Consider the following 56,746-nt stretch of genomic DNA (forward strand, 5'->3'; position numbering starts at 1 on the left):
GGTTACGGCCTCGAAGATGTGGTGCGCACCGGTGTGTGGCTGGAAGACCCGCGGGATTTCTGGAGTTTCAACAAGGTGTTCTCCGAGTACTTCAAAAGCGAACACGCACCGGCCCGGGCCTGTGTGCAGGCGAACATGATGGTCGATTGCAAGGTCGAGATCGATTGCATCGCGTATAAGAAAAAGGCCTGACCCTAATGATCGTTCCCCACGCTCCGCGTGGGAATGCAGCCCGGGACGCTCCGCGTCCCAATGCGATTGCTGCGCGTCCATTGAGGCATTCCCACGCAGAGCGTGGGAACGATCATTAGCGGTAAACTCCCGGCGACTTTGAATGGGAACCACTGACATGACCGAAGACACCATCAAGCGCCGGGCTCGCGGTCTGGACCGGGCGTTCGATATCCTCGATTTTCTCAAGGAAGTCGGCAAGCCGCTGCGCCCGAACGAAATCGCCAGCGGCATCGGCAGCCCGAAATCCACGGTCTACGAATTGGTTGCCTCCCTGCTGGAGCGGCGGATTCTGGAGGCCGTGGGCAAGGACGGTCACGTCTACCTCGGCCGTCAGCTGTACTTCCTCGGGCAGGCGCATCTGCGCCATTTCGACCTGACCCGCGAGGCCGATCACGCCTTGCAGGAGATCGTCAGCCAGACCCGCGAAACCGCGCAGATGTGCCTGCTCAACGGGCGCAAATACACCGTGGCCTTGATGAAAGAGGGCGAGCGGCATTTCCGCATTTCCTCGGACATCGGCGAGAACGCGCCGATCCCCTGGACCGCTTCCGGGCGCTTGCTGCTGGCGCACTTGAACGACCAGGAAATCGTCGACCTGATTGATCACGACGACTTCATCCTGCCCAACGGCGAGCGTCTGCCGCTGGAGCAGTTTCTCGGTGAAATCCGTCAAGCCGCTATCGATGGCTTCTTCTCTTTCGATAGCGTTGCCGACACCTTTACCCATTGCTTCGCCGCCCCGGTCAAAGACCCGAACGGCGTGGCCATTGCGACCCTGTGCATCGTCGCCCCACGGGCCGATGCCAAGAACAACTACAACGACTACCGCCGGGTGCTGATCGACAGCGCCAACAGCCTGGCCCGTCGCATCAACGAATAACAGCGGCTGCCTGCGGCCGCGAATGTGAGGAGTTCGAGCATGTTTTCTGTGAAAAATACTGCCACCGTGGAAAAGGGCTTTGCCCACACAGGCGCCAATCTGGTGCGCGATGTCAGCCTGCCTGCGCTGGTGCTGCACCGCGACGCGCTGGAACACAACATTCGCTGGATGCAGGACTTTGTCAGCAACAGCGGCGCCGAACTCGCCCCCCACGGTAAAACCAGCATGACCCCGGCGCTGTTTCGCCGCCAACTGGATGCCGGTGCCTGGGGCATCACCCTGGCCAGTGCCACCCAGACTCGTGCGGCTTACGCCCACGGCGTGCATCGGGTGCTGATGGCCAACCAACTGGTCGGTACGCCGAACATGGCGCTGATCGCTGATCTGCTGACAGACCCTGCCTTCGATTTCTATTGCATGGTCGATCACCCGGACAACGTCGCTGACCTAGGCGCGTATTTCGCCTCCCGCGGTGTGCGCTTGAACGTGATGATCGAGTACGGCGTGGTCGGCGGTCGTTGTGGTTGCCGCACGGAAGACGAAGTGGTCGCGCTGGCCAAAGCCATTGCTGCACAACCTGCCCTGGCGCTGACCGGGATCGAAGGTTACGAAGGGGTGATTCACGGCGATCACGCGGTGAGCGGTATTCGTGCATTCGCTGATTCTTTGGTGCGTCTGGCTGTGCAGTTGCAGGACAGCGGCGCGTTCGCCATTCCCAAGCCGATCATCACGGCATCGGGTTCGGCCTGGTATGACCTGATCGCTGAATCCTTCGAAGCGCAGAACGCTGGCGGGCGTTTCCTCAGTGTGCTGCGTCCCGGCAGCTACGTAGCTCACGACCATGGCATCTACAAAGAAGCGCAATGCTGCGTGCTCGACCGCCGCAGCGACCTGCATGAAGGCCTGCGCCCGGCGATGGAAGTCTGGGCGCATGTGCAGTCGTTGCCGGAACCGGGCTTTGCGGTGATCGCCCTGGGTAAACGCGACGTGGCCTACGACGCCGGGTTACCGGTGCCGCTGTTGCGTTACAAGGCGGGCGTGGTGCCGGCGACGGGCGACGACGTCAGCGCCTGCAAGGTGACAGCGGTGATGGACCAGCATGCGTTCATGACCGTGGCGCCGGGGGTTGAGCTGCGGGTGGGGGACATTATTTCCTTTGGTACTTCCCACCCGTGCCTGACGTTCGACAAGTGGCGTATCGGGTGTCTGGTGGATGAGCAGCTGAATGTCATCGAAACCATGGAAACCTGTTTCTAAGGTTTAGACCGGGTCGCGGCCTTCGCGAGCAAGCCCGCTCCCACATTGGATCTCCGGTGTTCACATAACCCATGTGGGAGCGGGCTTGCTCGCGAAGGCGGCCGACCAGATGCCACAAAAACACCGGACAGACTGAGAACGAACAATGAACACCATCAGCACCCTCGACCCCAACACCCCGCGTATCGCCCTGATCGGCGAGTGCATGATCGAGTTGCAGCAACGCGCCGACGGCAGTCTGCAACAGAGTTTCGGTGGCGATACCTTGAACACGGCGGTTTACCTGTCCCGGGAGTTGGGCGAGGGCGGCATGGTGGATTACGTCACCGCCCTGGGCGACGACAGTTTCAGCGATGCCATGTGCCAGAGCTGGGCCGACGAAAACATCGGGCTTGATATGGTCCAGCGCTTGCCCGGCCGCTTGCCCGGTTTGTATTGCATCCAGACTGACGCTGCCGGCGAGCGGCGTTTTCTTTACTGGCGCAACGAGGCGGCCGTCCGCGACTGTTTCACCACCCCGGCTGCCGCGCCGATCCTGGCGGCACTGCCGGATTACGATGTGCTGTATTTCAGCGGCATCACCCTGGCGGTGCTCGGTGCGCAAGGTCGGGAGAAGCTGCTCGAAACCCTGGTCGAAGCCCGGCAGCGGGATGCGCGGATCGTGTTCGACAACAACTACCGACCACGTTTGTGGGCATCGATCGAGGAGGCACGGGCGGCCTATCGCAGCGTTCTGCCGTATGTTGACCTGGCGTTGCTGACCGTTGATGACGAGCAGGCGCTGTTTGATTTTTCCGATTGCGAGGCGGTGTTTGCCGCATACGAGCAGATTGGCACGCCTGAAGTGGTACTCAAGCGTGGTGCCGAAGCGTGTTTGATTCGTTGTGATGGCGAGTCGTTTGAAGTGCCGGCGCAGGTGGTCGAACAGGTTGTGGACACCACGGCGGCGGGGGATTCGTTCAGCGCGGCGTATTTGGCCAGTCGCCTGAAAGGAGGCAGCCCGGTTGAGGCGGCTGAAGCGGGGCATCGATTGGCGAGTCGGGTGATTCAGGTGCCGGGAGCACTTATTCCGAAAAACTGAAATGCAATCCCTGTGGCGAGGGGATTCTGTGGCGAGGGGGCAAGCCCCCTCGCCACAGGGCCCTCAGCCAACCGATCAATCCCGGTAAAACACCTGCACCAGGTGATAGCCGAACTTGCTCTTGATCGGGCCATGCACAACCCGCAATGGTTTTTTGAAAATCACCGCATCGATAACCCCGACCATCTGTCCGGGCCGCACTTCACCCAGGTCGCCGCCGCGCTTGCCGGACGGGCAGGTGGAATACTTCTTGGCCAGCACATCGAAGGCTTCGCCCTTGGCGATGCGTTGTTTGAGCTGTTCGGCTTCTTCCGAGGTTTTCACCAGAATATGGCGGGCTTGAGCTTTCATTGGCAGTACCTTGCAACGGTGGTGGCTATGTTGGTGCCAGCGTGAGGCGCGCGATTATGCCTGATCTCAGTCCGGTTGGCCGATCATCGCGCGAATCTTGTTGGCCATCAGGTCAATGGAAAACGGCTTGGCCACCATGTCCATGCCTTCCTCCAGGAAGCCCTGGCGCTCGGCGGCTTTTTCCGCATAACCGGTCATAAACAGCACTTTGAGCGCGGGCCGATGCTGGCGGGCAATCTCCGCCAGTTGCCGACCGTTCATCCCCGGCAGCCCGACATCGGTGACCAGCAAATCGATCCGCAGGTCGGATTCGAGCAGGGGCAGGGCGGTCTTCGCGTCTTCGGCTTCATGGGCGTGATAACCCAACTCCTTGAGCAGATCGAGCACCAGCATGCGCACCGCCGGGTCGTCCTCCACCAACACCACGGTTTCCCCGGCAATCGCGGCCGGCGCTTCGCTGGTGACCGGCATCAAGACGTTTTCGGGCTCTGCGTTATGCAGCCGCGGCAGGTACAGACGGACGCTGGTGCCCTGGCCCGGCAAGCTGAACAGGCTGACATGCCCACCCGACTGCTGGGCAAAACCATAGATCATCGACAACCCAAGACCGGTGCCTTGGCCGATGGGTTTGGTGGTGAAGAATGGGTCGAAGGCCTTGGCCAGCACCGACGGGGTCATCCCGGTGCCGTTGTCGCTGACGGCAATCATCAGATAATCCCCGGCCTTGACCGGTTCCAGGGTGTTGATGTCACTGCTGTCGAGGTACACGTTGGCGGTTTCGATCCGCAACTCGCCGCCGTCGGGCATGGCGTCCCGGGCGTTGATCACCAGATTGAGCAGGCCGTTTTCCAGCTGGCTGACGTCGGTGCTGACCGGCCAGACGTCATCGGCCAGTTGCAGTTTGAGCTCGATGTGATCGCCCGTGGTCCGACTGAGCAGGTCTTCCAGGGAATGGATCAGATCATTGGCGTTCAGCGGCCTGCGGTCCAGTGACTGACGCCGGGAAAACGCCAGCAGGCGATGGGTCAGGGCGGCGGCGCGGTTGGCCGAGGACACTGCCGCCTCGCTGAAACGCCCTACCTCGGCGGCGCGCCCGTCGGCGATGTAGCGCTGCATCAAGTCGAGGCTGCCGATAATTCCGGTGAGCATATTGTTGAAGTCATGGGCGATGCCGCCGGTAAGCTGGCCGAGGGCTTCCATCTTCTGGGCATGGCGCAACGCCTCTTCGGCCCGTTCGCGTTCGAACATCTCGTTCTGCAGTCGCTGGTTGGCTTGCGCCAATTGTTGAGTGCGGGCGGCGACTCGTTCCTCAAGGGTTTCGTTGAGATTGCGCAGGGCTTCTTCGGTCTGTTTGCGCTCGGTTTCGTCAATCACAAAGATATAGAAGCCATTGACCGCACCATCCGCGCCGTGGCGCGGCAAGTAGTTCATCAGGGCATGGCGGATGCTGCCGTCACGGTGCGAGGTGCTGAGGCTGAAACAACAAGGTTTGCCGGACAGCGCCTGTGCGATGTGTTCGGCGCGCAAGGCATAGGCTTCTTCACCCAGTACTTCGCGGATGGTCTTGCCAAAGAGCTCCTGAGGCGTCAGCCCGTACCAGTCGAGGTAGGCCGCATTGTTCAGGCGAAAGCGTTCCTCGCTGTCCACGTAGCTGATCAGGATCGGCATGGCGTTGATGATCAGTTGCAGCTCGGTCTGACTTTGCCGCAAGGCTTGTTCTGTATGTTTACGTTCGGTCAGGTCCAGGGCTGCGCCGAGGAAGCGGATTGGCCGGCCATGGTGGTCCTTGTAGCAACGACCCCGGGCAAACACCCAGCGCAACTGACCGTCGGCTTGCAGCAGGCGATATTCCTCGGCGTACTCGGTGCCGTGGGTGATGGAGTGCTTGATGCTGCGGGCGACCATGGCGCGGTCTTGCGGGTGCACGCCTTGAAGGTAGGCGCTGATGGGCAACTGATTGGCGAGTAGCGGGTCGATACCGTGTAACTGGGCGAAGTGGGCGTCGGTGATGAAACGGTCTTCGTTGATGTCCCAGTCCCAGGTGCCCACGGCGTCGGTGGCCGCGAGGGCCAGTTGCAGGCGTTCCTCGGTTTCGTGCTGGGCCTTGAGGCTGGCAGCCGAACGCTGCTCGAGTTCGAGGGCGATGCGTCGGCGTTCGTTGGTTTCGATGGCGGTAACCAGAATCCCGGCGACCTGGGCGCTTTCATCGCGGATGGGGCTGTAGGTCAGGTCCAGCCAGAAGTCGGAATCCTGGCCATTACGCTGCAAGGTGAAGCGCTGTTCGCTGTAGGTCCGTACCTGTCCTTGTAGGACGGCGCTGTAAATGGGGTCGGTGAAGTCTTTTAACTCTGGCCAGACCAGGTGTGTCGGTTGTCCGAAAGCATGTGGATGTTTGCTGCCGGACAGCAGGGCGAAGCCGTCGTTGTAGATCTGGGTGAGCTGCGGCCCCCACAGCAACAGCATGGGCATCGGCGAATGAATCACGATATCCACGGCGGTGCGCAGGCTTTGCGGCCAGGTACTGGCAGCGCCCAGTGGGCTGAGTCTCCAGTCCAGTCGGGCAATCAAGGCCTGGGCATCGCTGCCGGTCGGTGTTGCGTTCATCAAGATGTCCTGCACTTAAGTCGGTGTGGCGGTGTCGACTATCCTTGTACCGCAGTAGATGCTGGCTGACCCGTTTGGGTCATTTTTATTCATTGAATGCTTCGCGGGTGCTTTTTGCCATGGAAATCGATGCACTGTTAGGGCTCCTGGCCAGCCAGAATGGCTCCGATCTTTATCTGTCCACCGGTGCGCCACCCAGCGCACGCTTCGAGGGTGTGCTTAAACCCTTGGCTGATCAGCCGTTCAAGCCGGGAGAAGTCGCGGCCATTGCCGCGTCCATCATGGACGCCGAACAGCGTCTTGAGTTCGATCGTGAACTGGAGATGAACCTGGCGATTTCCTTGGCCGGTATCGGGCGCTTTCGGGTCAATATCTTCAAACAACGCAACGATGTGTCAATCGTGGCGCGCAACATCAAGCTCGACATTCCGCGTTTCGAAAACTTAAAACTGCCGCCGGTACTGCTCGAGACGGTGATGCTCAAACAAGGACTGATGCTGTTCGTCGGCGCTACCGGCTCGGGCAAGTCTACCTCGCTGGCGGCATTGATCGACTACCGCAATCGCCACAGCAGTGGCCACATCATCACCATCGAAGACCCGGTCGAATACATCCATCGGCACAAGAAATCAATCATCAACCAGCGCGAGGTCGGCGTCGATACCCGCAGTTTTCACGCCGCATTGAAGAACACCCTGCGCCAGGCACCGGACGTGGTGCTGATCGGCGAAATCCGTGACCGCGAAACGATGGAGCATGCACTGGCGTTTGCCGATACCGGTCATCTGGTGATTTCCACCCTGCATGCCCACAACGCCCATCAGGCGCTGGACCGCATCATCAACTTCTTCCCCGAGGAACGGCGGACACAGCTGCTTCACGACCTGGGCAACAACCTCAAGGCGTTCGTGTCCCAACGGTTGGTGCACACCCGGGATGGTCAGCGACGGGCGGCGGTGGAAGTGATGATTGGGACGCCGACCATTGGCGATTTGATCCGGCGCAATGAGTTATCCGAACTCAAGGGGATCATGGAGAAGTCTGTGGAGCTGGGGATGCAGACGTTCGACGGAGCGCTTTACGCATTGGTCGTCGAGGGGGCGATCAATGAGGAGGAAGCGTTGAAGTATGCGGATTCAGTGAACAATTTGCGTCTGCGGCTAAAGCTGCACGCCGAAGCGTCACCGCAATCCCACGCACCACCGGGTGAATGGGGACTCATGGACTGATGTATCACTCCTGTGGGAGCGGGCTTGCTCGCGAAAGCGGTGTGTCAGTCGACATCTACGTTGATTGTTAAACCGTTTTCGCGAGCAAGCCCGCTCCCACACTTGGGTCAATCAAGGAGTTCGGGGCGGTTGCGGAACTGCTCAAGCGCCTCGGGATTGGCCAAGGCATCAGTGTTTTTGACCTTCTGCCCATGCACCACATTCCTCACCGCCAGTTCAACGACCTTGCCGCTGATAGTGCGCGGTATATCGGTCACCGCAACAATCTTCGCCGGCACATGCCGCGGTGTGGTGTTGGCGCGGATGACCTGGCGAATCTGTTGTTGCAGCGCTTCGTCCAGTTCGACGCCCTCGCGCAATCGCACGAACAGCACCACCCGCACGTCATCCTGCCATTGCTGACCAATGGCCACGCTGTCCAGGACCTGTGGCACTTTCTCCACCTGACGGTAGATTTCCGCGGTTCCGATGCGCACGCCGCCGGGGTTGAGCACAGCGTCGGAGCGTCCGTGGATCATCATCCCGCCGTGGGGCAATTGTTCTGCGTAATCGCCTTGGGCCCAGACACCGGGGAACTGACTGAAATACGAAGCGCGGAGCTTTTCCTGTCGAGGGTCATTCCAGAACCCGATGGGGATGGCCGGGAAGTGCCGGGTGCACACCAGCTCACCTTTTTCGCCGACTACCGGCTGGCCATTGTCGTTCCATACTTCCACCGCCATGCCCAGGCTTTTGCCTTGTATCTCGCCACGGCGTACCGGTTGCAGCGGATTCCCGTTCACAAAACACGACACGATGTCGGTGCCGCCGGACATCGAGGCCAGGCACAGGTCAGGCTTGAGGTCGCGGTAGACGTAGTCGTAACTTTGCGGCGACAACGCGGAACCGGTGCACAGCAGGGTTTTCAGGCTGCTCAGGTCATGGCTTTCGCGAGGTTTGATGCCGCTGCTTTCCAGGGTCGCCAGGTATTTGGGGCTGGTGCCGAAGACACTGATGCGTTCGTCGTCGATCAGGTCGATCAGGCGCTCGGGACCTGGATGAAATGGTGAGCCGTCGTACAGCACCACCGTGCTGTCCACGGCCAGCGCCGAGACCAGCCAGTTCCACATCATCCAGCCGCAGGTGGTGTAGTAGAACAACCGGTCGCCGGGGCCGAGGTCGCAATGCAATCCGTGTTCCTTGACGTGTTGCAGCAACACGCCACCGGTGCTGTGAATGATGCATTTCGGCACGCCGGTGGTGCCGCTGGAATAGAGGATGTACAGCGGATGCGCGAATGGCACGGGGACGAATTCCGGCTCGCCGCCCACGTCGTAGAAGTCATCCCAGAGTGTCACGTTGGCCGTGGTGTGGAAGTGTTCGATGCGCGCTTGCGGCCGGGCGTAAGGCACGACAATCAACTGCTGCAAGGACGGCAAGCGCTCGAGGATTTCATTGACCTTGGCGGTCTGGTCGATGTCCTTGCCGGCATAGCGGTACCCGGCGCAGGTGAGCAGCACTTTCGGTTCGATCTGGCCGAAGCGATCGATCACCCCTTGGGTGCCGAAATCCGGCGAAGAGCAAGACCAGATTGCCCCCAGGCTGGTGGTGGCGAGCATGGCCACCAGAGTTTGCCAGGTGTTCGGCATGCACGCGGCCACTCGATCGCCAATGACGACGCCAGCGGCGATCAAGCTGTTTTGGAAACCGGCGACATGCTCGGCCAATTCTGCCCAGGTCAGGTGTTCGCGTTGGCCGTTTTCGCCGATGGCAATGACCGCCACGCCATCGTCGCGACGGCGCATCAGGTGTTCGGCGAAGTTCAGGGTGGCGCCAGGAAACCATTGGGCGCTGGGCATTTGCGTGCCCTCGACCAGTACTGCGTCCGGTTGATCGTGGAAACGGATGTCGAAGAAATCGACGATGGCCTGCCAGAACGCTTCACGCTGATCGATGGACCATTGATGCAGGGCAGGGTAGTCGTCGATGTGGAGGTTGTGTCGCTGATTGATGAAGCGCCGAAAGGCCTCCATGCGGGTCTTGCCGATGCGCTTGGCGCTGGGTTGCCAGAGGATGTCGGACATGGTTTGCCTCTTCTTGTTGCTCTCTCGTTCAGATCGTTCCCACGCTCTGCGTGGGAATGCCTCAGCGGACGCTCCGCGTTCGGCTCTTGGGACGCAGAGCGTCCCGGGCTGCATTCCCACGCAGAGCGTGGGAACGATCAGGGTCCGGTTGGTTATTGCGCCAACCACCCACCATCAATATTCCACGCCGCGCCACGCACCTGGCTACCGGCCTCGCTGCACAAGAACAGCACCAGTTCGCCCAATTGTGGCGGCGTTACAAACTCCAGGGAAGGCTGCTTCTCGGCCAGCAAATCATGCTGCGCCTGTTGCGGGTCGATGCCTTTGGCGATGCGGTCATCAATCTGTTTTTGCACCAGTGGCGTCAGCACCCAACCCGGGCAGATGGCGTTGCAGGTGACATTGGTGGTGGCCGTTTCCAGCCCGACCACTTTGGTCAAACCGATCACCCCATGCTTGGCTGCCACGTAGGCTGCCTTGCCCACCGACCCGACCTGGCCGTGCACCGAAGCGATATTGATGATCCGTCCCCAGCCCTTGGCGCGCATGCCTGGCAGGCTCAAACGGGAGCTGTGGAATACCGACGACAGGTTGATCGCAATGATCGAATCCCAGCGCTCCACCGGGAAGTCTTCCACCGGCGCCACATGCTGGATGCCGGCATTGTTGACCAGGATGTCCACGCCGCCGAACTCACGCTCGGCGTAGGCGATCATGTCGGCGATCTGCTCAGGGTTGCTCACGTCGGCCGGGTGATGACCGACCTTGCCGCCGAATTGTTCAACCTCGGCAATCACCTTGGATGCATCACCGAAACCGTTGAGGATCAGATTGGCGCCAGCCTTGGCCAGGCTGAGGGCTATCCCTAAGCCGATGCCGCTGGTGGACCCGGTAACCAGTGCAGTCTTGCCCGAAAGAGTTGTCATGAATACCTCACACAATGCCAGTGGCGTAGAAAACACCGATCACCACAAAAACCGCCAGGGTCTTGATCAGCGTAATACAGAAAATGTCTTTGTAGGCTTCGCGATGGGTCAGGCCGGTGACCGCCAGCAAGGTAATCACCGCGCCGTTATGCGGCAGGGTGTCCATGCCGCCACTGGCCATCGCAGCCACCCGGTGCAGCACTTCCAGGGGGATGTTGGCGGCGTGGGCCGCTGCGATGAAGTCATTGGCCATGGCTGCGAGCGCAATGCTCATACCGCCCGACGCAGAACCGGTGATGCCGGCCAGCAGGGTCACGGTGATCGCTTCGTTGACCAGCGGATTGGGAATACTCTTGAGCCAGTCGGCCAGTACCAGGAAGCCTGGCAACGAGGCGATCACTGCGCCGAATCCATATTCCGACGCGGTGTTCATCGCCGCCAGCAACGAACCGCTGACCGCACTTCGACTGCCTTCGGCCAACTTGCCGCGAATCGCCTGGAAGCCGAACACCAGCACCATAAGGATGCCGACCAGCAAGGCTGCCTGAACGGCCCAGATCGCCGTCAGTTTGGCGATTTCAGTGGTCACCGGCGCGGCCATGCCCGGCAGCGCGAGGCTGTGGGTCTTGCCGTACCACTGTGGAATCCACTGGGTAAACAGCAGGTTCATGATGCCCACCGCCAGCAGCGGCGACACTGCAATCCATGGGTTTGGCAGTTTGATGTCGGCAGCGGTTTCCGGCTCGTTGCGCAGTTCGGTGCCATAACCTTCACCGGTGCGCTGGGCCTTGTTGCGCTGGCGTTGCAGAAACAGCATGCCGGCGCAGACCACAAAAATCGAGCCGATCAGGCCCAGCCAGGGCGCGGCCCAGGCGGTGGTGTTGAAGAAAGTGCTGGGGATGATGTTCTGGATCTGCGGGGTGCCGGGCAGGGCGTCCATGGTGAAAGAGAACGCGCCGAGGGCGATGGTCGCCGGGATCAGGCGCTTGGGAATATTGCTCTGGCGGAACATTTCGGCAGCAAACGGGTAGACCGCGAACACCACCACGAACAGCGACACGCCGCCGTAAGTCAGCAGGGCGCAGACCAGCACGATCACCAGCATCGCCTGACGGGTGCCGAGCAGGCGAATCGCCGCAGCGACGATGGAGCGGGAGAAGCCCGACAACTCGATCAGCTTGCCGAACACTGCACCGAGCAGGAACACCGGGAAATACAGTTTGATGAAACCGACCATTTTCTCCATGAACACCCCGGTGAAGGCGGGGGCGACGGCGGAAGGGTCGGTGAGCAGCACGGCGCCGAGGGCGGCAATCGGGGCAAAGAGGATAACGCTGTAGCCACGGTAGGCCGCGAGCATTAGCAGCGTGAGGGCTGCCAAGGCAATGATCACACTCATGGTGTGTCTCCTGGATTGTTATTTTTGTAGGGTGGAACTGTTGTGGGAGAGGGCTTTAGCGAGTTTCGTGCCATGCATGCAACACATTGAAATATAAAGATATTTTTTGAGCGGGGTATCGATTCTGGATTGCCTGTCTCTATTTTGAGACTTTTTCTGACTGGGCAGGCCCTTTCGCGAGCAAGCCCGCTCCCACATTTCTATCGAGTCGTTCAAAAGAATGCAGTCAAATGTGGGAGCGGGCTTGCTCGCGAAGAGCGCGCAGCGCTCCCGAGGCCATATCTACCAATAGAGATCTATGTCTCTTTATAGAGATTCCGCAATCCCCAACGCCACCATCTTCTTGTACAACGTCGACCGCCCCAACCCCAACCGCGCCGCCGCTTCAACCACCTTCCCGCCGCATTGCGCGAGGGCCGTTTCAATCAACTGCCGATCAAACCGCTCCCGAGCCGCACTGAACGTCTCCTGCGCAACCGGCTCAATCGTGACAGGCGCCACGCGCGCGACCGGTGTGAACGTACCAATCGCCGCGCGGATATCCGCGGCATTCAGCATCAAGTCATCACTGAGCAATGCAGCGCGTTCGAGTACGTTACGCAGCTCGCGAATGTTCCCCGGCCAGGCGTGCTGACCCAATAGTTCCAGAGCTTCGCGGTTCAATTCGTGCTGACTGCGCAGCTCCTCCAGAATCGCTTCACTGAGGGCCGGCAGGTCATCGAGTCGATCACGCAGCGGCGGGACCTGGATTGGCAGCACGTTGAGGCGGTAATACAGATCGGCGCGAAACTCGCCGCGTTTGATCGCCGCTTCCAGATCCGTGGAAGTCGCGGCAATCACTCGCACATCACTCTGGATCACTTCGTTGGAACCCACCGGCTCGAATTCTTTCTCCTGCAACACCCGCAGCAGTTTGCTTTGCAGGGGCAGCGGCATGTCGCCGATTTCATCGAGAAACAAGGTGCCGCCCTGGGCGATCTGTAACTTGCCGGCACGGCCTTTGCGATCGGCACCGGTAAACGCGCCGGGCGCGGTGCCGAAGAATTCCGCTTCCAGCAACGATTCGGGAATCGCCGCGCTGTTGATGCTGACAAAGGCTTTGTGCGCACGCGGCGAAGCCCCATGGATCGCCTGAGCCAGCAGCTCTTTACCGGTGCCGGTTTCACCCAGCAGCAACACTGGGGATTCCGCGCTGGCGCTGCGTCGGGCACGGCGCTTGACTTCGAGGCTGGCGGCGCTGGTGCCGATAAAGTGCGCGAAGTTGTACTTGGTTTGCCGCGCCCGCAGCAGCGAGCGGGTGGAGGCCAGTTCTTCCTGCATGCTCATGTAGCGCTTGAGCATCGGCGAGAGGCTGCGCAATTCATCGAACAGCGCAAACCCGATGGCGCCGATCACCACACCGGCGTCGTCATGAATCGGCAGGCGCATCACCACCAGCGGTTCTTTGGGGGTGTCCTGCATATCGAGCAGGATCGGCCGACCGGTGCGCACCACCTCGCGCAACAGACTGCCGGGGATCACGCTTTCGCAGGCCTTGCCGATCGCCACTTCCGCCGATTCCAGGCCGAAGCGCCGGGCATAGCGCTCGTTCATCCAGACAATGTTCGCATCGCGGTCGACAATCACCGTGCCTTCACTGGACTGCTCGATGATCTCGAACAACGAACGGATGGCCAGAAGGCGAACGCGCTGGTAGTCCTTGAGGCTTTCGGTGGTGTTCATGGGCGTCATGTCCAAAATGTGTAGTGTTTGTGCGGGCCTAATCGCGAGCAGGTCGGATCGCGATGGCCGCGCCGCGGTTTCAAGTCTTAACCCGGATGCGCCGCCGCCAACAGCTCCTTGGTATACGGATGCTGCGGCGATTCAAACACGTCGTGGCTGGCACCGCTTTCCACCACTTTGCCGTCCCTGATCACGATCATGTCGTGAGCCAGGGCACGCACCACCGCCAGGTCGTGACTGATAAACAGATACGTCAGTCCATGTTTTTCCTGAAGCTGGCGGAGCAGGGCGACCACTTGTTTTTGCACCGTACGATCCAGCGCCGAGGTCGGCTCGTCCAGCAGGATCAGCGCCGGTTTCAGCACCAGCGCCCGGGCGATGGCTATGCGTTGGCGTTGGCCGCCGGAAAACTCATGCGGGTAGCGATGACGGCTTTGCGGGTCGAGGCCGACTTCCTCCAATGCCCGAATCACTTCGGCCTTGCATTCGTCAGCCGTCAACTGGCTGTGCACCTCAAGGCCTTCACTGATGATCTGCGCCACGGACATCCGCGGGCTGAGGCTGCCGAACGGGTCCTGGAACACCACCTGCATTTTCTTGCGCCACGGCCGCAGCTGTTTTTGCGTCAGGCCATCCAGCGCTTCACCTTGAAAGCGGATGCTGCCTTCGGAGTCGAGCAAGCGCAGGATCGCCTGACCCAACGTCGACTTGCCGGAACCGGATTCGCCGACAATGCCCAGCGTCTTGCCGCGCTGAATGTTCAGGCTGATGCCGTCCACGGCTTTCAGGTAGGTCTTGCGCTGAAACAGCCCGCCCCCGAGGGCGAACCGCACCCGCAAGTCGTCGACCTCAAGCACGTTCTCGCGCTCGTCCCGGGGCAACGCTTCACCTTCCGGTTCGGCGTTCAGCAGGACGCAGCTGTAAGGATGTTTGGGTTCGGTAAACAGCGTTTCGCAAGGTGCCTGCTCGACGATTTCCCCGGCCTTCATCACGCAGACCCGTTGGGCAATGCTGCGCACCAGATTGAGGTCGTGGCTGATCAGCAGCAGCGACATGCCGAGACGCTGTTGCAGGGATTTGAGCAGCAGCAGGATCTTGCGCTGCACTGTCACGTCCAACGCTGTGGTCGGCTCGTCGGCGATCAGCAGCTCCGGTTCGCAGGCCAGGGCCATGGCGATCATCACCCGTTGCCGTTGGCCGCCGGACAGTTGATGGGGATAGGCCTTGAGCCGCTCTTGGGGCTTCTGAATGCCGACCAGATGCAGCAATTCGAGAATCCGCGCTTGCGCCGCTTTACCGGCCAGGCCCTTGTGCAGCAGCAGGGTTTCGCCGATCTGCTTTTCGATGCTGTGCAGCGGATTGAGCGAAGTCATGGGCTCCTGGAAGATCATCGCGATGCGGTCACCCCGCAGTTCTCGCAACACCTTGGCCGAAGCGCCGACCAGCTCCTGGCCACGGTAGCGAATACTGCCAGTGGTTTCGGTGCCGGTCTCGGGCAGCAGTTGCAGGATCGAGTGAGCGGTCACCGACTTGCCGCAGCCCGACTCGCCCACCAGTGCCAGGCATTCGCCGGGGCGGATGTCCAGGCACAGATTGCGCACCACGGTCTGGCCGCTAAAGGCCACGTTGAGGTCACGGATTTCGATCAGGTTGTTACTCATATCAGCCGTCCGCTTCATGATCGTGGATCGAAAGCGTCACGTAACGCCTCCCCGATAAACACCAGTAAAGAAAGAATCAGCGCCAGGGTAAAAAACGCCGTCAATCCCAGCCACGGCGCTTGCAGGTTCTGTTTGCCCTGACCGATCAACTCGCCCAGCGATGCACTGCCGGCAGGCATGCCGAAACCGAGGAAGTCCAGCGCTGTGAGGGTCGAGATCGCCCCGGTCAGAATGAACGGCAGGTAACTCAGGGTCGCGTTCATTGCGTTGGGCAGGATGTGCCGGATGATGACTTTGCGGTCGGTCAGGCCCAACGCCCGGGCGGCTTTGACGTATTCCAGATTGCGTCCGCGGAGAAACTCGGCGCGCACCACATCCACCAGGGCCAGCCAGGAAAACAGCGCCATGATCCCCAGCAGCCACCAGAAATTGGGCTCGACAAAACCCGACAGGATGATCAGCAGGTACAGCACCGGCAGTCCCGACCACACCTCCAGCAACCGTTGACCGATCAGGTCGACCCAGCCGCCGTAATAGCCTTGCAGGGCGCCGGCAGCGATGCCGATGAGTGCGCTGACAAAGGTCAACATCAAGGCAAACAGGATTGACACCCGCGCACCGAAAATCACTCGGGCCAACACGTCCCGCGCCTGGTCGTCGGTGCCCAGCCAGTTGACCTTCGTCGGAGGGCTGGGCGCGGGTTGATTGAGGTCATAGTTCGGCGTGTCGTCGCTGAAAGGGATTGGCGGGAACAGCATCCAGCCACCGCCCTGGTGAATCAGCTTCTGTACATAGTCACTGCGGTAGTCGGCCTGGAAGGGCAGCTGTCCGCCAAACTCCTGCTCGGTATGACGCTTCAGAACCGGGAAGTAGAGTGAGCCCTGGTAGCTGACGATCAGCGGTTTGTCGTTGGCGATCAGCTCGCCACCGAGGGTCAACAGGAACAGGCCGATAAACAGCCACAGCGACCACCAGCCGCGCCGGTTTTTCTTGAAGCGTTCGAAACGACGACGTCCTAACGGCGAGAGCTTGAACATCAGGCGTTCCTCGCGGCGAAGTCGATACGCGGGTCGACGAGGGTGTAGCACAGGTCGCCGACCAGTTTTATCAAGAGACCGAACAGCGTGAAGATGAACAGCGAACCGAATACCACCGGATAGTCCCGGGAAACCGCGGCTTCGTAACTCATGCGGCCCAGGCCGTCGAGGGAGAAAATCACTTCGATCAGCAGGGAACCGGCGAAAAACACGCTGATGAACGCCTGGGGAATACCCGAGACCACCAGCAGCATGGCGTTGCGAAACACGTGACCGTAAAGCACTTGGCGTTCACTCAGACCTTTGGCCCGGGCGGTGACCACGTACTGGCGCGTGATTTCATTGAGAAAGGAGTTCTTGGTCAAAATGGTCAGCGTGGCGAACCCGCCGACCACCAGCGCTGTCACCGGCAATACCAGGTGCCAGAAGTAATCGGCGATTTTGCCCACGGTCGACAGCGATTCGAAGTTGTCCGAGACCAGCCCGCGCACCGGGAACCAGTTCAGCGAAGTGCCGCCGGCGAAGACCACGATCAGGAACATGGCGAACAGGAACGCCGGCATGGCGTAGCCGATGACGATCGCGGTGCTGCTCCAGATATCGAAGTGGCTGCCGTGGTGCACGGCCTTGCGGATACCCAGAGGGATCGACACCAGGTAGGTGATCAGCGTTGCCCAGAGCCCGAGGGAAATGGTCACCGGCATTTTTTCCAGGATCAGGTCGGTGACGGTCACCCCACGGAAAAAGCTCTTGCCGAAGTCCAGGCGCGCGTAACTGGTGAGCATCAGCCACAGGCGCTCGTGCGCGGGCTTGTCGAAGCCGTATTGCTTTTCGATGTCCTTGATCAGTTGCGGGTCGAGGCCGCGACTGGATCGGGAGGTGCCGGACATGCGTTCGCCGGAACCGCCGCCGACACCCGCGCCGCCGATGCCTTGCAACTGCGCGATGGCCTGTTCCACCGGGCCGCCCGGCGCGGCCTGGACGATGATGAAGTTGACCAGAAGAATGATCACCAGCGTCGGAATGATCAGCAGCAGACGCCGCAGTATGTAAGCCCACATCAGTGCGGCCCTCCGGGTCTGCCGCGGCTGATTTGCTCAGCGGTCATCTGTTGATTGGTCAGCGGCGTGGTGCTGATTTCCCACCAGCTCTCGATGGCTTCGTCATTGCTGGCTTGCTCGTTGGGCCTACCGAAACGATTCCACCACACGGTAGAACTGCCCGGCGGGTAATAGTTGGGAATCCAGTAGTAGTTCCATTGCAGCACCCGGTCCAGCGCGTGGGCGTAGCGCAGCATTTCGGGTTGGGTGGTGGCGCGAATCAGTCCGGCGATCAATGTGTCGACCGCCGGGTTTTTCAACACCATGTAGTTATTGGCGCCAGGGTCGTTGGCCGAGACCGAGCCGAAGTAATTGAGCAGTTCACCCCCGGGCGACGTCGTGACCGGGTAGCCGGTGACAATCATGTCGTAGTCGCGGCTCATCAGGCGATTCACGTACTGGGAGGAGTCGATGCGGCGAATGTTCATGTCGATGCCGATCTGTTTCAGGGTGCGTTTATACGGCAACAGCAATCGGTCCATGCCGTTCTGGCTGACCAGGAAAGTGAAACTCAAAGACTGGCCTTCGGCGTTGACCAGTCGATCGCCATCGGGTTTCCAGCCGGCCTGTCCGAGCAAATCGAGTGCCTGCAATTGTTTGTCGCGTATCACGCCACTGCCATCGGTTTTCGGAGCCTGGAAAACCTGGCTGAACACCTCGTCGGGGACCTGCCCGCGCAGCGGTTCGAGAATCGCCAGTTCGCCGGCGTCCGGCAGGTGTCGGGCGGCGAGGTCGGTGTTGGAAAAGTAACTCTGCTGGCGGATGTACAGGTCGCGCATCATCTGCCGGTTGCTCCACTCGAAATCCCAGAGCATGGCCAGCGCCTGACGCACTCGACGGTCCTGGAACAGCGGGTTTTGCAAGTTGAACACAAAGCCCTGAGCCGGTTGCGGGGCTTGGGTTGCCAGGTGCGCCTTTTGCAGACGCCCGTCACTGAGGGCCGGGCCTTCGTAGCCGATGGAGTAAGCGGTGGCGGAGAATTCCCGGTTGTAGTCGTAGGCACCGCCGCGCAGCACCTGGCGGGCGACGTCGGTATCGCCGAAGTACTCGATACTGAAATGATCGAAATTGTAGAGGCCGCGGCTGACCGGTAGATCCTTGCCCCACCAATCGGCATTGCGCTTGAAGGTGATGCTGCGACCGGAGTCGACCTTGCCTACCCTGTAGGGGCCGCTGCCCAACGGTGGCTCGTAACCGCCGCCATTGGCGAAGTCACGAGTCTTCCACCAATGCTCGGGAAACACCGGCAAGGTCGCGATATCAAGGGGGAGGGTACGGTTTTCATTGCTTTTAAAGTCGAACCGAACCGTTAGCGGTGATTCCACTTCGACGCCTTTGACGTCGGCAAATTGGGTGCGATAACGCAGGCTGCCCTGGGTCATCAACAGGTCAAAGGTGTAGCGCACATCTTCGGCCGTGATCGGTTTGCCGTCGGCGAAACGGGCCTTGGGATTGAGGTAGAAGCGCAGGGACAAACCGTCATCCGAGCGCTCCATCTTCTGAGCCACCAGGCCGTACACGGTGTAAGGCTCGTCCAGCGAACGCTGGGCAAGGGGCGAGTAAAGCAGGCCGTCGACCTGTGTGACGCCAATGCCTTTATCGATGTAGGGCAACATATGATCGAAGTGACCGATTTCGACGGCCGAGCGGCGCATTGTGCCGCCCTTGGGGGCTTGCGGGTTTGTGTAGGCAAAATGACTAAAGCCGGCAGGATACTTTGCCGGTTCACCGTACACGGTCAACGCATGTTGCGGTGCTGCGGTCACGCCGGTGACGCTCAACAACAGAGCCACGGCCGTGAACAATAAAGTAGGGAACGCCAGTCGCATTGTCAGCCTTAGAGCCGGGTGGTCAGTAACCGCAATTTGTACGCTAGCGGCGCGTCCCTCGCCACCCGTATCACGTATCCCAAACACAACGGCCCACCAGAAGGCGGGCCGTTGTGCAGAAAACTTAAAGGCTGATCAGTCCTGACGGCTGGTCACTTCCAGCAAGTGATAACCGAACTGGGTCTTGACCGGGCCTTGCACCACGTTGATCGGTGCGCTGAATACCACGGCGTCGAATTCCTTGACCATCTGGCCTGGACCGAACGAACCCAGATCACCGCCCTGGCGGCTGGATGGGCAAGTGGAGTTGGCTTTGGCGACTTCGGCGAAATCAGCGCCGCCTTCGATTTGAGCTTTCAATTCGTTGCACTTGGCTTCGCTGGCAACGAGGATGTGACGGGCAGTGGCTTTAGCCATGGTGAAATACTCCTTTCAATGTTCAGTAAAGTGCGGAGCCTACCGGATTCAGTGGTCTATTTCTTCTCAAAGTTCCGTCCAGATTATGCAGACCGACACGGTGTTCCTTTATAAGCCGGCATTTCTCAGGCGCTCTGCATGCTGCACATACAGCGCTAGCGGGTCGACGCCTTTGCGTAGCGGACCGGCGGTCTGGCTGAGGCTGTCCAGATGATCCAGCGGGTAGTCGGACCGGATGACTTTGCCCAAATGGGAGCTGTAGCGGCCAACCAGGCCATCGTTCTGCTCGGCTTCGGTGGTGAAGTAGTGGGAAAAGGCGCGGAGGAACCCGTGCAGCGGACTCAGTGCATCAAGTCCTTTGTCGAGGAGGTCGCCTTGCAAGGTGCCGCTCCAGGAGTAATAACGCACACCGTTGACCAGTTCGCGACCCTTGCCACCCCAGGTTTTCGGCAACCCCTGGGGATATTTGTCGTTGAACGCGCCCACGCCTTCGGTGGTCAGGGCATTCAGCGCGGCGATGGCGTTCTGCGGCAGGTGACTGTGGCCGCTGAGCAACGATAGAAAGTCTGCAAACAACGTTGCGACTGTCGAGGCGACGTGTTCCGGAAGGCGCCCGGGCGTCAGCGCCTTGCGCAAGAAGTCGGCCAGTTCCGAGCCGTGATTCGGTCCGCTGACGGAGGTTACCGAAGCAATTATTTGCGGCGCTGCCGCCGCCGCATAACGTGCAGCGAGTGCGCCCTGGCTGTGGCCGATCAGGTTGACTTTGTTCGCACCGGTTCCCTCCAGTACGCGTTCGATCTGCGCCAGAAGTTGGTCGCCGCGGACTTCGTTGCTATGGGTAGCCGACAAGTGCGGGATAAACACTCTTGCGCCTGCACTCCGAAGTGCCTGCTTGACGTCATGAAAGAGTTCGATTTTGCCGATGCGGTCGAAGCCGAACAGCCCGTGGACCAACAGAATCGGATACTGAGTAGTTGCATTCCGTAGCATGTTCTTTCCTTTTTCCCAGTCGTTCAGAGGTGTGTTGATGGGCTCACTCTAAAGCACACCCGCTGTTCGACGTTGTATGAAAAAGCCGCTGTAACCTGATGAAAACGGAATAGAAAATGTACGAAAGTTCGAAAGTGGATGAGGTCTCGTTCGGAATATTTGGACATCTTTTGATCTGTAACAGAGGATTTTTCAGCAATGGCCTACTTCGGCAACACCCTTTGCCTGTGAGTCGTGTCTCGATTCCGACGTCCGGCCCTCAATGTGAGGACTGGACGTTGGGTGTGTGGCTCACGCCGATTGTTGATCCCTGTTCCGAGCCCTGAGCCGATCGGCTGCCTGGCGCAACAACAGTTCTGTTGCGCTCCAGCCAAGGCAGCCGTCCGTGACTGACACTCCGTAATGCATGGACGGGCTCAGCGGTTGGCAGCCTTCGAACAGGTGACTCTCGATCATCATGCCGATCAGTGATCGATCGCCTTGCAGGCGCTGTTCAAGCACATCGTTAAATACCGCTGGCTGACGCAACGGGTCTTTGCCGCTGTTGGCATGGCTGCAGTCGACCATGATCCGGGCCGGGATCTTCAGTTTGATCAAGTCGCTGTTCACCCGGGCGACGCTGTCGCGGTCGTAGTTCGGCCCGCGGTGTCCGCCACGCAGTACCAGGTGGGTGTCGGGGTTGCCCGGCGTTTGAATGATTGCCGGGTGACCCTGGCTGTCGACGCCGAAATGGCGATGCGGATGGGCGGCAGAACGCATGGCGTCGCTGGCCACACCGACACCACCATCGGTGCCGTTCTTGAAGCCGACCGGCATGCTCAGGCCACTGGCCATTTCACGGTGGATCTGCGATTCGGTGGTGCGAGCGCCAATGGCGACCCAGCTCAGCAGATCGTCGAAGTAGCCGGCAGCCATCGGTTGCAGCAGTTCGGTGGCAATCGGCAATCCCAGGCGGAGCATTTCGCGCATCAACTCGCGGGACAGCGTCAAACCTCCCGCCATGTCATCGCTGCCATCCAGATGAGGATCGTAGGCCAGGCCTTTCCAGCCAACGGTGGTGCGGGGTTTTTCGACGTAGGCGCGCATCACCAGCAGCATTTCATCGCTGACGTCGGCGGCGAGGCGGGCGAGGTTGCCGGCGTATTCGAGGGCGGACTGAGGATCGTGAATCGAGCAGGGACCGACGATGACCAGCAGACGGGAATCTTCACCGTTGAGGATCGCGCGAACCGCTTGGCGGTGGGCGGCGACTTGCTGGGTCAGGGCATTGCTGAGAGGCAGTTGCTGTTTGAGTTGCAATGAACTGGGTAGACGCAGGGTCAGCGCTTCATTGGCAGGGCTCAAGGTGGACAGCGGCAGAGCAGAGACGGACGAGTTCATGTTCGGGCTTCCTGGGCTGGCGGCGGGTTCGTTCCCGCGCGCTCGGCCCTACTGGGGTGTTCGACAATTGGCCGGATTGGCTGCGTGTGTGTGCTTGCCACCTGTGGGTGACCGATCGGAGGCGGCAGGCTGTCCCGAGCGGAGGCTGCTAAATCGCCAGGCGGAAAAACTGTCGTAACGGTAATAAGTGGCGTAGTTCATTGTTGAATCCTCTGGTTGTCTGGTGTGTCGCTAAAAATGTGCGGGGCTGAAAAAACAAAACCCCCGGTCGGGAAGCCGACCGGGGGTTGAGAAATCTCTGGTGGCGACCCGTTTAAAGTGGGCGCCGTGTGGGTATCAGGCGCGCCAGTGGCTAAACCAATACCCAAAATAAAAGCTGACCGGAGCACAAACGTCAGTCACCCGGGCAGCCGCCACCGAGCGCAGGGCGCTGACGGTACGAAGCTGTGAGAGGGTGTTGAACATGGTTTGTCTCCGATGAGTGCGCCGAGCTTACTAGAGGCCGGTACGTGGATTCAATCAGAAAATGCTATCGATTACCGGCGGCATTTTCTATCGCTTGAGTGCGTCGCCGGTTGTGACACACTTTGTGCTTCGCTTATGTACAACCTCGCAAGGACGAATCATGACGCCACTGATCATCGCCGCTGCTCAATCGGTCTCCATCGCCGGTGACCTTGACGCAAACATTGTGTGGCATCAGCGCTTCATGCAAGTTGCTGCTGAGCAGGGCGTGCAATTGCTGGTGTTCCCGGAGTTGTCACTGACCGGGTACGAGCGTGGACTTGCGGCTGAATTGGCCATTGCGCCAGACGCCAGGGTTCTGCAACCGCTACGGGATCTCGCTCGGGAAATCGGTGTGACGACTGTCGTCGGGATGCCGATTCGCCTGTCGGAGGATTCGCCCGTATTGATTGGGGCGCTGGTGTTGGGCGCTGATGGATCGCTCGGGATCTACAGCAAGCAACATCTGCATCCAGGCGAGGAGGTGGCATTTGCACCGGGAACCGGCGGTCCGACCCTGACCGTAGGTGCCGATACGGTCGCGTTGGCGGTGTGCGCGGATTTCTCCCATCCCAGTCATGCCGCCGCGGCGGCGCAGCAAGGCTCCGGTCTGTATGCGGCGGGCGTGCTGATCACGGAAAACGGCTACGCCCCGGATACCGCGTTGTTACAAGGCTACGCCAGCGTTCATTCGATGGCGGTCCTGATGGCCAACCATGGCGGTGCAACGGGGGGCTGGGAATCGGCAGGACGCAGCGCGATCTGGGCTTCGGGCGGTTCGCTGATTGCGGCCGCGCCGGGTACAGGCAACCTGATGGTGGTGGCTCGCCGCGATGCTGATGGTTGGCAGGGGCAAATAGTGACTGTCGAGGAGGCTTGATGGCATTCGAATTACGCCCGGCGACGCACCGGGACCTCGCCTTCGCTCGTGAACTGACCCGAAAAAACATGCTGCGCTATTACATTCAGCACGATCTGCTGTGGCAGGACGAAGGTTTTGATGTTGGCTGGGCAGGGCGCGAAAATTGGTTGATTGTGCGCAATGAGACCTTGCTAGGCTTCGTCAGCCTGAGTCGTGACGCCAAAGCCCTGTACATCCGCGAGTTGCATGTCATTGAAGCGTTTCGAGGGCAGGGCGCCGGTTCCTGGACGATTGATCAGGTATTCGCCATGGCGTGCAAGGAGCGGCGTCCGGCATTGCGCTTGACGGTTTTTGAAAATAATCCTGCGCAAGCGTTGTATGCGAGAAAGGGCCTCAAGGTGGTCGGCACGGACGAGTGTTTCCTGAGAATGCAGCGTGATATCAACGCCTCGCCTGGCTGAAGCACGCATACGGCAAGCCTTTCAAGATGTATTGAAACTTTTTATATGACGCTTGCCGCTAGGTCTGCCAGTTGCTTTTTGCTAAGGTGTTGGCAACCCAATAAGACCATATCGCGAGGTGTCTGCTTGATTAGGGTGCTAGTAGTCGATGACCATGATCTCGTTCGTACAGGCATTACACGAATGCTGGCTGACATCGATGGCCTGCAAGTAGTCGGCCAGGCTGAGTCAGGCGAAGAATCCCTGCTCAAGGCGCGTGAGTTGAAACCCGATGTGGTCCTGATGGACGTCAAGATGCCCGGTATCGGCGGTCTTGAAGCCACGCGCAAATTATTGCGCAGTCACCCGGATATCAAAGTCGTCGCGGTCACCGTGTGCGAAGAAGATCCGTTTCCGACCCGGTTGTTGCAGGCCGGTGCCGCGGGCTATCTGACCAAGGGCGCCGGGTTGCCGGAAATGGTCCAGGCCATCCGCCTGGTGTTTGCCGGGCAGCGCTACATCAGCCCGCAGATCGCGCAACAACTGGCGATCAAATCCTTCCAGCCGACCAATGATTCACCTTTCGACGCCTTGTCGGAGCGGGAAATCCAGATCGCGCTGATGATTGTCGGCTGTCAGAAGGTCCAGATCATTTCCGACAAGCTGTGTCTGTCGCCAAAAACCGTCAACACTTACCGTTACCGCATTTTCGAGAAGCTTTCGATCAGCAGCGATGTCGAGTTGACGCTGTTGGCGGTTCGTCACGGCATGGTCGATGCCAGCCTCTGAAAATGACTGAAGTCTTCGATCCAAGCGCCTTTCTGTCGACGGTCAGTGGGCGTCCCGGTGTGTATCGCATGTTCGACAGCGAGGCACGCCTGCTCTATGTCGGCAAGGCCAAGAACCTCAAGAATCGCCTGTCGAGTTACTTCCGCAAATCCGGTCTTGCGCCCAAGACTGCGGCGCTGGTCGCGCGTATCGCTCAGGTCGAAACGACGATTACGGCCAATGAAACCGAAGCCTTGTTGCTTGAGCAGACGCTGATCAAGGAATGGCGTCCGCCCTACAACATCCTGCTGCGCGACGATAAATCCTACCCCTATGTCTTTCTCTCGGATGGCCAGTTCCCACGCTTGAGCATCCATCGCGGTGCAAAAAAGGCCAAGGGCAAGTATTTCGGCCCTTATCCCAGTGCTGGTGCGATTCGTGAAAGCCTGAGCCTCCTGCAGAAGACGTTTTTCGTTCGCCAGTGCGAAGACAGCTATTACAAGAACCGTACGCGCCCTTGTCTGCAATACCAGATCAAACGTTGCAAGGCGCCCTGTGTCGGGTTGGTGGAGCCCGAGGTGTATGCCGAAGACGTCCGGCACTCGGTGATGTTCCTTGAGGGGCGCAGCAATGCGCTGACGGACGAGTTGTCCGCAGCCATGGAAGAGGCGGCGATCAACCTCGAGTTCGAGCGTGCTGCTGAGCTGCGGGATCAGATTTCATTGCTGCGCCGGGTCCAGGACCAGCAAAGCATGGAAGGCGGGACGGGCGATGTCGACGTGATCGCAGCGTTCGTCAATCCAGGTGGTGCCTGCGTTCATTTGATCAGTGTGCGGGGCGGGCGGGTGTTGGGGAGCAAGAACTTCTTTCCGCAGGTGGGTATTGAAGAGGACGTTTCTGAAGTCATGGCGGCGTTTCTCGGCCAGTACTTCATCAGCAGTCCCGAGCGCGACCTGCCGAGCGAACTGATCGTCAACGTGGTTCACGAAGACTTCCCGACCCTGATCGCAGCCATCGATGAGCTGCGTGGTCGCGAATTGACCATCAGTCACAGGGTTCGTGGTACACGAGCACGCTGGCAACAGCTGGCGGTCACCAATGCCGAGCAGGCACTGGGAGCGCGACTAGCCAATCGTCAACACGTTGCTGCACGTTTCGATGCCCTGGCGGAAGTGCTGAACCTGGACGAACCGCCACAGCGCCTGGAGTGTTACGACATCAGTCACTCCAGTGGTGAAGCGACCGTGGCATCCTGCGTGGTGTTCGGCCCCGAAGGTCCGATCAAGTCCGACTACCGTCGCTACAACATTGAAGGCGTCACCCCGGGCGATGATTACGCCGCTATGCATCAGGCCCTGACCCGGCGCTTCAGCAAACTGAAGGACGGGGAGGGCAAGCTTCCGGACATTTTGCTGGTGGACGGTGGCAAGGGGCAGCTGTCCATGGCCCGCGACGTGCTCAATGAATTGGCCGTGCCTGATCTGATTTTGCTGGGTGTAGCCAAGGGCGCCACGCGCAAGGCCGGTTTCGAAACCCTGTACCTGAACGATGCTGCCCACGAATTCACCTTGCGCGGTGACTCCCCCGCGCTGCATTTGATCCAGCAGATACGCGACGAAGCTCACCGTTTCGCGATTACCGGGCACCGCGCCCGTCGTGGCAAAACCCGCCGCACGTCTACGCTTGAGGGCGTTGCCGGTGTCGGGCCGACACGCCGCCGCGATTTGTTGAAACATTTTGGTGGATTGCAGGAGCTGTCTCGTGCCAGCATCGAAGAGATCGCCAAAGCACCCGGGATCAGTAAAAAGCTCGCAGAGTTGATTTATGCCAATCTGCACAGCGAGTAGAATGCCCCCTCACCTCGTAGCCAGTTGTGCCGATGAATATCCCTAATCTGATTACCGTACTACGCGTCCTGCTCATTCCGATCTTCATTTTGCTGTTCTACCTGCCGTATCAATGGAGCTACCTGGCGTCCGCCTCGGTGTTCGCATTTGCCGCTGCCACAGACTGGCTGGACGGGTATCTGGCCCGCCGACTGGAACAAAGCACGCCGTTCGGGGCTTTCCTCGATCCCGTGGCCGACAAGCTGATGGTCGCTGTTGCGCTGGTATTGCTGGTGCAAGAACACGGCAACCTGTGGCTCACACTGCCGGCCGCCGTGATCATCGGTCGCGAGATTGTCGTCTCGGCACTTCGCGAATGGATGGCCGAACTCGGCGCCCGCGCTCACGTCGCGGTGTCGAACCTGGGCAAATGGAAAACCGCCGCGCAAATGCTGGCGCTGGTGATCCTGCTGGCCAATCCGTCGGATTTCACGTTCTGGGTACTGCTGGGTTACGCCTTGCTGCTGATATCCGCGGGCCTGACGTTGTGGTCCATGGTCCAGTATTTGCGGGCTGCCTGGCCGCATCTGAAGACCGACGTGGAAAAGAAATAAACTTTTTTGAATCAAGGGGTTGACGGGGCTTCTGGAATCTATAGAATGCGCCACACCAAGACGCGGGAATAGCTCAGTTGGTAGAGCACGACCTTGCCAAGGTCGGGGTCGCGAGTTCGAGTCTCGTTTCCCGCTCCAAGCATTAAAAAATGGATCTCTGAAAAGAGGTCCATTTTTTTTCGTCCAAAGAAAAGTCTTTCTTTGCCGAGTTCCTCCTGAAAGCACGCTCGTGGCTGCCAATACGATAGCGTGGGGCTGCTGTTTGTCCCCTCTCTGGTCGGGCATCTACTGCTTGGCATCGAACTGACCGGTGTCATCGTCCGCATGGCCGGCATCGCTCTCATCGCCTTGGCGGTCGCCTGCTGGCCCGGCCCACCCATGCTCGGCATGTTGATCTATAACGCAGCCGTTGCGCTGTATCTCACCTACGTTGGCTTCTGCGGCGACGCGAGAGGGGTTCTCTTGTGGCCAGTGGTCATCTTGCACGCAGTGATGACGGTACTTTTGATACGTGCAATGACGAGGAAGGTCACGCATTGAGCTCCGTCATTATCGGCGCCATCGTTTTTGCCTGCCTGTTCGCTACCGCGGTGATAAGAATGCTGCTGCACATGCGATTACCGATTCATCACCTGGATGTCGAGTCCAAAGAGGGCGCGCCAGGTCGGGCGTTTTTTCGCACAACAGTACGGTTTCGTATTGGGTCAAGTACTCGGCCACCCTGTCTCGGAAATCGGGCAAGACGGCTATGAGACCGATGCGCCCTTTGTTCGTGACCGCCATGGTGTTTGCCGCTTTGCTGCTCGCCGGTTGTGCCTCCACGCCGAACGATCCGACCCTGACCTTGCAGACCAGCAAGACCCCGGCCCAATACGCCGACTGTGTCGTGCCGAAATTGCAGGGCAGTGCGTTGAACCCGACTGTCTCGCAGACCCAGCGCAGCTACCGGATCGTCGTGCCGAGCAAAGTCTCGGCGGATAACGTGCTGGAAGCCTACAAGACCGGGAGCGGCGGCAAGGTGTTCATCTACGAACGGCATTTGCTGGCCTCGAACTTCCTGCCTTCAAGTTTTGAACGCGCTGCGCAGGATTGCATCTGATCCTGGCCCGTAAACGCTTCTCACCGTGCTCCTTTGGTTGGCCGCAACCAACCAGTTTTTTGCCCCGCACCGGATTCGGTGGCGGGGCTTTTTTTCGTCTGCTGTGTCGTATTGATGATGGTTTACATCTGCTGGCTTCTAGCAGGAGGCTGCAATGTCCCACGTCAACATTATCTGAGTGATGGCCGCATCAATGACCTCATGCGGCGTGTTATCACGAGCGAGGATGGAAATGCCCTGCAAGAAACTGTCGAACACCGCAGCCATCGCGGGCGCGTGAGTATTGCCCGGCAACTGACCGGCACTGACTCCCCGTTCGACACACGCCAAAATCCCCGCGCGCGTCCGGGCGCGAGATTGGGTCAGGGCATCGACCACCCGAGCATTCTCCGGGCTGGGTGCGCTCATCACACCGAGGGTCACCATGCAGCCCTTGGGATGACTGTCCTCACACTGCATGCGCGCCGACTGGCGTAGCGCAGTCTCGATGGCCTGGCGTGGCGGCAGGCTCTCGTCCCACAGACATTCGGTGACCTGAGCGAAGGTCGCCAGGTAACGCTGCACACACTCATCAAACAACGCTTCCTTGGAACCGAACGCTGCGTAAAAACTTGGTGCGGAAATCCCTCTGCCCAGTCCGGCTTTCAACTTTGCGAGCGAGGTCGTGTCGTAGCCGTGTTGCCAAAACAAATGCATGGCCTGTTCCACAGCGTGGTCGCGGTCGAAGGTGCGGGGGCGGCCCATTTGCGCCATTTCAAGGCTCCTCTGGATGACGAGATAAATACTAGTCGATACATAAGTCATTGACAACGAACACGGGCATCCTTCAACATTTGTATCGATCAGTATTTAAGTCTGAATCCTCACTCAAGGAATCTCCCGTGACACCCTCAATTACCTTATCGACAGCGCCCGACCGCCTGCCCATCGGCGCGTTGCTCGCGCTGGCCATGACCGGCTTCATCTGCATTGTCACCGAAACATTGCCCGCCGGCCTGTTGCCGCTGATCAGCGAAGGCCTGGCAATTTCCCCTTCCATGGCTGGCCAGATGGTCACCGCTTATGCGCTGGGCTCGGTGCTGGCGGTCATCCCCATGACCATCGCCACCCGCGGCTGGCGCCGCCGTAATGTGCTGTTGCTGACTATCGTCGGTTTCTTGCTGTTCAACTCCATCACCGCGTTGTCATCGCACTACGGCGTGATCCTGGTGGCGCGCTTTTTTGCCGGCGTCGCGGCTGGCCTGGCCTGGAGCCTGCTGGCCGGCTACGCCAGGCGTATGGTCGCGCCCCATCAACAAGGCAAGGCGCTAGCGCTGGCCATGGTCGGCACACCGATTGCCCTTTCACTGGGTGTACCACTCGGCACCTGGCTGGGCGCTCTCGTAGGTTGGCGCACCACTTTCGGCATCATGTCCGTCCTCACACTGGTGCTGATCGCCTGGGTACTGGTGAAAGTCCCGGACTACCCACCTCAAGCCGCCAGCCAGCGCATGTCATTGCGTACCGTGATGACCACGCCAGGCGTGCGACCCGTGCTGGCAGTGGTCATCAGCTGGATGCTGGCGCACAACATTCTCTATACCTACATCGCACCCTTCGTGGCACCAGCGGGATTGGCGGATCGGGTGGATGTGGTGTTGTTGGTGTTTGGCATTGCGGCGTTGGTGGGGATTTGGCTGACTGCCAAAAGGGTTGAGGTATCTTTGCGCAAAACGGTGTTGGTGAGCCTGGCAGCGTTTGCGGCGGTGTGTGTAATGTTTGGCCTTTTGGGCCGCGTGCCGGAGATGATCTATGTCGGCGCAGCGGTTTGGGGGGTGAGCTTCGGCGGAGCGGCGACGTTGCTGCAAACGGCGCTGGCGGATGCCGCGGGGGATGGGGCAGATGTGGCGTTGTCGCTGAATGTGGTGGCCTGGAATAGTGCGATTGCCGCGAGTGGTGTCGTGGGCGGAGTGTTGTTGGACAGGTGGGGCGCCGCCTCTTTTCCATGGGCCATGGTGGTGTTGGTCGGGGTGGGGTTGGTGATTGTCTGGGGGGCTCGGGTTCATGGCTTCAAATCGGGCGCGCGTGCGACTGGAAGGCCCGTTGTTGCGGGGCACTGAACCATAAAAAAGGGTTGAAAAGAAGGCTTTGGAAATCGCCAGAAGAAAGTACAAAAAACGTTAGTTAATCGTTCTTTCTGCTGGCTTTCAGGCTCATTCAACCTGGCTTCTACCCGGCATCTCTATGCCGTGCTGATGCACCCGCCGATACAGCGTTGCCCGAGAGATGCCCAAAGCCTTGGCGGCGGCGGTGGGTTTCCAGCGATGACGCACCAGGGCATCGAGCAGTGCTTGGCGTTCGGGGCTCGCGCCGCAATCGTTGGTGTCGCTGAAACTTGGGCCGTTAAGCCTGTGGCCTTGCAGTTGCTCGGGCAAATGGCTGACCTGAATCAGGTTTGTATCGCACACCGCGCAGGCATAACGCAGCACGTGGCGTAACTGGCGAACGTTACCTGGCCAGCGGTAGCCAAGCAGGCATTCCAGCGCCGCGCTTCCCAGTTGCATGGGTTCTGCGCAAATCGTCGATTCTTCATCGAGAATCCTGTTGATCAGCGCCAGGCGGTCACTGCGTTCGCGCAGCGGCGGTAACTGGAAGCGGGCTCCACTCAAACGAAAGTACAGGTCTTCGCGAAATTCGCCCGCGGCGACCAGTGCTTCCAGATCGCGGTGACTGGCGCAGATGACCTGAAGGTCGATCGCTTTGCGCCGTGAAGCTCCCAGTGGTGCCACTTCACCTTCGGCCAGAACCCGCAGCAGACGGGTTTGCAAGAGCAGGGGCATGTCGCCGATTTCATCGAGAAACAGCGTGCCGCCGTCGGCTTGCTCCAGCAGACCTTGCATGCCCTTGCTCGAGGCGCCCGTGAAAGCACCGGCGACATAGCCAAATAATTCGCTTTCGATCAGGTTCTCCGGGATCGCCGCGCAGTTCACTGCAACGAACGGACGCTCACGGCGCTGGCTGGCCTGGTGCAACTGACGGGCGAAGACTTCCTTGCCGGAGCCGGTCTCACCCTGGATCAGCACCGGCAGGTTGCGGTCTTTGACCCGCACTGCAAGGCGCAGGCTTTCTTCCAGTCGCGGATCGAGCTCGGCGGGTGTCAATACAGGACGCGATGGGGTGCGTTTCACCCGACGTGGACCGCGGAGTCGTCCATGCAGCGCAGGGTGGCCACCTTGGCCGTGAAGCACGCAGAGCGATTCGTCGCTGGCCCGATGCAACAACTGCTGATCGAACACCTGGCCGATGTGTTCCGGCAGTTGGCCAAAGCTTTGCAGCAGCAACTGCCGAGCCGCCGGGTTCAGTGCCTGCAAACGGCCGTCATCATCCCAGGCGAGCAAGTAATCGGGTTGGCTGTCGACGTAGCCGGGGCTGTTGTGGGCTCGCAGCACCCAGTAACCCTGGGCACTGTTCATGAAAAACGCCTGTTCGATTTCCCGTGCGCTTTGCACCACCATCTGCCGGATCAAATGTTGGGAGCGGCGGTCGTCCGGGGAACTCACTGCGGACACGTCGAGCACTCCGAGCAATTCGCCTCGCGGGTCGAAGACCGGCGCGGCCGAGCAGGTAAGGCCGATGAACGCGGCGCGAAAGTGATCGCGTTTGTGCACCGTGATCGGTGTTCTCGCTGTCAGCACCGCAGCCACGCCACAGGTGCCTTCTTCGCCTTCTGACCAGCAAGTGCCCAAGTACAGGCCGGCTTTACGGCAGTCATTGCGGATGGAGGTTTCCACGCGATAGTCGATGGTCTGACCCTGGGCATCGGTCAGCAGCACGCAGTAGTTAGCGTCACGCACGCGACCGTGGAGGCGGGCGACTTCTTCGCTGGCAATGCGCAAGAACAACTCGGAACGCTCGCGGCATTCCTGCAGCACGTTCTGCGAAAGGATCCGTGGCCCTTGCAATGAGCCAGGGTCCAGATGGTGTTGCTCCATGGAGCGGCGCCAGGAGTCGAGTATCAAGCCCGGCACAGGCAACTGCGGCAGGTGTTCGGCATTTTTCAAAACACGGCTGACGCAATCCACATGCGCCTTCGAGTGTGCGGAAAGCATTAAGGCCTCCGGTTCCATCTTCTTTTAGTTGTGCGGCTATTAAGCGCCGTTCATTGGTCGCAGACAAGGGCCGGGTCTCCCAGGGTTGGCGGTGAGACGCAACGTCTCACGGTCTCGCCGCCACCTCGTGCAGCCTGACATGACGCGTCTCATTCGGGCTTGATTCGACCACCCTCGGGTTCTCGCGGGACCGCTCTACGACGGGCTTGTGCAGGTATTTTGGCGGATCTGGCATCGGCTTTGCTCTAGCTCTGGCAACCAGCCCGACTGGCAACCCAAAAATAAAAAGAGGTGCCCGATGTCCTGCCCAGCCCTTTTCCCTGTTCTGCCCGCGGTGGCGTCATGAGTCGTGAGCCGCTGACCGTAGGCATCATCGCCAACCCGGCATCCGGTCGGGACGTGCGGCGCCTGACCGCCAACGCCGGGCTGTTTTCCAGCACCGACAAGGTCTCGGTGATCCAGCGCTTGCTGGCTGCGTTTGGCGCCACGGGCATCGAGCGGGTGCTGATGCCCACCGACATGACCGGCATCGCCGCCGCTGTGCTGAAAAACAGCCACGGTCGCCAGGCTCGCAGCAGTCACTGGCCGGCCCTTGAGTTCCTCGACCTGACCCTGCGCCAAAGTGTCGAGGACACCCGTCACGCGGCGCGCTGGATGGCCGAACGCGGCGTTGCCCTGATCGCCGTGCTGGGCGGCGACGGCACTCACAAGGCGGTAGCCGCCGAAGTCGGCGATGTTCCGCTGCTGACCCTGTCCACTGGCACCAACAACGCCTTTCCGGAACTGCGTGAAGCCACCAGCGCCGGGTTGGCCGGCGGGCTGTTTGCCAGTGGGCGGATCCCGCCCGAGATCGCTTTGCGCCGCAATAAACGCTTGCTGGTGCGCGAGCTGAGTCGTGGCCTGTGCGAGATGGCCCTGGTGGACGTGGCGGTGTCCTCGTTGCCCTTCGTCGGCGCCCGGGCCATCAGTCGCGGAGCCGATCTGGCCGAGGTGTTTGTGACTTTCGCTGAACCGCAGTCCATTGGCATCTCGGCCCTTTGCGGCTTGTGGTTTCCCGTGTCACGTCAGGCTCCGGGCGGGGCCTGGATGCGCCTCGATGCGCAATCTCCAGAAGCACTGCTGGTGCCTTTGGCTCCCGGCCTGCTGCAAGGCTGCGGTGTACTCGCTGCCGCAAGCCTTGAACCCGGCGTCGCTCATGGTCTGTGCCTGGCCAGCGGCACCCTGGCTCTGGATGGCGAGCGCGAGATCGAATTCAACGCCCATGACCGGCCCACGGTCACCCTCGATGCCGGTGGTCCGCTGAGCATCGACGTCAACGCGGCCCTGGCCTATGCCGCGCAACAGCGACTTCTGGCCATCGGCCGTGAACACCCGCAACACCCTTTGAACCTTGCACCTTGAAACTTGAGCCTCAAGACACCCTGGAGAATAAAAATGTCGACACAGCTGACCGCTGATCAATTGCTGCATGCCTACCAGGTGATGCGCACCATCCGCGTTTTCGAAGAACGCTTGCACGTGGAATTCGCTACCGGCGAGATTCCCGGTTTCGTCCATCTGTATGCCGGCGAAGAAGCTTCAGCCGCCGGGGTCATGGCCCACTTGGGTGATGACGATTGCATTGCCTCCAACCACCGTGGTCACGGCCACTGCATTGCCAAAGGCGTCGATGTGTACGGGATGATGGCCGAGATTTACGGCAAGAAAACCGGGGTCTGCCAAGGCAAGGGTGGCTCCATGCACATCGCCGATTTCGAGAAGGGCATGCTCGGTGCCAACGGCATAGTGGGGGCCGGTGCGCCGCTGATCGTAGGCGCGGCCCTGGCCGCCAAACTCAAGGGGACTGACAGCGTTGCGGTGGTGTTTTTCGGTGACGGCGGCTCCAACGAAGGGGCGGTCTTCGAAGCGATGAACATGGCCTCGGTGTGGAATCTGCCGTGCCTGTTCATTGCCGAGAACAACGGTTATGCCGAAGCCACGGCCTCCAACTGGTCGGTGGCCTGCGATCACATCGCCGACCGCGCTGCCGGTTTCGGCATGCCCGGGGTCACGGTGGACGGCTTCGACTTTTTCGCCGTTCACGAAGCCGCCGGTGCCGCCGTGGAGCGAGCCCGGGCCGGGGAGGGGCCGTCACTGATCGAGGTCAAGCTGACTCGCTATTACGGTCACTTTGAGGGCGACGCCCAGACCTATCGGGCGCCGGACGAGGTCAAGCATTTCCGCGAGCACAACGACTGCCTGATGCAGTTTCGCGAGCGCACTCTCCGTGCCGGGCGGGTGCAGGCCAGTCAGTTGGACCAGATCGACAGCGATGTCGACCTGCTGATCGAGAACGCCGTGCGCAAGGCCAAGTCCGATCCCAAACCGAGCGCGGCCGATCTGCTCTCCGACGTCTACGTTTCCTATCCCTGAACACGCCCCCTATAACAAGAATCGAGACCTTCATCATGGCGAGAAAAATCAGTTATCAGCAGGCAATCAACGAAGCGCTGGCCCAGGAAATGCGCCGCGACCCCAGCGTGTTCATCATGGGTGAGGACGTCGCCGGCGGTGCCGGTGCCCCCGGTGAAAACGACGCCTGGGGCGGGGTGCTGGGCGTGACCAAGGGCCTTTATCACCAATTCCCTGGGCGAGTGCTGGACACGCCATTGTCGGAGTTGGGTTATGTCGGTGCTGCAGTGGGCGCCGCGACCTGTGGTGTGCGCCCGGTGTGCGAATTGATGTTTGTCGACTTCGCCGGTTGCTGCCTGGACCAGATCCTCAATCAGGCGGCCAAGTTTCGCTACATGTTCGGTGGCAAGGCCTCCACGCCCCTGGTGATCCGCACGATGGTCGGTGCCGGGTTGCGGGCCGCCGCCCAGCACTCGCAGATGCTGACCTCGTTGTGGACCCACATTCCAGGGCTGAAAGTGGTTTGCCCGTCGTCGCCTTATGACGCCAAAGGCTTGTTGATCCAGGCCATCCGCGACAATGACCCGGTGATCTTTTGTGAACACAAAATGCTCTACAGCATGCAGGGTGAAGTACCGGAAGAGCTCTATACCATTCCCTTCGGCGAAGCCAACTTCCTGCGTGATGGCAAGGACGTGACGCTGGTCTCCTATGGCCGCACCGTCAACACGGCGATGGACGCCGCGCGCAATCTGGCCGCACGCGGCATCGACTGCGAGGTGATCGACCTGCGCACCACCAGCCCATTGGACGAAGACAGCATTCTCGAAAGCGTGGAAAAGACCGGGCGCCTGGTGGTGATCGACGAAGCCAACCCGCGCTGTTCCATGGCCACGGACATCTCGGCCCTGGTGGCGCAAAAAGCTTTCGCCTCGCTCAAGGCGCCGATCGAGATGGTGACTGCGCCGCACACGCCGGTGCCGTTCTCTGATGCTTTGGAGGACCTCTATATTCCCGACGCGGCGAAGATCGAAAGCGCCGTGCTCAAGCTGATTGAGTGGAGCAAGCGTTCATGAGCCAGATCCATACCCTGACCATGCCCAAGTGGGGCCTGTCCATGACCGAGGGACGGGTCGATGTCTGGCTCAAGGAGGAGGGCCAGGCTATCGCCAAGGGCGACGAAGTGCTGGATGTCGAAACCGACAAAATTTCCAGCAGTGTCGAGGCGCCGTTTTCCGGGGTGCTTCGTCGGCAGATCGCCCGCCAGGATGAAACCCTGGCGGTGGGTGCGTTGCTCGGCATCGTGGTCGACGGCGAAGCCAGCGAGGCGGAGATCGAAGCGGTGGTCGAGCAGTTTCAAGCCGCGTTCGTGCCCGGTGACGGTGCCGAAGAAGACAGCGGGCCGAAACCGCAAAAGGTCGAGCTGGACGGGCGGTTGATCCGTTACTTCGAGCGCGGCGATGGAGGTGTGCCGTTGGTGCTGGTCCATGGCTTTGGCGGTGACCTGAACAACTGGATGTTCAATCACGAAGCATTAGCCGCCGGCCGCCGGGTGATTGCGCTGGATCTGCCGGGCCATGGCGAGTCGACCAAACAGCTGGAGCGTGGAGACCTGGATGAGCTGAGCGGCGTAGTGCTGGCATTGCTCGATCACCTAGACATTCCCGCAGCGCATCTGGTGGGGCACTCCATGGGCGGCGCGGTGTCGCTGAACACTGCGCGTCTGGCTCCGCAGCGGGTACGGTCCCTGACTTTGATCGGCAGCGCCGGTCTGGGCGAGGACATCAACGGCGATTACCTGCAAGGCTTTGTCGAGGCTACCAACCGCAATGCCCTCAAGCCACAGTTGGTGCAACTGTTCTCCAACCCCGAGCTGGTCAACCGGCAGATGCTCGAAGACATGCTCAAGTACAAGCGCCTGGAAGGGGTGGACGCGGCATTGAGAATGCTGGTTTCGGGCCTGTTTACCGAGGGCCGGCAACAACTGGATCTGCGCCACGTGGTGCAGGAAGGTCAGCTGCCAGTGTTGCTGGTCTGGGGCAGTGACGATGCAATTATTCCGGTGAACCACAGCGCCGGGCTGAAGGCCCAGGTCGAGGTCTTGCCAGGTCAAGCGCACATGGTGCAGATGGAAGCGGCCGAGCAGGTCAACCGATTGATCCTGGACTTTGTGCAACAGCACTGACGACTTCTCCTGGCAGCCTCACGCGGGGCGCCAGGACCAACGATTTCAAGGAGATTTTGCTATGAGCCTTTCAATCAATCCGGTACGCAGCATGCGCGCAGCGGTCTGGCATGGCCGCAACGATATCCGTGTCGAAGACGTTCCGCTGCCAATAGCACCGCCCGCCGGCTGGGTGCAAATCCGTGTGCAATGGTGCGGAATTTGTGGCTCCGATTTGCATGAGTACGTGGCCGGGCCGGTGTTCATACCGGTCGACGCGCCGCACCCGCTGACCGGGATCAAGGGCCAGTGCATTCTCGGTCATGAGTTTTGCGGTGAGATCGTCGAACTCGGTGCCGGTGTCCAGGGGTTTAGCGTCGGCGAACCGGTGGCGGCCGACGCCTGCCAACATTGCGGCACCTGCTACTACTGCACCCATGGGCTGTACAACATCTGCGAGAACCTGGCCTTCACCGGGTTGATGAACAATGGTGCCTTCGCCGAACTGGTCAACGTGCCGGCCAACCTGCTGTACAAATTGCCGGCGAACTTCCCTGCTGAAGCCGGGGCACTAATCGAGCCGCTGGCGGTGGGCATGCACGCGGTGAAAAAAGCCGGGAGCCTGCTCGGGCAGAATGTGGTGGTGGTCGGTGCAGGCACCATTGGCTTATGCACCATCATGTGCGCCAAGGCTGCCGGTGCGGCTCAGGTGATCGCTCTGGAAATGTCTGGAGCGCGCAAGGCCAAGGCTCTGGAAGTGGGGGCGACCCATGTGCTCGATCCCAATGAGTGCGATGCCTTGGCCGAGGTACGGCGCCTGACGGGTGGGCTCGGGGCGGATGTCAGCTTCGAATGCATCGGCAACAAACACACGGCCAAGCTCGCGATCGATCTGATCCGCAAGGCCGGCAAGTGCGTATTGGTGGGGATCTTTGAGGAGCCCAGCGAGTTCAACTTCTTCGAGTTGGTGGCTACCGAAAAACAGGTACTCGGTGCGCTGGCCTATAACGGTGAATTCGCTGACGTGATCGCTTTTATTGCTGATGGCCGGCTGAACATCACACCACTGGTGACCGGGCGCATTCAGTTGGAACAGATCGTGGGTCAGGGCTTCGAGGAGCTGGTCAACAACAAGGAGCACAACGTCAAAATCATCGTGTCACCCGCTCGAGTCTGAAGCGGCTGAATCGCGCGATGACCCAGGCTATGTGAAAACGAAGTGAGCATACCCGGGATGGAAGTAGTTTCATGCCTGCTCTCAGGCCCGTTTGTGTGTCCCGGGCCGAGCGGCCAATTGCGAGCGGGGCGTCAAGATGGCCAAGGCAACCGTCACGATGAAGAGCGCCGGCACGTCACCTGCCAAGTGCCCCATTTGCCCCGGTTGGGTGACCGTCTGGACGGCCATGATTGCTCCGTGTACGGCGCTAGACCACACGGTGAACCAGATCAGGCTCAGATTGGCTAATGGATCACGTGCGGCCAGGATCAAGAACACGCCAAGTGTGGCGTAGATGCCAACGATCATCATCGGGTAGTCCGAGTGACCGACGTGCCAGGCCCAGCCGGACGGCCAGAACAACATAAGTGGGTAGAGAGCAAGGCAGGCGAGGCCAGCCAAAATTAGAACGACACGTAAATACCTGAGGCGATCGACTAAGGTCATGGCGGACTCCTCTTTGGGCCTGACTCTAATTTGACCCCAAGTGGGGGAATAACGCCTTCACGGGCTTGGTGGATAACAATCGGCTCAATCAGTTTCGGCAGTAGACCAAGCATAGCTACTCATTTGCTATCGCTCCGTCCACCGTCCGCTTCTGGCCGATTTCTGTCGGTGCTCACCGGCAGCTATGGGTCGATTTTTTCCTTTCGCCACCCTCAGATATGTGGTTTGGGGTTGGCGACAAGTTAAACATTGATAGTGGGATGGGGTGATGGTTTTAAATCCAATCCGGGATACGACTAACGCCCCTAATATTTGAGGCTTCAATCGACACAAATCTGTTGGGTGACCCGCGGTAAAGTGAATGCGGCTTGATGCCCAGCGGGCGAAAAGTGAGAGTACCCACTTACATCGATTTGACCGAGACTACTTCCACAAACCTGAATTTTTTTCTGGCCGTCTTTGTAGCTTCTTGTTCTGCAACTAGGGAGCTCAGCGTATCGGCCTCATGCACCATCTCGTGCATCTCGCCTTCAAATTCGTTTCCCACACGGAGCGTAACTCTCAACCTAGGAGTGAAGCCTTTTGAGACTGCCTTTTTCTTCGCGGCCTTCACCGGTTGTACGATCACAACATCCGGGACTGTGTCCTGCACGTCTGAGTTAATTGCCGGCGCAGAGGACTCAGAATCACCGAATAGCGCCCGGCGCATCTCATCTTCCATCAATTCCGTATTCATACCATTTCTCAGAAGGGTGTTATTTATAACCTGATCGATTCTATCAGGATGGCCGGACTCTGTAGTAAAGCGTCGTAGGGTCTGAGCTGAGGTGACAAAGGCCAACAGAACAGATACCGGCGAGCGTCAGCATCTGTCCATCTGCCGCCTATCATGGCGGGCAGCTGTCGGCCAGTCTCAGCCAAAGACGAGAAGAGCTAGGCTTCCGGCATCATTCCTCAAGGACGACCGCCATGCCTTCTCGAAATTCCCGGTCAATGCCACTCCACTGGACGAGCGTTTTGAGTTCCTAGATGCGTACTGGCAGCGCTGGACAAAACGTCCAAGCTTCCAAGCTGCGTACGCTGATCACAACAGCGGCATTCCTGAGCTGGATTCGCCAGTCCAGTAACAGTTTCTCAATGGAAACTCCGGCGCGCCGAGATTGCCACACCCTTGGCTTTCTCGGTGACCGTAGGGATCTCGTCACGTCGCTGGTATCGACTGGCGATGCTGCTTGCTGAACCATGATGGCTCGGCTTTTGACTGAGCACCCAACACTGCTCTCACTGACAATCTACCTGTCAAAAGGTAGGTCTTTGCTGTAAATTAGCTTTCTATATTTAAGAGATCGTCCCAAGACGAAAGGCACCGAGATGAGCGTCAACTCCAAGGAAGCCATTTTGTTGGCGGCCAAGAAAATTGCCCAATCGCAGGGCTACAATGGTTTGAATTTCCGCGACCTTGCGCAAGATGTTGGTATCAAAGCGGCGAGTATTTATTACCATTTTCCAAGCAAAGCCGATCTGGGTATTGCCGTTGCCAAACGATATTGGGAGGACGGTGCGCTCGCGCTCGAGACGATCGAATCAGAAAGCCCGTCTCCGATTGACGCTCTGCGTCGCTTTCCTGAAATATTCCGAAGATCGCTTGAGGCCGACAATCGTCTCTGCCTGGGCAGTTTCATGGGCGCTGAAACCGATACTTTGCCCATTGAGATGACAAAAGAAATTCAGACCTTTGCTGATGTCAACATTGCATGGCTAAGCAAGCTTCTATTGGCTGCGAAGGTGTGCGAATCAAGTGAGAGTGAATCTAGAGCACGTGCAATTTTCGCAGCTATTGTCGGTGCCCAGCTCTTTGCTAGAAGTCGCTCGGATATCTCGCTTTTCGATGCCCTGGTCGATTCATACCGCGCGTCCGGGCCGATGCCGGCGTAGCAACTGACAGCGACTCGGTTCAGCGAAACGGCGGCTTTGCCGCATGCGCGTCCAATGCGAAGCGGCGCGCATGTGCATTTCGCTATGCGACGGCGCAGGCGGGAAGGGGGCTGCGTAAACAGTGTGATATATGTCGACGTATCCCAGAATGCATTTCTTTTTCCAAAATCTCATAACGGTGAGTCCAATATCTAGGCCATCTATGCTGGGACTCAGTGTGGGCCTTTAAAGGCAACGCTTGTGTATCACTTGGCCTCGAGCTTTTTAAGCCAAATTGGAAAATGATCCACCTGGCACCTTGGTTCAGGCATGTGTACCGTTTGAGGTCACCTGGACGCCGATGCGTTGTGAATGTCCGTCATATCCATTCCCCTTTCCTCCCATAATCACTTCTAACGCCTGTTGTTAACGTCTCAGACGTTGAGGACGTGCCACAGACAGTTGCACCCTTGATCAGCCCCGCTTTTCGAAGCTTTCGCTGCCCCTTGCTCACAGGCTTTAGCGCTCGACGCGTGCGAAGTAGCACAGACATAGGTGTTCAGCATCATTCAGGGGAGTTTCCAGCCCGCATTAGCTGGGATAAAGCGAGTGAGCCTCGCGACTGATGTTAGGTTGCGCGCCCTTTTCCGACTGGAGTGAGCGACTCACCTCAATCGAACCAAAACAGCCAGAAAAACCCAGTAAGAAACTTTCACCTAACAAGTGTTAGATAGGTGTTGACGTGCATCGAGCCTTCCGCCAAGGTTTGTCTACCTAACGATAGTTAGGTGGCCCGACCACCAACCTGTAGGATCGACCATGACTACTAAACTTCAGCTTTTCACTTCGCCTTCGGCCTTTCCGAACCCACAGCGTCTGCGTCTGTTCATGCACGAAAAGGGCATCGCTGACCAATTTGCCGAGACCATCTATGACATGTCCCCTGTAGGCGAACAGCGTGGCTGGCGTCATTTGAATATGAACCCGTGGGGCGAAACTCCCACCCTCCAACTGGCTGACGGTAGCTACATTTCCGAAACGGCTGCCATCGTTCGTTATCTCGACCAAGAATATCCCGGTCGCAAGATCATGGGAGAGACCGCACTGGAACAGGGTCTGGATAACATGTGGGATAACCGGGTGTGGGTGCACATCCTGTACCGCATCGTTACAGCGTTTCACGTGTTGCACACCGGACTCGGCTTCAAGCTAGAACTGACCAAGAATGAGGCTTGGGGCGAACACTGCCGCAAGGAAGCTTTGGCTCACGCCGCACTGGTCAATCGTCATTTGTCAGACGGCCGCGAATGGCTGCTCGGCGGCGATGCCCCGACCTTCTCGGACATTACCCTGGCAACCGCTATCGCCTTCTCGAAATTCCCGGTCAATGCCACTCCACTGGACGAGCGTTTTGAGTTCCTAGATGCGTACTGGCAGCGCTGGACAAAACGTCCAAGCTTCCAAGCTGCCTACGCTGATCACAACAGCGGTATTCCTGAGCTGGATTCGCCAGCCCAGTAACAGCTTCTCAATGGAAACTCCGGCGCGCCGAGATCGCCACACCCCTGGCTTTCTCGGTGACCGTAGGGAGCTTTGACATCTCTGAGCATGAGCTCCACTGCGTTGTAAATGGTGCACTGCATTAACCACCGACCGATGTGTACAACGGTTTTCGCAGCCGTCGCAGGCGCGCAATTCCTTGCAAGAAGCCCGTCTGATCTTTCGCTGTTCGACTCATTAATCGAAAGCTATCGCGCGCTCGAATGGTTCCCAATGTCGGCAGTTAACGACAAGTATCCCGCATCGTCGCGCGACAACCATTCGCCGCACGACTGAGTGGGTCGGCAAGATCAGATTGAGAAGTAAGCACCTCAGCTTCTTGAGCCAAGCCTAGGAAGAGTTTTGCTTCTTGCTAAGGAAAACTTAGTGCTTAGAAAGTTAACCGCATTTTAGTTATTCAGGTCGCTTAGACCGGAGGGGCTAGGAGCTTCTAGCTCTCACCATCGAGTAGTAGAACGTAAACGGAGGCTGTTAAAAATGTTAACAAAGAACCTACTCACGTCTGGGGCCTACCTGGATAACTTCAAAGAGTTGCCTGAAAACGTTCTGTGGCCGCTCGACCGCATCGAAAAATCGATGCGCGAAACAATGAAGGAGCGCCCCGACCGAGGTGATTTCTGGGTTTTTGGTTATGGATCGCTGATCTGGAATCCCTTGCTGAACTTCGCAGAACAGCAGGCAGCCAAGCTACTTGGTTGGCATCGCAGCTTTTGTTTACGATTGCTCGCGAACCGCGCAACTCTGGATAAACCTGGTCGAATGCTAGCTTTGAAATCCGGCGGCCGAACTGAAGGAATCGCCTTCCGGCTGACCGAACAGGTAGCAGAAGAGGAACTAATTCAATTGTGGGTTCGCGAGATGGCCACTGGAGTCTATCGGCCGATCTGGACCACGATCTCCCTAAAGGATGGTTCTGAAGCCACGGCTCTGGTCTTTATAGCGGAGCCCACCCACCCGTTTTTTGAGGCAGACGCGACAGTAGCAGCCATCGCCGGCTGCATTGCCAGTGCAGAGGGACCATTGGGAAGCAATGCCGATTATGTCCAAAGGCTCCATCACGCGCTGAGTGAGTACGGAATTGTGGATGAATACGTCGATGTATTATTTACTGAACTTGGGAGGCAACCATATGAACTGGTAATGTAAGTGACAGTGGCAGATACCTGCCAGCGAAATAATCTTACGTCACGACTAAGAGGTTCTTGCTCGTTGGTCCAGGCGATAGCTAGTCGCAAAACTGTGACGCCTTTTCCACCCGCTGAACGATTTGCCTGCTCTTCATACCGGTGACGCATGCCGGCTTGCTCATCGCCGTTCTAGGGGCTCTATTTTTTCTCGCCACCGGCGTCACCATGGTTCAAGTGGTCGCTACCCCATTGATATCGCCTTTGGGCGCCGCAAAAACGGCTCACAGCCGGGTAACATTTGCTCATGCCTTCAACCCCTTGGTACAACTGTGGTTCCATATCGGGGGGGCAATAACTATCCAAGGGGCGTTAAACGCCGTTGACGCCATCACTCTTTCGCCATCAGCGCTCAAGGCATTCCTTGCTCAGAAGTCACAAGTCAGACGTCCGCTTTCGGTCGTTTTCTGCCCGTGGTGAGAGGCAGAAAACGGCCAGAAGCGGACGCTCCCGAGTGTCTACTTAAGCAGGGGCGATTCAGTAATTGGAAGCTTGACTAGAAAAGTGGTGCCTCCACTTGAGTCAGAACTGACATCGATTGAACCGTTATGTGATGCCACGATCTCTGACGCGATGAACAGGCCCAAGCCCAGCCCCTCTGTCGGCCCGTGATCAATTGCAGATCGCTGAGAGAAACGACCCATAGGGTTAAATATAAACGGGAGAACGTCCTCTGGTATGGGCTCTCCACTGTTATGGACGGTAAAAATAGCGCAGTCTTCTGAGGTCTCTAACTCCACCTTGATAGGGAGTTGATTATCTCCATGCTGTACAGCGTTGCTGATTACATTCGAGAAGACTTGTTCCATTCTGGCGCCATCGAATTGCCCTTGAACTGGAGTCTTCGCGTCGAACAAGACAATCGCCTCTGGATGAGACGCTCGGATTTCTTCGACAACACGTTCGCAAACGTGCGAGAGATCTAGATCCGTCGTTTTGACAGGAATGCCTGGGCCCATTTGGCAGCGTGTTAAATCAAGTAGGTCTCCAACAATTTGGCTCGCTCGCCGCACGCTTGTATATATCTGATTGGCAACCTTGGTAGCCCGGGCTCCGGCCCCTTCTGAGCGCCTCAACATATCGGCACCCAGCAAGATTGCTCCAAGCGGGGTGCGCAGGTCGTGGCCGAGAATGCCTAAAAATACGTTGCGTGACGCCTCCACCGCGCGTGAGTAACTGGCAATGGATTCGGCGAGAGCCTGATCGATGGCCTCATGGAATCGGGTCATGTCCTCGACATTAATCGGCGTGCCATCCTTCACTTGCCTCATCCACTGACTGACGACACTCGTTCTTAGTGCTCGATATTCCGACACCATTTGATCGATCGTGAAACCTGCCATTAGCCGCGTCATTGCATGCGTTTCAGCTGCGGTTTCTTCATCATCTGAAGGGGCTTGGCCTTGAGACTTGGCCGCTTGCTCTCGCTTCGTCTGCTTTGTTCGCAGGTCACTTACAATTGCCCGCAACATCTGTTCGGCATGATCTCGCAGAGCTTCACTATCGAGGTCCGCACCCGGCGTCTCAATGGTTCTGGCGAAATCTTCCCAGGCCTGCAGAATCGGCTCAAGGTTCTCAAGAATGAAATCGGACAGGCGCATGTCGGTGATCCTAATGGGAGGGCGATGCAGAGGCCGGCAGGAAAGCGAGGCTGCGCAGATACGGTGTGAGCGGGTGTTCAGCAGTGTAGGAGGTTGTTTATAGCTTTTAAAGCTCAGTGCGTATGAGGCCCGCTTTGTCGATACGCATGATCAAGGCGTCGCCAGCTTTGACACTGACCCTGACTCTTGCGTCCATTGCCTAGAGCACCCCTCCGAAGTTCGCGCCGAGAGGGTGTGTGATCCGAACGTGAGCCCGAAATGGGCGTTTCCGCTCTGAGCGATTCGGTGGCTCACCGGGAAACCTGGATCTGGTGCCGAAAGCGCCGTATGGCCGCGTCCCCTCAATTGCTGTCGGCCAGGCGCAACAGAGCATTGAATGGTTGGCTCAGCACCTTGATGGCTATCTTGCCGGCGTTCAAAGCCCAGAACGGTTGGCATCGTTGGGCGAGAGTTGGCACGCCACCGTGCATGAGGCAGAGAAGCGCAACGCCTTCAAACCGTTGGACCTGGGTGGTTATTTCGATCTCAGCGACAACCCGGATCAGCCATTCCAGCGCATCCAAGGTGGCTTCCGGGCGGGGCGCAACGGCCTGCGCAACTACCTGGAGCTAGCGCAATCTGCCGGTGTTTCGCATATCGCGCTCAACCCCAAGGTCAGCCGTCAACCCTATGGCGAAATCCTCGACGAACTCGGCGAGTACGTTCTGCCGTACTTCCCGTCACATTCCTGAAGTCACGCGGAGGAATCACTAAATGTCATCACTTTTTGAGTCTCGAAATTCATGCCGGTAACGGGTATCTATTTGAACAGTTCATCAACGGCGGCTTCAACACACGTGAAGACCGTTACGGTGGTGCACCGATTGCGAGTCGCTGCTTGAGACGGTCGATGGGGTGAGTGCGCAGATCGGTAGTTCGAAGGTGGGTGTCCGCGTGTCGCCTTTTGCCCACCTGGCTGATCTGCAGCCGTTCGATGGCGAAGAGGCCACTTGGCTCGCCCTGGCCGGAGCGCTGTCCCAACGCCAGATTGCCTACCTGCATGCCAGTCATCTTGGCACGCCAGTCTTTCAAAAAGCCTTCCGTACAGCTTACGCCGGCACCTTGATGGTGTCGGGCGGGTTCACCCGTGAAACAGCGCAGCAGGCCATTGATGGAGGACTAAGCTACTTGGTGGTTTTTGGCCGGCCGTTTATAGCCAATCCCGATCTGGTCAATCGCTTGCGCCATGGCTGGCCACTGGCCGAAGCGGGAAGGGAGGCTTACTACGGCGGGGGAGCACATGGCTACATCGATTATCCCGCGTACTCGTCGCAAGTCGCAGAGAGCGCATAGTGGACCCACCGTGCAGGTTCCTTATTTTGACGAATTACGAGGGTCGTCATGACTATCAATATACTCAAGACCTAACGGACCTGTTCCATACACTTGAGAGATGTACTCTCCTGACTTGGCCCAATGAAAATGCGGTGTATTGGCCGGGAGTACTACAACACTGCCAGGGCCGTAAGCCACTAACTTGTCTGGATCAAATACAGACCCGAAACCAATATAAAACACACCGGACATTACGGTGTAGATACGGTCTTCAGGGTGTGTATGGGGCATTAATTTAATGCCGTTAGGCACTTTGACTCGCACAACGTATGGGCCAGGCTTACTAGGGGCACCGACAAGAACTGCCAGCTTCACTTCTTTCGGGAACGCTGGAAAGTTGCGCCACTCCACGTCTTCATTATGCAAAGCCCCGGGTTCGCCGAGCGGCAAGGGTTGCGCTTGAACGAGCGACACTGTTGCACATGCGACAAGAAGGGTGGTCAGGCTAGCAGTTTTCATAATGCTCTGAATCATGAGAGACACCTTGGTTACGTCATAAATAAATCGGCGTCGTCACCTGGTTCTCCGATAAACAAGTCAAGTCGAGTCGCCGCTGAAGACACAAAATTCCTGCCAAAATCTAAAGGTAGAGCACGCTTGTGATAATGCCGCTGACGCGCATTTCAGTTGATACGTAATGTAATCAATGGGTTGCGAACCCGATGTCGGACATACCGATTGCCACCCCGAGACCTCGAATTCGCCACATCTCCCTGTGGGAGCGGGCTTGCCCCCGATGGCGTCAGACACGACGCCATCGATTTCAGCCAAGATATATTCGCCCGACGTTTGATGTCTTAAACACGTTTCAAGGCCCCCGTTTAAAGACACTCGGTGTTACGTCCTAACGGCTCCAACGCCTTGCGTCGTTACCTACGCGTGCGCCACGCCCAACCCACCCGACACCGATCCAGTGTCCCCTACGAACCCGATTCAAAAAAACTCAACGAAGCCGCCGATCGCGCCCTCGACTTCCACTTCCCATCAAACGCCGATATCAAAGCCACCCCGCGTACCTCCAGCAGGCTGTTTTCCGTGGACCCAGAAGCTACGGCCGAAACCCTGGCGGTTTTTTTGGTCGAGACGCTGGCGTCGGTCGCTGACCTGTGGTGAGGGGGATTGTTTCCACTGAGCGGCGAAACGGGTTCAACAGATGGGCCTGCTGCGCAGGCCAGCGAGAGCGAGCTCCCTCGCCACAGGTTGCTTGTTGTTTGTGCTATCTGTTTTCGCAAAAACGGGACGCTTGGCGTCCCGTTTTTTATGGTGGTGGTATCAGCCTCCAGCGCGTTTATTCGACGCCTCTGCCGCCGCAGCGATTTCCGCCTGGCGCCTGCGCGAGCCCGCAGTCAAGCAGCGGCAAGCCCGCCATCAATCAGGTAGATCGCAAAGGAGAACGTCACGATCGACAGCACGGTGCTGACCAGAATGGAGGTCGCGGCTTCGCTTTGCGCATAGCCGGCACTGGCGGCGGTTGATAAGGGGGGCTGGTTGCGCAAGCGGCCGGGTCCAGGCGCCGAACGGGCGGGGCTCAGGTCAGGCACTCGACACTCCTGTACCAGACGCAAACATCGGCAAGCGCTGCAACATCCAGTTCTAAACTCACTTTTCCTCACACCACTTATGTTCTTTCAACTGTTCGGTAATTTTCCGTGAACACCACGGCACGTGGGTCTGTAAGCTATTCAGGAGGCCCGTTGCAAACTCTCTCAGGATCGTCCGCGATTCGTCATCAATCCTGACAGAGAACCCTATGACTACACCCATCCGCCGCGCAGCATCCCTTCGTCCAGGGCAATTCAAACACTTGATCCGCGTTGCATCTGTTACTGGCCGTCTGCCAGAGCGCGACGTGATGCTTTTATGGCTCACACACACACACACCACTGGGATTCGCGTCACCGAACTGGCCTTGCTGAAGGTCGCAGACGTGCTGTACCCCAGCGGAGCTATTAAGTCCGAGGTGTATCGACGAGCAGACATCACCAAGGGCTGCCCAACGATGGCTAGGCTCACACTGACCGATTTTGACGAATGGCTCGATGGCGCTGTGCAGACGGACGTAGAGGACGTGTACGCCCTCCATGAAGCCGGACTCAAAGAATGCAGTGTCTCCGCGACGATCCCAACCGGTTCGGCTAAGAATTCGGAATCACTTGCAGAAGCCCATGAGTCAGACCTATTAAAGTTGATCCACGGAAGCCCGACAGTTCCCGAAGATGCACAGCTAAAACGACTGCTTAAAGACGTTGAACGGCTGAATTTCTGGCAAGCGCATGACTGGTATGTGGGGGAGCGGACTCTCAACGGCGAATGGAGATTTTTTGATGCTGATGGAAACTCCTGCAAGGGCGCTAGCCTGCGCGAAGCGCTGGACCAGCTCAAGGTCATCCAGCCAGATTTGCGCGGTCAGATGAGTGACGATGATGCCTGGGAAGATTGAGCATTCAGATCGAGGAAAAGTAGGCCCCAATCCTCGACCGGAAGCCTTGAAAAGAGACGCTTCGGCTTCTTTTTTGCTCCAGCGAGTTTTGCTGAAAACAACTACCAACCACGTTTTTCTTGTGCGTTAAAACGTACATCGAAATCCTGCCTAAAACGTCAGTACTGCGTTGCTCTTAACGTCCTGTCCTGGGGCGAGACGTTTCTGCTTCCTGATTGAGGAGGCTGCCCGAAATCAGTGATCTCTAGATCCGCCGCATCCTCTATCTCATGCCGAATATCCCTACATTTTTTCTTCTGCGCATTTGCTATGCGTCCATAACGAGCGCGGTGATTTGTTGCAGTTGAGCGCCATTGGGCGTTCAAGGTCATAGGCGAACCGTCAGCCGCGCGTCGGGTCTGGCCACGGCCGCGGAACCAACGGTATTCACCGCTCTTATGTCTGAGTCAGCGCCTCTCAGTCCGTGAAATTGAAGTCAAAGGTTATAACGAGGCTTGCCGGGCTTCGCTAAAGTGGTGCATTGCCAGGCAGACTGCCGAGCGGTCAGGGCGACAATGCCTTGAGGTCGAAGGATGTTGCGCCTGGCAAGGTTGGCCACGTCTGAGGACCGTCCATGATCTCTTCCGGGGTCAGCAGGCAGGCGTCCAGTTGCCGCTTCAACATATCCAGGTCGAGACCCTGACCGATGAAGACGATTTCCTGCCGGCAATCCCCGGTGATCTCGTCCCATTTGGCCATTATCCCTCCGCGGCGATAGTCATCCTGAGGCCATTGCGATTGCGCGATGAATGTCCACCAGCGCCCGACATAGTCCCAACGAAATTGCCCGCCACTTTGCACCAGCATGCCGATGTCCAGATGCCGATTGGCAACCCAGAAGTAGCCTTTGCAACGCAGTAGTCGCCCGTTTTGCCAGGGCAACTGCAGGAACTCCAGCAGCCGTTGCGGATGGAATGGCGCACGCTCCTGATACACCCAGGAAGCAATTCCATAGGTGTCCGACTCGGGTGGATGCTCGTCACTGGCTTCCAGGCTTTTCATCCAGCCGGGTGACTGCACCAGGCTCGGCAAGTCAAAGCGGCCAGTGTCGAGGATCTTCGACAGATCGACGGCACCGTGGGTCATGGGCAGGATTTCCGCCTTCGGATTGAGGCCCGCGAGGAGGGCGCTCAGTTCCAGAAAGCCTTTCTCGCCTATCAGGTCCAGCCGACTGACGAGGATGACGTTGGCGTACTCCACCTGTTCGATCAGCAGATCGGACAAGTGGCGTAATGACGTGCCCGTTTCGTCCTCGCCGCCAACAGTGTCCCGCGAGGCCAGCAGCGCCTGGAAGTTGCTGCCATCGACGACGGTGACCAAGGTGTCGAGCCGCGCCAGTTCGCTCAGACTGAAACCTTGCGAGTCGAGGAAGGCGAAGGTCTCGGCGACCGGCATCGGTTCGGAGATTCCGGTGGACTCGATCAGCAGGTAATCGAAGCGCTGCTGACGCGCCAGCAGGCTGATCTGCTCAAGCAGGTCAGCGCGCAGCGTGCAGCAAATGCAACCGTTGCTCATCTCGACCAGTTCATCGCTGCCGCGGTGCAGCGACACATTGCGCGCTACGTCCTCGGCGTCGATGTTGACTTCGCTCATGTCGTTGACGATGACCGCCACCCGCATGCCTGCGCGATTGCGCAGGATGTGGTTGAGCAGGGTCGTCTTGCCGGAGCCGAGGAAGCCTGAAAGGACCGTCACCGGCAGCCGGCCCGACAGGGCCCCGTCAATCATGCGGCCACCGTTTTCGCATCGACGGCCTTGTCCAGGTAGCTTTCGAACAGGTCGACCACCACCAGACCATCATCCGCAGCATCGCCCCACAGATCCTTCACCTGGAATTCAACGTGGTAGGTGGGCTGATGCGCTGCGCTCAAATCGCCGTGTCCGATGGCATCCGGGAACGGCCATTTTTCCGAGGTGCGGTGTCGGACGATGCCTTCCTTGCCGCGCACATAGGCCGGCATGCGCACGTGGCCGGCCACGTATTCGTCGCGAACCACTACCCGGTCGCCCACTTCAAATGGCGGGCGGCCAGTGATGGCGGGGCGGCCCTTGTCATGGGGAGGATTGGCCAATTTGAAGGTTGAACCCAATGCCAAATCGAGTTCTTCCTGGGTAATGACGCCGGTTTCGACCAGCAACGTGGCCGTGGCGATGACGTAGCGTTCGTAATATTGCGTGCCAACGTGCTGGCGGACATCGAGTCGTTCGACGGCGTGACGTATTTCATCGACGCTGAATTTTTTCAACTGGTCGGCACCGATAAACATCAGGCTGTAAGCCAGGTGTTCCCATTCCTGTTTGAAGACTTGTTTGTAATCCTGACTATTGATGACATGGGGAACCTTGCCAAAGCCTTGAAAACCACCGAGATCGTGAAAGCCATCCATAATAAAAACCTCCGAAAGTTAGAAGATGAAGAGTCTTTGGGTCAACGTACGCGGGGCAGGGCAACCCCGATCAGCACATCCTTGGTCACCAGTTTCTGAAGCTCTTCTTCACTCATGTGCTCGGAGCCTTCGGGCCTTAAGGGCAGGACCAGGTAGCGGCTTTCTGCGCTGGTGTCCCAGACTTTGACGACCACATCGCTTGGCAACTCTGTGCCCATCTCACGCAGCACGGTGCGTCCTTCACGAACCAGGCGTGCACGGAACTCAAAACCCTTGTACCACTCCGGCGGTAACCCCAGGACCGGCCAGTTGGTGCAGGAGCACAGGCTGCAGACGATGACATTTTTCAGCTGGGGTAAATCCTCAAGAGCCACGATGTATTCGCCTTGCGGGCCGGTGAAACCGAACTGCGCACACGCTGCAGTACCGTCTCTGAGCAACAGCTCCCGGAACTGTGGATCGACCCAGGCCTTGGCCACTACACGAGCGCCGTTTTCCGGGCTCCATTGGTGCTCCATCAAATCGGTCAGTTGCTCGATATAGCCCTCTGGAATCAGTTCCTTGTCTTTCAGAACCTTGAACAAGGCCCAGGCCCGCTCGCTGGGCGTCGAAGTGGATGCTGGGGATGCAGTGGCGCTCATGGTGTAACTCCTCATCGATTTAATACGGTCAAAAAAGTGAAGAACAGTCCCCGGTTTTTTATTGATGTCCGGGAGGTTTGGGGGGAGGCAGCCTTACAACGTCTTCCAGTCGACATCGGCCTCGAACGCTGCGGCCGCCTGGTAAATCGTACCTTCGGCATAGTGCTTGCCAACGAACATCAGCCCGACGGGCAGGCCGTCCACCAGACCGCACGGGATCGACATGGCCGGATGGCCGGTAATGTCCTGCGGCGCGGTGTTACCGATCATTTCCAGTGCCCGGGCCACGTACTCAGTGATCGAACAATCGGGTTCGGGGTGGGGCTGAGCGGTGATCGGCACGGTCGGCATGACCAGTAGGTCGTAGGTCTCCAGTGCCTTGTCATAACCGGCCCGAGCGAAGCGTGCGATGTTCTGAGCCTTGGCGTAGAAACGACCGTTGTAGCGTTCCAGACCGTACTGGCCGACGAACATGCACAGCTTGAGCGATGCGGATAATGCGTCCGCTTGTTCGCGCCAACCGACCTGTTTATCCAGCAGGCCGACGTCGTAGAGCCCCTTCCAGTTAAAGCCTGCGCCATTGCCATGCATCATTTGCATGGTCAGGCCTTCGCAGCCGATGGGGTGCCACAGCGAACCTGCCAGGTTGTGCTCGGGAACGGAGACCTCTTCGACGCGAGCTCCCAAGGCTTCGAGTCGGGCGATGGCGCCGCGTACCTTGTCGGCAACGCGTGGATCCTGGTTGGCCAGCTGGAAGCCTTCCTGCAGGATGCCGATCCGCAGTCCGCTCACACCTCGCACCAGATAGTCGCAATAGGCGTCGACTTGAGGGGCGGCCTGACGAGGATCGAGCCCGTCGGCACCGGCCATGACTTCCAGCATCAGCGCGTTGTCACGCACGTTGCGGGTGATGGGACCGGCATGGTCGATGGTGGCCTCGATCGCCATGATCCCGGTGTAGGGCACCAGACCGTGGGTCGGCTTCATGCCATAGGTGCCGCAGAACGCTGAAGGGATACGGATCGAGCCGCCTTGATCGCCGCCAACGGCCAGGTCCACCTCGCCGGCTGCCACCAATGCAGCGCTTCCGGAGGAGGATCCGCCGGCAGCGAAACCGTGCCGGTATGGGTTGTGTACGGGCGCCGGATCAGAGGTGTGGCTGCCACCGGAGAGACAGTAGTGCTCACAAGTCGCCTTGCCCAGGATGGTCGTCCCGGCGTCTAGCAAACGGGTCACCACGGTTGCGTCAAACGACGGTACAAACCCTTCCAGGATTGAGGCTCCGTTCATCATCGGGACGCCAGCCAAGGAGATGTTGTCCTTGAGCGCAACAGTCTTGCCTACAAGCTTGCCCTCACGGGCACCATTTACTTCAGTCCTGTAATACCAGGCGTTGAGCAGGTTTTGCGGGTTAGACGGGCGGTAGCCGGAACTGCGGTCGTAGCGCACCGGTGGGGTGAAATCCGGCAACTCGTCGACCAGGTCATAGGCGTCGAAACTTGGCTGCATAAGTGCCAGGTATTCCGCTGCCTGCTCATGGGTCAGCTGCATATTCAGCCGGCCAGCGATGTCTTGCAGTTGGTCGAGGGTAGGGCGAACAATGGCCATGATTTTCCTATTCTTTTGTCTGTGATCGACAACGGCTCGGTCAGTACGGGAGCGTTCGAAGGTGTTCGCAAAACACCTCGCGCCGGGCACCTGGGGCGACATCAATCAAGTGGGTAACTGGGTTCAAGTTAGGCATCCTTCTCAGCCTTTGCTTGGCTGAGAAGGACAGCCATTTGGTTGAAAAGGACAACCTGCCAAGCGTGGCGCGCTCAGAACACTTTCAAGACGCGCAGGTTCAGGCGTGCGCCTTCCTTGAAGCCTTGTTCGACCTCGATGTCGGTGCCGATCTGGGCTTGAATCTGCAGCGTGGGCTCGATGAAGTGCGTGACGGTAAAACGCCCGTAGGAGGTGGAGACCCCGTCGTGCTGATCGACACCGTTGACGGTGGTCGCCGAGCCGGTGATGTAGCCGCCGCCCACGGCGAAGGTGGTGCTCGGGGTCCAGTTGTAGCGCACGGCGGTCTGGTACTCGTAGCGGGTGTTTTCTTCCAGCTTCGCCCCGGACGGGCCGAAGTCATTGTTGGCCGACACCCAAGAGGCTTCGGCCACCGTGTCCAGCGCCCATTTCGGGGAGAAATGGTGGATGTACGCCGCCTGTAGCGTGGCGCGCCAGCGGTTCTCGCCGAGGTTCAAGGCATCGTTCTTGTCGTAGCTCCCTACCGGAACGTACAGGTAGGGTGCCAAGGCGAAGATGTCCTTGTTCGCGGTGGGCAGCGTCCACTTCAGCGGCGCGGTGATGATCGGGTCGCCGATGCCGCGGGTATCGCCCAAGGCACCGATATCTCCCGAGGCGTTCATCTGGCCGAAAGGCAACAGAATCTGCGGTTCCCATGAGAGGTTTTCTGACAGGCCGATGGCGTGCACATACCGCAGGATGCCGATGTCCGAACTGAGCCTGGCGTCGTCGGATACCTTGTGGCCGTTCTGGTACAGATCCGAGCGGTCGGCGTGCTGGTAGTAGAGCAGCAAGGCGTTGGCGCCGGCCGGCAATGGCTCGAAATCACCGGGAGCTATCTCGATGGCCTGGCTTTTGACAAAGGGCAGCATGCACAGCACGAGTAAAGAGTGACTCAACTTCATGATCGATTTCCTGACAAAAGGGCGCCCAACCCCATGCGCTGGGGGCCAAAAGATGTTTGGAAGCGAGATCTGTGTCAGGGCGGAATCCGGATCAAGACCGCCCGTAGACGCCGGGTAGCGTCAGACGTCAGGTTTTAGGGATTACCGCGTCACGCAACATGCCCGTCTGCGGGTGGCAGTTGATGTACTCGAACACTTGATCCTTGGCGTCGGATACCGAGACTTCGTGATAGAGGCGTAGCTTCGACAGGCTGGTAGCGACCCGAAAGAAGGTCACGAAGATCCGCAGATGGGTTGGATGGGATTCGGCCCAGCGCTCGAGTTTCTCCAGGGAGCGCCAGTGGCCGATGTTGTAACTCAGGTTCAGAAGATTGCCGTCCAGGTCGATGTAATTCACGAAGCGATTGCTGTAGCAACCCAGGTCCTTGCCACTGTCGCGAAGGAAATCCATACCCGCCTGCAGCGTCGGCAGAATTTCGTTGAGATAGAGCGATCTTTCTTCTTCGCCGGCATCCGCCCAGTCCTGGCCGGAGCGGATCAGCGCGATATTGTCGTGGCCTTGCACGACCACGCGCCCACCTTTGGCCGGGTCACCTGCGATGACCGTCAGTTCGCCGGAAGGAGCCATCCAGTCGGTCTGGGAAATCGGGAAGCGGTCCCGCATCGATCCCCAGTAACCGTGTTCTTCGATGTCGTCACTGATGGTGTCCATGACGGCACCAACGCCGGGCAACTCATCGCGAAAGCCATACAGCGTCTCGAACTGCTCGGCCCGCGGCGCGACGATCTCCCGAAAGTAACCGAGACCGTCGTTCAGGCGATCCTCTGACGACCACCATTGGTTTACCTCGGGTGTGCGCAGCCAACGGCAATACGCGGCGGGGTCTTTCCAGTACCCGACGATCATCAGGTTGTCGTAACCGCTGTTGTCGGTGTGGTGGGTCAGGTCATGGCTCAGGGGGCCGTCGGGCAGACTCAGGCTTGCGGCGATGTGGCGCATGGCGTGCAGGGCCGCTGCACGCTGGTCCTCACCGCGGTATTGCACACCCCAATATCCCATCACCACCTGTTCCAGTTGCTCATCGGCGCGCCCAACCCACATGGGGAAGGGGGGCTGGTATTCATCGGGGACGCGACGAGACAACGTCCGCGGGCATTTGAGGTGCTTATCGATCGCAGATTCCATGGTGGGCTCCTTTGTTTTTTTTGGTATGCGGTTATCTGTTCAACGTTTCGAAGGACGAGGCTGTCTGACGGTTGGCGCAACCAGTCGACGCCGCAGCGCCAGTGTCCCCAGCTCTAACAGGTAGGTGGCGAACTCTTCAGGTGCCAAGTCGCGCCTCTGCAAAAGCCAGGATGAATCGGACTGTCGCTGCTGCTTTGGTAGTTGCATGGGACACCTCATCAGTTGTGGTTGGAGGGGCACGCTGTGGGGTAGAAGTTAGGCGGGGACGGCACGGTACGCTTGGCTCGTACGGACAACCGTTTGGCTAGAAAGGACAGGCCCTGAATACAGGATCACGATGAGCTGAGTTGGTGCGCGCACTCCGAATGCATGTATCGATATTGGGCAGGAGTCGTTCGTGTGACAGCCCCTTCCCGAGCGCAAGGGTCTGATATTTCAGGCGCACATAACCTTGGCAGTACAAAAGTGGAGTGGCCTGCTATTTGCTAAACAAGGAACCAACGTTTCCGCCATCCTTATTGTTCAGCCGCCGCCGTGAGGTGAATGCCATGAGTCATAGCAATCAGTATTCGACCCTCGCCGTTGCGGCGCCACGTCGCTTTGATTACTGGAAAGAAGTGGTGTGCCGTCACTGCCTGGCGGCTGACAGCAAACCGTTGGCGCAGAGCGATTTCGACGGGGCGCTGGAGGTGCACGGCATGGGGCCGCTGGAGATCTGTACGCTGTCCTCGCCACTGCATTTTTGGGAGCGTTCGCCCCAGCATTTGCGTAGTGGTCCTGATGAAGATCTATGGCTGGGTTTCACCCGGCGAGGCTATGGTGAATTGGAGCAGGGAGGGCGCAGGGCAACGCTGGCGGCGGACAATTTGTTTCTTTATGACGCATCCCAGACGTTCCGATTCAGCCTGGGTGGTACCGAAAACCACTTGGTCCGCATTCCGAGACAGTTGCTCAGCCAGCGGTTGCCAGGTATTGCAGGCTGCACAGCCGTGGTACTGGACGATCGCCGTCCAGGGGTGATTCCATTGCGCGAGATGTTGCACCAAGCGGCGAGCATTCCTGCAAGCTTTCAAGACGGGGGGCTTTCCAGCCGCTTCTCCAACACCTTGCTGGATCTTCTGGCGATCAGCCTGGAACTCCAGGACTTGAAGACG

General features: G+C 58.9%; 53 protein-coding genes, 1 tRNA gene and 2 pseudogenes (2 of these 56 only partly in view). 28 read left to right on the forward strand and 28 right to left on the reverse strand.

Annotation, left to right across the window (positions count from 1 at the left end; translation table 11 throughout):
• The 4 genes from PFAS1_RS23905 to PFAS1_RS23920 form a co-directional block, all read left to right on the forward strand.
• Positions 1–192 carry the end of a RidA family protein gene (locus tag PFAS1_RS23905; protein WP_007898265.1) on the forward strand. The gene continues 198 nt to the left of window position 1, outside the view, so only the last 192 of its 390 coding nucleotides appear in the window; its start codon lies off the left edge, out of view; the stop codon is at positions 190–192.
• A gap of 157 nt (positions 193–349) precedes the next feature.
• Positions 350–1,114, forward strand: coding sequence for an IclR family transcriptional regulator (locus PFAS1_RS23910; protein WP_076030777.1), 765 nt, complete (start codon positions 350–352; stop codon positions 1,112–1,114).
• 39 nt (positions 1,115–1,153) lie between these two features.
• Positions 1,154–2,371, forward strand: coding sequence for an amino acid deaminase (locus PFAS1_RS23915; RefSeq protein WP_076030778.1), 1,218 nt, complete (start codon positions 1,154–1,156; stop codon positions 2,369–2,371).
• Between the two features lie 145 nt (positions 2,372–2,516).
• The gene (locus PFAS1_RS23920; protein WP_076030779.1) at positions 2,517–3,452 is read left to right on the forward strand and encodes a sugar kinase; all 936 of its coding nucleotides are present in this window, start codon (positions 2,517–2,519) and stop codon (positions 3,450–3,452) included.
• Positions 3,453–3,527: 75 nt separating this feature from the next.
• Here the strand turns inward: PFAS1_RS23920 and PFAS1_RS23925 are convergent, their stop codons facing one another.
• Both PFAS1_RS23925 and PFAS1_RS23930 read right to left on the reverse strand, forming a co-directional pair.
• Positions 3,528–3,803 (reverse strand): peptidylprolyl isomerase, encoded by a 276-nt coding sequence (locus tag PFAS1_RS23925; protein ID WP_007898282.1) that lies wholly within the window; start codon positions 3,801–3,803, stop codon positions 3,528–3,530.
• Positions 3,804–3,869: 66 nt separating this feature from the next.
• Positions 3,870–6,407, reverse strand: coding sequence for a PAS domain-containing hybrid sensor histidine kinase/response regulator (locus tag PFAS1_RS23930; RefSeq protein ID WP_076030780.1), 2,538 nt, complete (start codon positions 6,405–6,407; stop codon positions 3,870–3,872).
• 119 nt (positions 6,408–6,526) lie between these two features.
• Between PFAS1_RS23930 and PFAS1_RS23935 the strand changes: the two genes are divergently transcribed.
• Entirely contained in the window at positions 6,527–7,636 is a 1,110-nt protein-coding gene (locus tag PFAS1_RS23935; protein ID WP_076030781.1) for a PilT/PilU family type 4a pilus ATPase, read from the forward strand.
• 107 nt (positions 7,637–7,743) lie between these two features.
• On the opposite strand, the gene PFAS1_RS23940 is transcribed toward PFAS1_RS23935, so the two are convergent.
• The 12 genes from PFAS1_RS23940 to PFAS1_RS30185 all read right to left on the reverse strand — a co-directional run bounded on the left by PFAS1_RS23940 (position 7,744) and on the right by PFAS1_RS30185 (position 22,625).
• Entirely contained in the window at positions 7,744–9,699 is a 1,956-nt protein-coding gene (locus PFAS1_RS23940) for an acetoacetate--CoA ligase (protein ID WP_076030782.1), read from the reverse strand.
• Positions 9,700–9,851: 152 nt separating this feature from the next.
• Positions 9,852–10,625: a 3-hydroxybutyrate dehydrogenase gene (gene hbdH, locus PFAS1_RS23945; protein ID WP_076030783.1), complete on the reverse strand. Its 774-nt coding sequence runs from the start codon at positions 10,623–10,625 to the stop codon at positions 9,852–9,854.
• A 7-nt stretch (positions 10,626–10,632) separates the two neighbouring features.
• Positions 10,633–12,024, reverse strand: a complete 1,392-nt coding sequence (locus PFAS1_RS23950) for a GntP family permease (RefSeq protein WP_074877530.1) — start codon at positions 12,022–12,024, stop codon at positions 10,633–10,635.
• Positions 12,025–12,330: 306 nt separating this feature from the next.
• Positions 12,331–13,746 (reverse strand): sigma-54 interaction domain-containing protein, encoded by a 1,416-nt coding sequence (locus PFAS1_RS23955; RefSeq protein ID WP_076030784.1) that lies wholly within the window; start codon positions 13,744–13,746, stop codon positions 12,331–12,333.
• An 86-nt stretch (positions 13,747–13,832) separates the two neighbouring features.
• Positions 13,833–15,407, reverse strand: coding sequence for an ABC transporter ATP-binding protein (locus tag PFAS1_RS23960; RefSeq protein ID WP_076030785.1), 1,575 nt, complete (start codon positions 15,405–15,407; stop codon positions 13,833–13,835).
• 14 nt (positions 15,408–15,421) lie between these two features.
• On the reverse strand, positions 15,422–16,444 hold the full coding sequence (locus tag PFAS1_RS23965; protein WP_076030786.1) for an ABC transporter permease: 1,023 nt from the start codon (positions 16,442–16,444) through the stop codon (positions 15,422–15,424).
• Positions 16,444–17,505: a microcin C ABC transporter permease YejB gene (locus PFAS1_RS23970; RefSeq protein WP_076030787.1), complete on the reverse strand. Its 1,062-nt coding sequence runs from the start codon at positions 17,503–17,505 to the stop codon at positions 16,444–16,446. Before PFAS1_RS23970 ends, PFAS1_RS23965 begins: the two co-directional genes overlap by 1 nt.
• Entirely contained in the window at positions 17,505–19,373 is a 1,869-nt protein-coding gene (locus tag PFAS1_RS23975) for an extracellular solute-binding protein (RefSeq protein ID WP_076030788.1), read from the reverse strand. Before PFAS1_RS23975 ends, PFAS1_RS23970 begins: the two co-directional genes overlap by 1 nt.
• Positions 19,374–19,508: 135 nt before the next feature.
• Complete coding sequence (locus tag PFAS1_RS23980) at positions 19,509–19,790, reverse strand: peptidylprolyl isomerase (RefSeq protein WP_046048458.1); 282 nt, start codon at positions 19,788–19,790, stop codon at positions 19,509–19,511.
• A 108-nt stretch (positions 19,791–19,898) separates the two neighbouring features.
• Complete coding sequence (locus tag PFAS1_RS23985; RefSeq protein ID WP_076030789.1) at positions 19,899–20,780, reverse strand: esterase/lipase family protein; 882 nt, start codon at positions 20,778–20,780, stop codon at positions 19,899–19,901.
• Between the two features lie 291 nt (positions 20,781–21,071).
• Positions 21,072–22,160, reverse strand: coding sequence for a 3-deoxy-7-phosphoheptulonate synthase (locus PFAS1_RS23990; protein ID WP_076030790.1), 1,089 nt, complete (start codon positions 22,158–22,160; stop codon positions 21,072–21,074).
• Between the two features lie 336 nt (positions 22,161–22,496).
• The gene (locus tag PFAS1_RS30185; protein ID WP_257787312.1) at positions 22,497–22,625 is read right to left on the reverse strand and encodes a hypothetical protein; all 129 of its coding nucleotides are present in this window, start codon (positions 22,623–22,625) and stop codon (positions 22,497–22,499) included.
• A 160-nt stretch (positions 22,626–22,785) separates the two neighbouring features.
• On the opposite strand from PFAS1_RS30185, the gene PFAS1_RS23995 reads away from it, so the two are divergent.
• The 6 genes from PFAS1_RS23995 to PFAS1_RS24020 all read left to right on the forward strand — a co-directional run bounded on the left by PFAS1_RS23995 (position 22,786) and on the right by PFAS1_RS24020 (position 27,312).
• A complete protein-coding gene (locus PFAS1_RS23995; RefSeq protein ID WP_076030791.1) occupies positions 22,786–23,544 on the forward strand; it encodes a carbon-nitrogen hydrolase family protein in 759 nt (252 codons plus the stop codon).
• Positions 23,544–23,987 (forward strand): GNAT family N-acetyltransferase, encoded by a 444-nt coding sequence (locus PFAS1_RS24000; protein ID WP_074877511.1) that lies wholly within the window; start codon positions 23,544–23,546, stop codon positions 23,985–23,987. Before PFAS1_RS23995 ends, PFAS1_RS24000 begins: the two co-directional genes overlap by 1 nt.
• A 126-nt stretch (positions 23,988–24,113) precedes the next feature.
• The gene (gene gacA, locus PFAS1_RS24005; RefSeq protein WP_008015884.1) at positions 24,114–24,755 is read left to right on the forward strand and encodes a response regulator transcription factor GacA; all 642 of its coding nucleotides are present in this window, start codon (positions 24,114–24,116) and stop codon (positions 24,753–24,755) included.
• 2 nt (positions 24,756–24,757) lie between these two features.
• Complete coding sequence (gene uvrC / locus PFAS1_RS24010; RefSeq protein WP_074877509.1) at positions 24,758–26,581, forward strand: excinuclease ABC subunit UvrC; 1,824 nt, start codon at positions 24,758–24,760, stop codon at positions 26,579–26,581.
• A gap of 32 nt (positions 26,582–26,613) precedes the next feature.
• On the forward strand, positions 26,614–27,174 hold the full coding sequence (gene pgsA, locus PFAS1_RS24015) for a CDP-diacylglycerol--glycerol-3-phosphate 3-phosphatidyltransferase (protein ID WP_008150904.1): 561 nt from the start codon (positions 26,614–26,616) through the stop codon (positions 27,172–27,174).
• Positions 27,175–27,236: 62 nt separating this feature from the next.
• Positions 27,237–27,312 (forward strand) — tRNA-Gly (locus tag PFAS1_RS24020).
• A gap of 147 nt (positions 27,313–27,459) precedes the next feature.
• Here the strand turns inward: PFAS1_RS24020 and PFAS1_RS29615 are convergent.
• Positions 27,460–27,711, reverse strand: coding sequence for a hypothetical protein (locus tag PFAS1_RS29615; RefSeq protein WP_156886751.1), 252 nt, complete (start codon positions 27,709–27,711; stop codon positions 27,460–27,462).
• Positions 27,712–27,931: 220 nt separating this feature from the next.
• On the opposite strand from PFAS1_RS29615, the gene PFAS1_RS24035 reads away from it, so the two are divergent.
• Positions 27,932–28,273 carry a YajG family lipoprotein gene (locus tag PFAS1_RS24035; RefSeq protein ID WP_076030794.1) on the forward strand — a complete coding sequence of 114 codons (342 nt, stop codon included), beginning with the start codon at positions 27,932–27,934 and terminating at the stop codon, positions 28,271–28,273.
• Between the two features lie 138 nt (positions 28,274–28,411).
• On the opposite strand, the gene PFAS1_RS24040 is transcribed toward PFAS1_RS24035, so the two are convergent.
• Positions 28,412–29,026 (reverse strand): TetR/AcrR family transcriptional regulator, encoded by a 615-nt coding sequence (locus tag PFAS1_RS24040; RefSeq protein WP_076030795.1) that lies wholly within the window; start codon positions 29,024–29,026, stop codon positions 28,412–28,414.
• A gap of 128 nt (positions 29,027–29,154) precedes the next feature.
• On the opposite strand from PFAS1_RS24040, the gene PFAS1_RS24045 reads away from it, so the two are divergent.
• Entirely contained in the window at positions 29,155–30,372 is a 1,218-nt protein-coding gene (locus tag PFAS1_RS24045) for an MFS transporter (RefSeq protein ID WP_076030796.1), read from the forward strand.
• 93 nt (positions 30,373–30,465) lie between these two features.
• Here PFAS1_RS24045 and PFAS1_RS24050 read toward each other — a convergent pair whose 3' ends face one another.
• Positions 30,466–32,361 (reverse strand): sigma-54-dependent Fis family transcriptional regulator, encoded by a 1,896-nt coding sequence (locus PFAS1_RS24050; protein ID WP_076030797.1) that lies wholly within the window; start codon positions 32,359–32,361, stop codon positions 30,466–30,468.
• Positions 32,362–32,703: 342 nt separating this feature from the next.
• Here PFAS1_RS24050 and PFAS1_RS24055 point away from each other — a divergent pair, with 342 nt between their 5' ends.
• The 5 genes from PFAS1_RS24055 (at position 32,704) to PFAS1_RS24075 (ending at position 38,093) form a co-directional block, all read left to right on the forward strand.
• Positions 32,704–33,762: an ATP-NAD kinase family protein gene (locus tag PFAS1_RS24055; protein WP_076030798.1), complete on the forward strand. Its 1,059-nt coding sequence runs from the start codon at positions 32,704–32,706 to the stop codon at positions 33,760–33,762.
• A gap of 33 nt (positions 33,763–33,795) precedes the next feature.
• On the forward strand, positions 33,796–34,773 hold the full coding sequence (locus PFAS1_RS24060) for a thiamine pyrophosphate-dependent dehydrogenase E1 component subunit alpha (RefSeq protein WP_076030799.1): 978 nt from the start codon (positions 33,796–33,798) through the stop codon (positions 34,771–34,773).
• A gap of 35 nt (positions 34,774–34,808) precedes the next feature.
• Positions 34,809–35,828: an alpha-ketoacid dehydrogenase subunit beta gene (locus PFAS1_RS24065; protein WP_054597393.1), complete on the forward strand. Its 1,020-nt coding sequence runs from the start codon at positions 34,809–34,811 to the stop codon at positions 35,826–35,828.
• Positions 35,825–36,937: an acetoin dehydrogenase dihydrolipoyllysine-residue acetyltransferase subunit gene (locus tag PFAS1_RS24070; RefSeq protein WP_076030800.1), complete on the forward strand. Its 1,113-nt coding sequence runs from the start codon at positions 35,825–35,827 to the stop codon at positions 36,935–36,937. Before PFAS1_RS24065 ends, PFAS1_RS24070 begins: the two co-directional genes overlap by 4 nt.
• A gap of 91 nt (positions 36,938–37,028) precedes the next feature.
• Positions 37,029–38,093: a 2,3-butanediol dehydrogenase gene (locus tag PFAS1_RS24075; protein ID WP_232252288.1), complete on the forward strand. Its 1,065-nt coding sequence runs from the start codon at positions 37,029–37,031 to the stop codon at positions 38,091–38,093.
• 81 nt (positions 38,094–38,174) lie between these two features.
• On the opposite strand, the gene PFAS1_RS24080 is transcribed toward PFAS1_RS24075, so the two are convergent.
• On the reverse strand, positions 38,175–38,579 hold the full coding sequence (locus PFAS1_RS24080; RefSeq protein WP_074877494.1) for a DUF6632 domain-containing protein: 405 nt from the start codon (positions 38,577–38,579) through the stop codon (positions 38,175–38,177).
• Positions 38,580–38,982: 403 nt separating this feature from the next.
• Positions 38,983–39,315 carry a hypothetical protein gene (locus PFAS1_RS24085; protein WP_076030802.1) on the reverse strand — a complete coding sequence of 111 codons (333 nt, stop codon included), beginning with the start codon at positions 39,313–39,315 and terminating at the stop codon, positions 38,983–38,985.
• Between the two features lie 235 nt (positions 39,316–39,550).
• On the opposite strand from PFAS1_RS24085, the pseudogene PFAS1_RS30065 reads away from it, so the two are divergent.
• The 4 genes and pseudogenes from PFAS1_RS30065 to PFAS1_RS24110 form a co-directional block, all read left to right on the forward strand.
• Positions 39,551–39,706 (forward strand): annotated as a pseudogene (locus PFAS1_RS30065) (glutathione S-transferase); the annotation flags it as partial.
• Between the two features lie 244 nt (positions 39,707–39,950).
• Positions 39,951–40,514: a TetR/AcrR family transcriptional regulator gene (locus PFAS1_RS24095; RefSeq protein ID WP_076030803.1), complete on the forward strand. Its 564-nt coding sequence runs from the start codon at positions 39,951–39,953 to the stop codon at positions 40,512–40,514.
• A gap of 798 nt (positions 40,515–41,312) precedes the next feature.
• Positions 41,313–42,014 carry a glutathione S-transferase family protein gene (locus PFAS1_RS24100; protein WP_076030804.1) on the forward strand — a complete coding sequence of 234 codons (702 nt, stop codon included), beginning with the start codon at positions 41,313–41,315 and terminating at the stop codon, positions 42,012–42,014.
• A gap of 516 nt (positions 42,015–42,530) precedes the next feature.
• The gene (locus PFAS1_RS24110) at positions 42,531–43,199 is read left to right on the forward strand and encodes a gamma-glutamylcyclotransferase (RefSeq protein ID WP_076030805.1); all 669 of its coding nucleotides are present in this window, start codon (positions 42,531–42,533) and stop codon (positions 43,197–43,199) included.
• A 496-nt stretch (positions 43,200–43,695) separates the two neighbouring features.
• Here PFAS1_RS24110 and PFAS1_RS24115 read toward each other — a convergent pair whose 3' ends face one another.
• On the reverse strand, positions 43,696–44,838 hold the full coding sequence (locus tag PFAS1_RS24115) for a sensor histidine kinase (RefSeq protein WP_076030806.1): 1,143 nt from the start codon (positions 44,836–44,838) through the stop codon (positions 43,696–43,698).
• A gap of 311 nt (positions 44,839–45,149) precedes the next feature.
• On the opposite strand from PFAS1_RS24115, the gene PFAS1_RS24120 reads away from it, so the two are divergent.
• The 3 genes from PFAS1_RS24120 to PFAS1_RS24125 are packed head-to-tail and all read left to right on the forward strand — an operon-like array spanning position 45,150 to position 46,170.
• Positions 45,150–45,569: a hypothetical protein gene (locus tag PFAS1_RS24120; RefSeq protein ID WP_232252160.1), complete on the forward strand. Its 420-nt coding sequence runs from the start codon at positions 45,150–45,152 to the stop codon at positions 45,567–45,569.
• 35 nt (positions 45,570–45,604) lie between these two features.
• Positions 45,605–45,736: an oxidoreductase gene (locus PFAS1_RS30145; RefSeq protein ID WP_250637977.1), complete on the forward strand. Its 132-nt coding sequence runs from the start codon at positions 45,605–45,607 to the stop codon at positions 45,734–45,736.
• Between the two features lie 35 nt (positions 45,737–45,771).
• The gene (locus tag PFAS1_RS24125) at positions 45,772–46,170 is read left to right on the forward strand and encodes a beta/alpha barrel domain-containing protein (protein ID WP_250637978.1); all 399 of its coding nucleotides are present in this window, start codon (positions 45,772–45,774) and stop codon (positions 46,168–46,170) included.
• Between the two features lie 21 nt (positions 46,171–46,191).
• On the opposite strand, the gene PFAS1_RS24130 is transcribed toward PFAS1_RS24125, so the two are convergent.
• The gene (locus PFAS1_RS24130) at positions 46,192–46,686 is read right to left on the reverse strand and encodes a cupin domain-containing protein (protein WP_076030807.1); all 495 of its coding nucleotides are present in this window, start codon (positions 46,684–46,686) and stop codon (positions 46,192–46,194) included.
• Between the two features lie 439 nt (positions 46,687–47,125).
• Between PFAS1_RS24130 and PFAS1_RS24135 the strand changes: the two are divergent.
• Positions 47,126–47,310: pseudogene (locus tag PFAS1_RS24135) on the forward strand (DUF6124 family protein); the annotation flags it as partial.
• Between the two features lie 248 nt (positions 47,311–47,558).
• Here PFAS1_RS24135 and PFAS1_RS29625 read toward each other — a convergent pair.
• Positions 47,559–47,708 carry a hypothetical protein gene (locus PFAS1_RS29625; RefSeq protein ID WP_232252161.1) on the reverse strand — a complete coding sequence of 50 codons (150 nt, stop codon included), beginning with the start codon at positions 47,706–47,708 and terminating at the stop codon, positions 47,559–47,561.
• 254 nt (positions 47,709–47,962) lie between these two features.
• Between PFAS1_RS29625 and PFAS1_RS29630 the strand changes: the two genes are divergently transcribed.
• The gene (locus PFAS1_RS29630) at positions 47,963–48,652 is read left to right on the forward strand and encodes a hypothetical protein (RefSeq protein ID WP_156886753.1); all 690 of its coding nucleotides are present in this window, start codon (positions 47,963–47,965) and stop codon (positions 48,650–48,652) included.
• A gap of 543 nt (positions 48,653–49,195) precedes the next feature.
• Here PFAS1_RS29630 and PFAS1_RS24155 read toward each other — a convergent pair.
• From PFAS1_RS24155 to oxdA, 6 genes are all read right to left on the reverse strand, one after another.
• Positions 49,196–50,419, reverse strand: coding sequence for a GTP-binding protein (locus PFAS1_RS24155; RefSeq protein WP_076030809.1), 1,224 nt, complete (start codon positions 50,417–50,419; stop codon positions 49,196–49,198).
• The gene (gene nthB, locus PFAS1_RS24160; RefSeq protein WP_074877475.1) at positions 50,416–51,078 is read right to left on the reverse strand and encodes a nitrile hydratase subunit beta; all 663 of its coding nucleotides are present in this window, start codon (positions 51,076–51,078) and stop codon (positions 50,416–50,418) included. Before nthB ends, PFAS1_RS24155 begins: the two co-directional genes overlap by 4 nt.
• Positions 51,079–51,119: 41 nt before the next feature.
• Entirely contained in the window at positions 51,120–51,719 is a 600-nt protein-coding gene (nthA, locus tag PFAS1_RS24165; RefSeq protein ID WP_076030810.1) for a nitrile hydratase subunit alpha, read from the reverse strand.
• A 93-nt stretch (positions 51,720–51,812) separates the two neighbouring features.
• Positions 51,813–53,327 (reverse strand): amidase, encoded by a 1,515-nt coding sequence (locus tag PFAS1_RS24170; protein WP_076030811.1) that lies wholly within the window; start codon positions 53,325–53,327, stop codon positions 51,813–51,815.
• 209 nt (positions 53,328–53,536) lie between these two features.
• A complete protein-coding gene (locus PFAS1_RS24175; protein WP_076030812.1) occupies positions 53,537–54,406 on the reverse strand; it encodes a transporter in 870 nt (289 codons plus the stop codon).
• Between the two features lie 127 nt (positions 54,407–54,533).
• A complete protein-coding gene (gene oxdA / locus PFAS1_RS24180; protein WP_076030813.1) occupies positions 54,534–55,592 on the reverse strand; it encodes an aliphatic aldoxime dehydratase in 1,059 nt (352 codons plus the stop codon).
• A 548-nt stretch (positions 55,593–56,140) separates the two neighbouring features.
• On the opposite strand from oxdA, the gene PFAS1_RS24185 reads away from it, so the two are divergent.
• Positions 56,141–56,746, forward strand: partial view of an AraC-like ligand-binding domain-containing protein gene (locus PFAS1_RS24185; RefSeq protein ID WP_076031589.1) — the 5' portion only. The gene runs 330 nt beyond the window's last position; 606 of the gene's 936 nt are visible here — the first part of the coding sequence; its start codon is at positions 56,141–56,143; its stop codon lies beyond the right edge, outside the window.

Origin of the sequence: Pseudomonas frederiksbergensis (assembly GCF_001952935.1) — a bacterium.
Classification (GTDB): Bacteria; Pseudomonadota; Gammaproteobacteria; order Pseudomonadales; family Pseudomonadaceae; genus Aquipseudomonas; species Aquipseudomonas frederiksbergensis.

Coding starts and splice junctions, on each gene's coding strand:
- PFAS1_RS30185 (WP_257787312.1), bottom strand. CDS start 22,625: ATGTTCAACACCCTCTCACAGCTTCGTACCGTCAGCGCCCTGCGCTCG.
- nthB (WP_074877475.1), bottom strand. CDS start 51,078: ATGGATGGCTTTCACGATCTCGGTGGTTTTCAAGGCTTTGGCAAGGTT.
- PFAS1_RS24070 (WP_076030800.1), top strand. CDS start 35,825: ATGAGCCAGATCCATACCCTGACCATGCCCAAGTGGGGCCTGTCCATG.
- PFAS1_RS24075 (WP_232252288.1), top strand. CDS start 37,029: ATGCGCGCAGCGGTCTGGCATGGCCGCAACGATATCCGTGTCGAAGAC.
- PFAS1_RS24060 (WP_076030799.1), top strand. CDS start 33,796: ATGTCGACACAGCTGACCGCTGATCAATTGCTGCATGCCTACCAGGTG.
- oxdA (WP_076030813.1), bottom strand. CDS start 55,592: ATGGAATCTGCGATCGATAAGCACCTCAAATGCCCGCGGACGTTGTCT.
- PFAS1_RS24115 (WP_076030806.1), bottom strand. CDS start 44,838: ATGCGCCTGTCCGATTTCATTCTTGAGAACCTTGAGCCGATTCTGCAG.
- PFAS1_RS24170 (WP_076030811.1), bottom strand. CDS start 53,327: ATGGCCATTGTTCGCCCTACCCTCGACCAACTGCAAGACATCGCTGGC.
- PFAS1_RS23970 (WP_076030787.1), bottom strand. CDS start 17,505: ATGTGGGCTTACATACTGCGGCGTCTGCTGCTGATCATTCCGACGCTG.
- PFAS1_RS24035 (WP_076030794.1), top strand. CDS start 27,932: ATGCGCCCTTTGTTCGTGACCGCCATGGTGTTTGCCGCTTTGCTGCTC.
- PFAS1_RS24095 (WP_076030803.1), top strand. CDS start 39,951: ATGAGCGTCAACTCCAAGGAAGCCATTTTGTTGGCGGCCAAGAAAATT.
- PFAS1_RS23915 (WP_076030778.1), top strand. CDS start 1,154: ATGTTTTCTGTGAAAAATACTGCCACCGTGGAAAAGGGCTTTGCCCAC.
- hbdH (WP_076030783.1), bottom strand. CDS start 10,625: ATGACAACTCTTTCGGGCAAGACTGCACTGGTTACCGGGTCCACCAGC.
- PFAS1_RS23960 (WP_076030785.1), bottom strand. CDS start 15,407: ATGAGTAACAACCTGATCGAAATCCGTGACCTCAACGTGGCCTTTAGC.
- PFAS1_RS29630 (WP_156886753.1), top strand. CDS start 47,963: ATGACTACACCCATCCGCCGCGCAGCATCCCTTCGTCCAGGGCAATTC.
- PFAS1_RS24055 (WP_076030798.1), top strand. CDS start 32,704: ATGAGTCGTGAGCCGCTGACCGTAGGCATCATCGCCAACCCGGCATCC.
- PFAS1_RS24130 (WP_076030807.1), bottom strand. CDS start 46,686: ATGATTCAGAGCATTATGAAAACTGCTAGCCTGACCACCCTTCTTGTC.
- PFAS1_RS24100 (WP_076030804.1), top strand. CDS start 41,313: ATGACTACTAAACTTCAGCTTTTCACTTCGCCTTCGGCCTTTCCGAAC.
- PFAS1_RS23925 (WP_007898282.1), bottom strand. CDS start 3,803: ATGAAAGCTCAAGCCCGCCATATTCTGGTGAAAACCTCGGAAGAAGCC.
- PFAS1_RS24155 (WP_076030809.1), bottom strand. CDS start 50,419: ATGATTGACGGGGCCCTGTCGGGCCGGCTGCCGGTGACGGTCCTTTCA.
- nthA (WP_076030810.1), bottom strand. CDS start 51,719: ATGAGCGCCACTGCATCCCCAGCATCCACTTCGACGCCCAGCGAGCGG.
- uvrC (WP_074877509.1), top strand. CDS start 24,758: ATGACTGAAGTCTTCGATCCAAGCGCCTTTCTGTCGACGGTCAGTGGG.
- PFAS1_RS23955 (WP_076030784.1), bottom strand. CDS start 13,746: ATGAACACCACCGAAAGCCTCAAGGACTACCAGCGCGTTCGCCTTCTG.
- PFAS1_RS23935 (WP_076030781.1), top strand. CDS start 6,527: ATGGAAATCGATGCACTGTTAGGGCTCCTGGCCAGCCAGAATGGCTCC.
- PFAS1_RS23995 (WP_076030791.1), top strand. CDS start 22,786: ATGACGCCACTGATCATCGCCGCTGCTCAATCGGTCTCCATCGCCGGT.
- PFAS1_RS24065 (WP_054597393.1), top strand. CDS start 34,809: ATGGCGAGAAAAATCAGTTATCAGCAGGCAATCAACGAAGCGCTGGCC.
- PFAS1_RS23980 (WP_046048458.1), bottom strand. CDS start 19,790: ATGGCTAAAGCCACTGCCCGTCACATCCTCGTTGCCAGCGAAGCCAAG.
- PFAS1_RS23975 (WP_076030788.1), bottom strand. CDS start 19,373: ATGCGACTGGCGTTCCCTACTTTATTGTTCACGGCCGTGGCTCTGTTG.
- pgsA (WP_008150904.1), top strand. CDS start 26,614: ATGAATATCCCTAATCTGATTACCGTACTACGCGTCCTGCTCATTCCG.
- PFAS1_RS24110 (WP_076030805.1), top strand. CDS start 42,531: ATGTTAACAAAGAACCTACTCACGTCTGGGGCCTACCTGGATAACTTC.
- PFAS1_RS23910 (WP_076030777.1), top strand. CDS start 350: ATGACCGAAGACACCATCAAGCGCCGGGCTCGCGGTCTGGACCGGGCG.
- PFAS1_RS24080 (WP_074877494.1), bottom strand. CDS start 38,579: ATGACCTTAGTCGATCGCCTCAGGTATTTACGTGTCGTTCTAATTTTG.
- PFAS1_RS23990 (WP_076030790.1), bottom strand. CDS start 22,160: ATGAACTCGTCCGTCTCTGCTCTGCCGCTGTCCACCTTGAGCCCTGCC.
- PFAS1_RS23985 (WP_076030789.1), bottom strand. CDS start 20,780: ATGCTACGGAATGCAACTACTCAGTATCCGATTCTGTTGGTCCACGGG.
- PFAS1_RS24050 (WP_076030797.1), bottom strand. CDS start 32,361: ATGCTTTCCGCACACTCGAAGGCGCATGTGGATTGCGTCAGCCGTGTT.
- PFAS1_RS24000 (WP_074877511.1), top strand. CDS start 23,544: ATGGCATTCGAATTACGCCCGGCGACGCACCGGGACCTCGCCTTCGCT.
- PFAS1_RS23920 (WP_076030779.1), top strand. CDS start 2,517: ATGAACACCATCAGCACCCTCGACCCCAACACCCCGCGTATCGCCCTG.
- PFAS1_RS23950 (WP_074877530.1), bottom strand. CDS start 12,024: ATGAGTGTGATCATTGCCTTGGCAGCCCTCACGCTGCTAATGCTCGCG.
- PFAS1_RS23930 (WP_076030780.1), bottom strand. CDS start 6,407: ATGAACGCAACACCGACCGGCAGCGATGCCCAGGCCTTGATTGCCCGA.
- PFAS1_RS29615 (WP_156886751.1), bottom strand. CDS start 27,711: ATGCGTGACCTTCCTCGTCATTGCACGTATCAAAAGTACCGTCATCAC.
- PFAS1_RS23940 (WP_076030782.1), bottom strand. CDS start 9,699: ATGTCCGACATCCTCTGGCAACCCAGCGCCAAGCGCATCGGCAAGACC.
- PFAS1_RS24040 (WP_076030795.1), bottom strand. CDS start 29,026: ATGGCGCAAATGGGCCGCCCCCGCACCTTCGACCGCGACCACGCTGTG.
- PFAS1_RS23965 (WP_076030786.1), bottom strand. CDS start 16,444: ATGTTCAAGCTCTCGCCGTTAGGACGTCGTCGTTTCGAACGCTTCAAG.
- PFAS1_RS24175 (WP_076030812.1), bottom strand. CDS start 54,406: ATGAAGTTGAGTCACTCTTTACTCGTGCTGTGCATGCTGCCCTTTGTC.
- PFAS1_RS24085 (WP_076030802.1), bottom strand. CDS start 39,315: ATGAATACGGAATTGATGGAAGATGAGATGCGCCGGGCGCTATTCGGT.